This window comes from Streptomonospora sediminis (genome assembly GCF_054778995.1).
Map to the genome: position 1 here is coordinate 1 of NZ_BAAGYZ010000069.1, position 55,016 is coordinate 55,016.

Annotated in this window: 55 protein-coding genes (1 of these 55 running past the window's edge); 29 read left to right on the forward strand and 26 right to left on the reverse strand. The window is 70.1% G+C overall.

Annotated elements, in window-relative coordinates; all coding sequences use genetic code 11:
• Positions 1–351 precede the first annotated feature (351 nt).
• Entirely contained in the window at positions 352–1,488 is a 1,137-nt protein-coding gene (locus ACYVD5_RS13665) for an FAD-dependent oxidoreductase (protein WP_461001514.1), read from the forward strand.
• 97 nt (positions 1,489–1,585) lie between these two features.
• Here ACYVD5_RS13665 and ACYVD5_RS13670 read toward each other — a convergent pair whose 3' ends face one another.
• The 3 genes from ACYVD5_RS13670 to ACYVD5_RS13680 form a co-directional block, all read right to left on the reverse strand.
• The gene (locus tag ACYVD5_RS13670) at positions 1,586–1,930 is read right to left on the reverse strand and encodes a transcriptional regulator (protein ID WP_461001395.1); all 345 of its coding nucleotides are present in this window, start codon (positions 1,928–1,930) and stop codon (positions 1,586–1,588) included.
• Positions 1,927–2,379, reverse strand: coding sequence for a hypothetical protein (locus tag ACYVD5_RS13675; protein WP_461001396.1), 453 nt, complete (start codon positions 2,377–2,379; stop codon positions 1,927–1,929). The genes ACYVD5_RS13670 and ACYVD5_RS13675 overlap by 4 nt, the downstream gene beginning before the upstream one ends.
• A gap of 133 nt (positions 2,380–2,512) precedes the next feature.
• On the reverse strand, positions 2,513–2,929 hold the full coding sequence (locus ACYVD5_RS13680) for a hypothetical protein (protein WP_461001397.1): 417 nt from the start codon (positions 2,927–2,929) through the stop codon (positions 2,513–2,515).
• A 286-nt stretch (positions 2,930–3,215) separates the two neighbouring features.
• On the opposite strand from ACYVD5_RS13680, the gene ACYVD5_RS13685 reads away from it, so the two are divergent.
• A complete protein-coding gene (locus ACYVD5_RS13685; protein WP_461001398.1) occupies positions 3,216–3,932 on the forward strand; it encodes an alpha/beta fold hydrolase in 717 nt (238 codons plus the stop codon).
• A 123-nt stretch (positions 3,933–4,055) separates the two neighbouring features.
• Here ACYVD5_RS13685 and ACYVD5_RS13690 read toward each other — a convergent pair whose 3' ends face one another.
• Positions 4,056–4,652: a CGNR zinc finger domain-containing protein gene (locus ACYVD5_RS13690; RefSeq protein ID WP_461001399.1), complete on the reverse strand. Its 597-nt coding sequence runs from the start codon at positions 4,650–4,652 to the stop codon at positions 4,056–4,058.
• 105 nt (positions 4,653–4,757) lie between these two features.
• Between ACYVD5_RS13690 and ACYVD5_RS13695 the strand changes: the two genes are divergently transcribed.
• Positions 4,758–5,672, forward strand: coding sequence for an EamA family transporter (locus ACYVD5_RS13695; protein WP_461001400.1), 915 nt, complete (start codon positions 4,758–4,760; stop codon positions 5,670–5,672).
• 81 nt (positions 5,673–5,753) lie between these two features.
• On the opposite strand, the gene sigJ is transcribed toward ACYVD5_RS13695, so the two are convergent.
• From sigJ to ACYVD5_RS13720, 5 genes are all read right to left on the reverse strand, one after another.
• Positions 5,754–6,653: an RNA polymerase sigma factor SigJ gene (sigJ, locus tag ACYVD5_RS13700; protein WP_461001401.1), complete on the reverse strand. Its 900-nt coding sequence runs from the start codon at positions 6,651–6,653 to the stop codon at positions 5,754–5,756.
• Complete coding sequence (locus ACYVD5_RS13705; protein WP_461001402.1) at positions 6,650–7,810, reverse strand: FAD-dependent oxidoreductase; 1,161 nt, start codon at positions 7,808–7,810, stop codon at positions 6,650–6,652. The genes sigJ and ACYVD5_RS13705 overlap by 4 nt, the downstream gene beginning before the upstream one ends.
• Positions 7,811–7,991: 181 nt before the next feature.
• Positions 7,992–8,813: a DedA family protein gene (locus ACYVD5_RS13710; protein ID WP_461001403.1), complete on the reverse strand. Its 822-nt coding sequence runs from the start codon at positions 8,811–8,813 to the stop codon at positions 7,992–7,994.
• 165 nt (positions 8,814–8,978) lie between these two features.
• Entirely contained in the window at positions 8,979–9,578 is a 600-nt protein-coding gene (locus tag ACYVD5_RS13715; RefSeq protein ID WP_461001404.1) for a TetR/AcrR family transcriptional regulator, read from the reverse strand.
• 35 nt (positions 9,579–9,613) lie between these two features.
• A complete protein-coding gene (locus ACYVD5_RS13720; RefSeq protein WP_461001405.1) occupies positions 9,614–11,710 on the reverse strand; it encodes a molybdopterin-dependent oxidoreductase in 2,097 nt (698 codons plus the stop codon).
• A 361-nt stretch (positions 11,711–12,071) separates the two neighbouring features.
• On the opposite strand from ACYVD5_RS13720, the gene ACYVD5_RS13725 reads away from it, so the two are divergent.
• Positions 12,072–12,932: an alpha/beta fold hydrolase gene (locus ACYVD5_RS13725; RefSeq protein ID WP_461001406.1), complete on the forward strand. Its 861-nt coding sequence runs from the start codon at positions 12,072–12,074 to the stop codon at positions 12,930–12,932.
• A gap of 452 nt (positions 12,933–13,384) precedes the next feature.
• Here ACYVD5_RS13725 and ACYVD5_RS13730 read toward each other — a convergent pair whose 3' ends face one another.
• Positions 13,385–13,960, reverse strand: coding sequence for a GNAT family N-acetyltransferase (locus ACYVD5_RS13730; RefSeq protein WP_461001407.1), 576 nt, complete (start codon positions 13,958–13,960; stop codon positions 13,385–13,387).
• Positions 13,961–14,368: 408 nt separating this feature from the next.
• On the opposite strand from ACYVD5_RS13730, the gene ACYVD5_RS13735 reads away from it, so the two are divergent.
• Positions 14,369–15,421: a pirin family protein gene (locus ACYVD5_RS13735; RefSeq protein WP_461001408.1), complete on the forward strand. Its 1,053-nt coding sequence runs from the start codon at positions 14,369–14,371 to the stop codon at positions 15,419–15,421.
• A gap of 188 nt (positions 15,422–15,609) precedes the next feature.
• Here the strand turns inward: ACYVD5_RS13735 and ACYVD5_RS13740 are convergent, their stop codons facing one another.
• Positions 15,610–16,011 (reverse strand): DUF2000 domain-containing protein, encoded by a 402-nt coding sequence (locus ACYVD5_RS13740; protein ID WP_461001409.1) that lies wholly within the window; start codon positions 16,009–16,011, stop codon positions 15,610–15,612.
• Positions 16,012–16,131: 120 nt separating this feature from the next.
• On the opposite strand from ACYVD5_RS13740, the gene ACYVD5_RS13745 reads away from it, so the two are divergent.
• Positions 16,132–16,590: an Lrp/AsnC family transcriptional regulator gene (locus ACYVD5_RS13745; protein WP_461001410.1), complete on the forward strand. Its 459-nt coding sequence runs from the start codon at positions 16,132–16,134 to the stop codon at positions 16,588–16,590.
• Positions 16,591–16,771: 181 nt separating this feature from the next.
• Here the strand turns inward: ACYVD5_RS13745 and ACYVD5_RS13750 are convergent, their stop codons facing one another.
• Both ACYVD5_RS13750 and ACYVD5_RS13755 read right to left on the reverse strand, forming a co-directional pair.
• On the reverse strand, positions 16,772–17,221 hold the full coding sequence (locus ACYVD5_RS13750; RefSeq protein WP_461001411.1) for a hypothetical protein: 450 nt from the start codon (positions 17,219–17,221) through the stop codon (positions 16,772–16,774).
• 316 nt (positions 17,222–17,537) lie between these two features.
• Positions 17,538–18,260, reverse strand: coding sequence for an SDR family oxidoreductase (locus ACYVD5_RS13755; RefSeq protein WP_461001412.1), 723 nt, complete (start codon positions 18,258–18,260; stop codon positions 17,538–17,540).
• Between the two features lie 58 nt (positions 18,261–18,318).
• On the opposite strand from ACYVD5_RS13755, the gene ACYVD5_RS13760 reads away from it, so the two are divergent.
• The 7 genes from ACYVD5_RS13760 (at position 18,319) to ACYVD5_RS13790 (ending at position 25,088) form a co-directional block, all read left to right on the forward strand.
• Entirely contained in the window at positions 18,319–18,672 is a 354-nt protein-coding gene (locus ACYVD5_RS13760) for a MerR family transcriptional regulator (protein ID WP_461001413.1), read from the forward strand.
• Between the two features lie 133 nt (positions 18,673–18,805).
• The gene (locus ACYVD5_RS13765) at positions 18,806–18,967 is read left to right on the forward strand and encodes a hypothetical protein (protein ID WP_461001414.1); all 162 of its coding nucleotides are present in this window, start codon (positions 18,806–18,808) and stop codon (positions 18,965–18,967) included.
• 228 nt (positions 18,968–19,195) lie between these two features.
• Complete coding sequence (locus ACYVD5_RS13770) at positions 19,196–20,140, forward strand: LysR family transcriptional regulator (protein WP_461001415.1); 945 nt, start codon at positions 19,196–19,198, stop codon at positions 20,138–20,140.
• A 306-nt stretch (positions 20,141–20,446) separates the two neighbouring features.
• Positions 20,447–21,727, forward strand: coding sequence for an ATP-NAD kinase family protein (locus ACYVD5_RS13775; RefSeq protein ID WP_461001416.1), 1,281 nt, complete (start codon positions 20,447–20,449; stop codon positions 21,725–21,727).
• Between the two features lie 102 nt (positions 21,728–21,829).
• Entirely contained in the window at positions 21,830–23,206 is a 1,377-nt protein-coding gene (gene gcvPA / locus ACYVD5_RS13780; protein ID WP_461001417.1) for an aminomethyl-transferring glycine dehydrogenase subunit GcvPA, read from the forward strand.
• Positions 23,203–24,765: an aminomethyl-transferring glycine dehydrogenase subunit GcvPB gene (gene gcvPB / locus ACYVD5_RS13785; protein WP_461001418.1), complete on the forward strand. Its 1,563-nt coding sequence runs from the start codon at positions 23,203–23,205 to the stop codon at positions 24,763–24,765. Before gcvPA ends, gcvPB begins: the two co-directional genes overlap by 4 nt.
• Before the next feature lie 143 nt (positions 24,766–24,908).
• Positions 24,909–25,088, forward strand: a complete 180-nt coding sequence (locus tag ACYVD5_RS13790; protein WP_461001419.1) for a hypothetical protein — start codon at positions 24,909–24,911, stop codon at positions 25,086–25,088.
• A 60-nt stretch (positions 25,089–25,148) separates the two neighbouring features.
• On the opposite strand, the gene ACYVD5_RS13795 is transcribed toward ACYVD5_RS13790, so the two are convergent.
• The 3 genes from ACYVD5_RS13795 to ACYVD5_RS13805 form a co-directional block, all read right to left on the reverse strand.
• Positions 25,149–26,849 carry a PHP domain-containing protein gene (locus ACYVD5_RS13795; protein ID WP_461001420.1) on the reverse strand — a complete coding sequence of 567 codons (1,701 nt, stop codon included), beginning with the start codon at positions 26,847–26,849 and terminating at the stop codon, positions 25,149–25,151.
• A gap of 304 nt (positions 26,850–27,153) precedes the next feature.
• Entirely contained in the window at positions 27,154–28,158 is a 1,005-nt protein-coding gene (locus ACYVD5_RS13800) for a cyclase family protein (RefSeq protein WP_461001421.1), read from the reverse strand.
• Positions 28,155–28,955 (reverse strand): IclR family transcriptional regulator domain-containing protein, encoded by an 801-nt coding sequence (locus ACYVD5_RS13805; RefSeq protein ID WP_461001422.1) that lies wholly within the window; start codon positions 28,953–28,955, stop codon positions 28,155–28,157. Before ACYVD5_RS13805 ends, ACYVD5_RS13800 begins: the two co-directional genes overlap by 4 nt.
• A 118-nt stretch (positions 28,956–29,073) precedes the next feature.
• Between ACYVD5_RS13805 and ACYVD5_RS13810 the strand changes: the two genes are divergently transcribed.
• From ACYVD5_RS13810 to ACYVD5_RS13830, 5 genes are read left to right on the forward strand one after another with little or no spacing between them, the layout of a single operon-like run.
• Positions 29,074–30,420, forward strand: a complete 1,347-nt coding sequence (locus ACYVD5_RS13810; RefSeq protein WP_461001423.1) for an MFS transporter — start codon at positions 29,074–29,076, stop codon at positions 30,418–30,420.
• On the forward strand, positions 30,417–31,193 hold the full coding sequence (locus tag ACYVD5_RS13815) for a dioxygenase family protein (protein WP_461001424.1): 777 nt from the start codon (positions 30,417–30,419) through the stop codon (positions 31,191–31,193). The genes ACYVD5_RS13810 and ACYVD5_RS13815 overlap by 4 nt, the downstream gene beginning before the upstream one ends.
• Position 31,194: 1 nt before the next feature.
• Complete coding sequence (locus ACYVD5_RS13820; RefSeq protein WP_461001425.1) at positions 31,195–32,358, forward strand: muconate/chloromuconate family cycloisomerase; 1,164 nt, start codon at positions 31,195–31,197, stop codon at positions 32,356–32,358.
• On the forward strand, positions 32,345–33,391 hold the full coding sequence (locus ACYVD5_RS13825) for an iron-containing alcohol dehydrogenase (RefSeq protein ID WP_461001426.1): 1,047 nt from the start codon (positions 32,345–32,347) through the stop codon (positions 33,389–33,391). The genes ACYVD5_RS13820 and ACYVD5_RS13825 overlap by 14 nt, the downstream gene beginning before the upstream one ends.
• A gap of 19 nt (positions 33,392–33,410) precedes the next feature.
• Entirely contained in the window at positions 33,411–34,724 is a 1,314-nt protein-coding gene (locus ACYVD5_RS13830) for an FAD-dependent oxidoreductase (RefSeq protein ID WP_461001427.1), read from the forward strand.
• A gap of 246 nt (positions 34,725–34,970) precedes the next feature.
• Here the strand turns inward: ACYVD5_RS13830 and ACYVD5_RS13835 are convergent, their stop codons facing one another.
• On the reverse strand, positions 34,971–35,615 hold the full coding sequence (locus tag ACYVD5_RS13835) for a TetR/AcrR family transcriptional regulator (protein WP_461001428.1): 645 nt from the start codon (positions 35,613–35,615) through the stop codon (positions 34,971–34,973).
• Positions 35,616–35,780: 165 nt separating this feature from the next.
• On the opposite strand from ACYVD5_RS13835, the gene ACYVD5_RS13840 reads away from it, so the two are divergent.
• The 3 genes from ACYVD5_RS13840 (at position 35,781) to ACYVD5_RS13850 (ending at position 38,578) form a co-directional block, all read left to right on the forward strand.
• Complete coding sequence (locus ACYVD5_RS13840) at positions 35,781–36,743, forward strand: zinc-binding dehydrogenase (RefSeq protein ID WP_461001429.1); 963 nt, start codon at positions 35,781–35,783, stop codon at positions 36,741–36,743.
• A gap of 99 nt (positions 36,744–36,842) precedes the next feature.
• Positions 36,843–37,838, forward strand: a complete 996-nt coding sequence (locus ACYVD5_RS13845; protein WP_461001430.1) for an aldo/keto reductase — start codon at positions 36,843–36,845, stop codon at positions 37,836–37,838.
• A 152-nt stretch (positions 37,839–37,990) separates the two neighbouring features.
• Positions 37,991–38,578 (forward strand): TetR family transcriptional regulator, encoded by a 588-nt coding sequence (locus tag ACYVD5_RS13850; protein WP_461001431.1) that lies wholly within the window; start codon positions 37,991–37,993, stop codon positions 38,576–38,578.
• Positions 38,579–38,619: 41 nt separating this feature from the next.
• On the opposite strand, the gene ACYVD5_RS13855 is transcribed toward ACYVD5_RS13850, so the two are convergent.
• Complete coding sequence (locus ACYVD5_RS13855) at positions 38,620–39,252, reverse strand: TetR/AcrR family transcriptional regulator (RefSeq protein ID WP_461001432.1); 633 nt, start codon at positions 39,250–39,252, stop codon at positions 38,620–38,622.
• A gap of 234 nt (positions 39,253–39,486) precedes the next feature.
• Between ACYVD5_RS13855 and ACYVD5_RS13860 the strand changes: the two genes are divergently transcribed.
• On the forward strand, positions 39,487–40,167 hold the full coding sequence (locus ACYVD5_RS13860) for a sulfotransferase family protein (protein ID WP_461001433.1): 681 nt from the start codon (positions 39,487–39,489) through the stop codon (positions 40,165–40,167).
• Between the two features lie 23 nt (positions 40,168–40,190).
• Here the strand turns inward: ACYVD5_RS13860 and ACYVD5_RS13865 are convergent, their stop codons facing one another.
• Positions 40,191–41,726 (reverse strand): serine hydrolase domain-containing protein, encoded by a 1,536-nt coding sequence (locus ACYVD5_RS13865; protein ID WP_461001434.1) that lies wholly within the window; start codon positions 41,724–41,726, stop codon positions 40,191–40,193.
• Positions 41,727–41,929: 203 nt separating this feature from the next.
• Between ACYVD5_RS13865 and ACYVD5_RS13870 the strand changes: the two genes are divergently transcribed.
• Positions 41,930–43,429, forward strand: coding sequence for a sensor histidine kinase (locus ACYVD5_RS13870; RefSeq protein ID WP_461001435.1), 1,500 nt, complete (start codon positions 41,930–41,932; stop codon positions 43,427–43,429).
• Positions 43,426–44,079 carry a response regulator gene (locus ACYVD5_RS13875; RefSeq protein ID WP_461001436.1) on the forward strand — a complete coding sequence of 218 codons (654 nt, stop codon included), beginning with the start codon at positions 43,426–43,428 and terminating at the stop codon, positions 44,077–44,079. Before ACYVD5_RS13870 ends, ACYVD5_RS13875 begins: the two co-directional genes overlap by 4 nt.
• Positions 44,080–44,268: 189 nt before the next feature.
• Here ACYVD5_RS13875 and ACYVD5_RS13880 read toward each other — a convergent pair whose 3' ends face one another.
• The 3 genes from ACYVD5_RS13880 to ACYVD5_RS13890 all read right to left on the reverse strand — a co-directional run bounded on the left by ACYVD5_RS13880 (position 44,269) and on the right by ACYVD5_RS13890 (position 46,290).
• Positions 44,269–44,676, reverse strand: coding sequence for a hypothetical protein (locus tag ACYVD5_RS13880; protein ID WP_461001437.1), 408 nt, complete (start codon positions 44,674–44,676; stop codon positions 44,269–44,271).
• A 278-nt stretch (positions 44,677–44,954) separates the two neighbouring features.
• Positions 44,955–45,281 carry a hypothetical protein gene (locus ACYVD5_RS13885; protein WP_461001438.1) on the reverse strand — a complete coding sequence of 109 codons (327 nt, stop codon included), beginning with the start codon at positions 45,279–45,281 and terminating at the stop codon, positions 44,955–44,957.
• Positions 45,282–45,450: 169 nt separating this feature from the next.
• Positions 45,451–46,290 (reverse strand): enoyl-CoA hydratase/isomerase family protein, encoded by an 840-nt coding sequence (locus ACYVD5_RS13890; RefSeq protein WP_461001439.1) that lies wholly within the window; start codon positions 46,288–46,290, stop codon positions 45,451–45,453.
• Positions 46,291–46,386: 96 nt separating this feature from the next.
• Between ACYVD5_RS13890 and ACYVD5_RS13895 the strand changes: the two genes are divergently transcribed.
• The 4 genes from ACYVD5_RS13895 (at position 46,387) to ACYVD5_RS13910 (ending at position 49,945) form a co-directional block, all read left to right on the forward strand.
• Entirely contained in the window at positions 46,387–46,746 is a 360-nt protein-coding gene (locus ACYVD5_RS13895) for a winged helix-turn-helix transcriptional regulator (protein ID WP_461001440.1), read from the forward strand.
• A 183-nt stretch (positions 46,747–46,929) separates the two neighbouring features.
• Positions 46,930–47,544 carry a TetR/AcrR family transcriptional regulator gene (locus tag ACYVD5_RS13900; RefSeq protein ID WP_461001441.1) on the forward strand — a complete coding sequence of 205 codons (615 nt, stop codon included), beginning with the start codon at positions 46,930–46,932 and terminating at the stop codon, positions 47,542–47,544.
• Positions 47,541–48,302 (forward strand): ABC transporter ATP-binding protein, encoded by a 762-nt coding sequence (locus tag ACYVD5_RS13905; RefSeq protein WP_461001442.1) that lies wholly within the window; start codon positions 47,541–47,543, stop codon positions 48,300–48,302. Before ACYVD5_RS13900 ends, ACYVD5_RS13905 begins: the two co-directional genes overlap by 4 nt.
• Positions 48,293–49,945 carry a hypothetical protein gene (locus ACYVD5_RS13910; protein WP_461001443.1) on the forward strand — a complete coding sequence of 551 codons (1,653 nt, stop codon included), beginning with the start codon at positions 48,293–48,295 and terminating at the stop codon, positions 49,943–49,945. Before ACYVD5_RS13905 ends, ACYVD5_RS13910 begins: the two co-directional genes overlap by 10 nt.
• Positions 49,946–50,080: 135 nt before the next feature.
• Here ACYVD5_RS13910 and ACYVD5_RS13915 read toward each other — a convergent pair whose 3' ends face one another.
• Both ACYVD5_RS13915 and ACYVD5_RS13920 read right to left on the reverse strand, forming a co-directional pair.
• Positions 50,081–51,025: an SDR family oxidoreductase gene (locus tag ACYVD5_RS13915; protein ID WP_461001444.1), complete on the reverse strand. Its 945-nt coding sequence runs from the start codon at positions 51,023–51,025 to the stop codon at positions 50,081–50,083.
• Between the two features lie 546 nt (positions 51,026–51,571).
• Positions 51,572–52,129, reverse strand: coding sequence for a TetR family transcriptional regulator (locus ACYVD5_RS13920; protein WP_461001445.1), 558 nt, complete (start codon positions 52,127–52,129; stop codon positions 51,572–51,574).
• A 121-nt stretch (positions 52,130–52,250) separates the two neighbouring features.
• On the opposite strand from ACYVD5_RS13920, the gene ACYVD5_RS13925 reads away from it, so the two are divergent.
• Positions 52,251–53,336, forward strand: coding sequence for a saccharopine dehydrogenase family protein (locus ACYVD5_RS13925; RefSeq protein WP_461001446.1), 1,086 nt, complete (start codon positions 52,251–52,253; stop codon positions 53,334–53,336).
• Positions 53,337–53,517: 181 nt separating this feature from the next.
• Here ACYVD5_RS13925 and ACYVD5_RS13930 read toward each other — a convergent pair whose 3' ends face one another.
• On the reverse strand, positions 53,518–54,444 hold the full coding sequence (locus tag ACYVD5_RS13930; protein WP_461001447.1) for a helix-turn-helix transcriptional regulator: 927 nt from the start codon (positions 54,442–54,444) through the stop codon (positions 53,518–53,520).
• A 124-nt stretch (positions 54,445–54,568) separates the two neighbouring features.
• A protein-coding gene (locus ACYVD5_RS13935; RefSeq protein ID WP_461001448.1) for a zinc-dependent alcohol dehydrogenase family protein crosses the window boundary here: on the reverse strand, positions 54,569–55,016 show its 3' end. Its footprint extends 572 nt past the window's final position; 448 of the gene's 1,020 nt are visible here — the last part of the coding sequence; its start codon lies beyond the right edge, outside the window; the stop codon is at positions 54,569–54,571.

Below are 55,016 nucleotides of genomic sequence, written 5' to 3' on the forward strand. Positions count from 1 at the left end.
CGTGAGACAGGGCCGGGTCCTTCACTTCGACGCCGCAGCCTCACGAAAGATCGAGGCTAGACCGGTGGGGATTCCAGCGGAGAGCCGATTGTCTCCGTGCAGCGAGGCTCCCCGGCTTTTCCACCTCACTGAACAGGAACGCCGCCAGCAGCCTGGCGGTCATCCGCCACCCGGCCCGGCACGAGGGCGAGATGCTCAGCGCGCTCGATCGGGGGCGCCATACGACCATCTACTGAATTTCCAAACACTTCTGAAATCCAATAATGTTCGGGGGGTCATGCCGATCCCGGCGCGTGGGCGAGGGAGGAGTGTGTGGTGCGGCCTGAAGAGTCACCCCGAAAGGCGCTGGTGGTGGGAGCCGGGATCGCCGGTCTGGCTACGGCCCTCCAGTTGGCACGGTTCGGCTGGCGGGTGACCGTCCTGGAGAGAGCCGCTCGGCTACGCGGAGGAGCGTTCGTCGTGGGCTTCTCCGGCGTTGGATACAACGCCGCCGAGCGGCTGGGATTGATCGAGGAGCTTCACCTCCTGGCATCGCCGTGGAGCCCAGTGCAGCATGTCGATGGCGATGGCAGGGTTCTGGCTTCGATGCCGGTCGAGTCCCAGCAGGCGTGGGTTGGAAACCGAATGATCTCGATCTTGCGGGGGGACTTGGAGCGCGTGCTTCACGACGCGCTCCCGTCGACTCTCGACCTGCGGTTCAGCGCGGACGTGACCGGGATCGACAACGAGCCGGACAGTGTCCAGGCCACGCTCAGCGATGGCTCGCGTCTCCACGTGGACCTGCTCGTCGGCGCCGACGGGCTGCATTCCACCGTCAGACGACTCGTGTTCGGCGCTGAGAAGAGGTATCGCCACGACTTCGGGGCGGCGGTGATGTCGTTCGAGGTCGATGACCCGCCGGGCCCGTTGGCCGACCGGACGACGTTCCTCGCGCTGGTCGGACGCGGAGTTGGCGTCTATCCGCAGCGCGGCAATCGCCTTGCCGCATTCTTCACCTTCGCCACCGAGCGCCTCCAGCCCTACCTCGCGTCCGGCCCTCTCCCGGTACTGCACCGCGTGTATGGAGATCTGGACTGGGCCTGGCCGGAACTGATCGCACGGGCGGAAACGGCAGACACGTTGTTCTTCGATACCATCAGCCAGATCCGAATGGAGTCGTGGAGCCGTCACAGGGTCGTACTCGTCGGCGATTCCGCCTGGTCGGTCAGCCTGCTCGCCGGATACGGCGCGTCACTCGCGGTCGGCGGCGGAGCCTTGCTGGGGACGATCCTCGACCAGCAGCGCGACATCGGAACCGCGTTGACGGAGTGGGAACAGCGGCTGCGACCGATCGTGCTCTCCAAGCAGCGCCGTGGGCGTCGATCCCGCGAACTGTTCATTCCTAGCAACCGCCTGTCGCTCGCGGCGCGGTCGATAGGCACCCGACTTGCCGGCACAAGGTGGGCCAACGCGCTACTCGGCCGAGCGGCCGGACTCGACGCCCGGTAGAGGGCGCGATACGTGCAGTGCTTCTCGTACACAAGCGACCATGTCGCCGACCTGTGCCTAGTGGAGCCGCCGACACCGCGAACGGCTTCTTCCGAGCCTACGCCTCGTTCAATCGGTCCGCCGAAGCGTTCCCGCCCGCCGAGGACCGGGGCCGACTCTCTCCGGCGATGTCCCGGAGAGCGGCCAAGTGTTCGTCCAGCGCGATACGCCCGGCCCGCGTGAGCTTGAGCCAGGTATGGGTCCTGGCGTTACGCGGTCCTTTGACGCTGCTCACATACCCCTCCGACTGGAGGATCTTGACCTGCTTACTGAGCACGGAGTCGCTCACTCCGAGCGTGTCACGAGCAGCTCCGAACTCCACCGAGTCGGCAGCGGCGAGCATCGCACATAACCGCAACCGATTCGGCGGGTGAATCACCTCGTTGAAGACCGCCCGGCTCATGCGCTCCCCTGCCGGAGGTCAGCCAATACGCGCGACTCGATCCGGCGACCGCAGATCACGGTGAGAACCAGGACGAGCGCACCGCTGGCAGCCATCGCCCAAGGCAGGCCCGCCCCCCACTGCAACAGGATCCCCACGGCAATCAGGAGCGTGAGTGCGAGCGCGTAACCGCCACTCGACCGACGTGACTCCGGCGTCGCGCCGTAACGGTTAATCGCCACCCCGTTTCTGCGGTCGACCAGCGCCGACAATACCGTGGGGACGACAGCCCCGCCGCCGATGACCGCGTAGGGAATCAGATCCCAACTGAAGCTGCCCATTCCGACGGCGATCGCCATCGACACCCCCAGAGCCGGGTGGTACCACCACGGACTGGCCCCTCGGTCAACCACCCGGCATTGGACGTCCTGCACACTGTTCAGAGCGTCCTGCGCCGTCACATCGTCCATGGATCCGCCTCCCTCACCCCGACTTTCCATCATGGAAACTCTAACATCGGGTTTCCATGATGGAAAGTCGGGCGGCCGCAGTGTTGTCACGGTACGTGACGACAGATTGAGCTCGGCGAAGTTTCGGCGCTCGTCAGTCCCAGTGGTTGAAGAGGGCCTCGCCGAGGTTGCCGGGCCGCCAGTACTTGATGTCGTCAGGCGCGACATCAGGCCAGGCTGCGAAATCGAACGGGCCGTTCAGCTCCGACGAGGCCAGCACCTGGAACCCCGGCAGCTCTGCCAGGACAGCCGTCAGCGCGGGAGCGTGGACGAACGTCAACGGGCCCGACTCCCTGGCTCCGTCGACGAATTCGATGGTTCGGGGTTCTGCGACCGCCAGTATCGCCGAGTCACGCGTGCAGGCCACGGCGACCTTGTGCTCACGGTAAGCGACGATCCCTTGGTGGAAGTTAGGGGTCACGTCGCCGGCGAGGCGGAACTCGACCACCTCGCCGCCAGTACGCCGGGCCGCCGTGTAACAGGCGTGCCGGAGACCACGGATGTCCGCCATCTGATGAAGATATCCACTTCGTCGCAGTGCTGTCGGTAGCCGGGACGTGAGAGGGCGACTACTGCCGGGAACTGTCACGGCGCGCATATGACCGCAGGAACCGGCCGTCCACAGGGAAATCCGCTGAACGCTGTGCGTCCCCGGGAATGAAGGAGCGCCGCGGGGCCCATTCCCGCCCGGCTGTCAGTCGGTGATACGTGTAATGCCCCGGGCGTTGCAAAACTCACCGCGAAACGATGACGGGTGATTCTGCGCCCCCGATTCCCGCGCTCCCATACTGGACCCCATGGCGACCATGACCGAACACCTGATCGTACTCGTCCACAGTCCGCTGGTGGGCCCGCTGACCTGGGATCCAACGGCCGCGCACCTGCGGGATAAGGGACATCGCGTTGCCGTCCCCTCGCTGACCGCGGTTGCTGACGAAGGTCCTCCGTACTACCGGAAGTTCACTGAGGCAGCGGTAAGCGCATTGGGCGGGGAGGAGAACAATGGCCGGGTGGTGTTGGTCGGCCATAGTGGCGCGGGACCGCTGCTACCGGCGATCGCCGAGGCCGTGGGAGACGGAGTTCGGGGGTCGGTGTTCGTTGACGCCCTCCTTCCGCACCCGGGCCGCAGTTGGTTCGATACCGCACCGCCGCCATTGCGCGAGCAGGTGGCCGGTCTGGCCCGTGCCGGCCGCCTTCCCCGCTGGAACGAGTGGTTTCCGGCGGGGACGCTCGACACCCTGGTGCCCGATGCGGGTACGCGGGAGCGGTTCGTCGCCGAGCTTCCGGAGCTGCCGGTGGCGTTCTTCGAGGAACCGGCGCCGACCGTGCGCGGCGGCGCTCCGCCTTGGTGCGCCTACGTGCGGTTGAGCGCAGCCTACGACCAGGAGGCTGCGGACGCGGAACGCCGAGGCTGGTGGGTACACCGCGAGAACGCCGACCACCTCGCCGTGCTCACGCGGCCCCAGCAGATCGCCGACGTGATCGAGCAGGCCATCGGTGTGGCCGACGTGTGACCGAGGCCGTGCGGCGCTTCGGGCGGCGCCACCGGGGCGTTCCTCACCGTCCTGCCACCCGCGGGTCGTTCGGGACAGGGCCGCAATGCGACCTGGGATCACCGTACGCGACCAACGCGTGACTCAGTCCGTGGCGGTCGCGCCGGCGTGGTGCGTGCTGGTGTAGTGCCTGCGCTGCCGCGCGCGGTTGCCGCAGTCGGCGGGGTCGCACCAGCGGCGGCTGCGGTTGCGGGTGGTGTCGAGGAAAACCCATCGGCATTCGCGGCAGGCGCGAACACGAGCGAGGGACTCCTCTGAGGTGAGGAGCCGCACCGCGTCGAGGGCGAGGACACCGATGAGGCGGGGGGTGTCGTCGACCCACACGGCATGCGTTCCGCCAGGTGGGAACTCCAGGCGCGCCCGCTCCCGGGCGGCGAGGGCGGCCGCACTGATCCGTCCCAGACAGGTTGCCGCGGGTTCCCTCGAGTCCGCGACAGCGAGGAATACTTGGGCGAGGACCTCGCGAAACCCGAGCAGCTCGGACGGGTCGCCCAGAACGGCCCTGGGGAAGCCGGCCGCCTCGCTCCATATGGCCGCATTGTCGACCGGACAGAGCCAGTCGTGGTGGCGCGCGGTGCCGCGGTAGCTCACCAGATTGGCGAAGTCGAGGCAGGGTGCGCCGCCGATGAGCTTGTAGGTCCCCCGATACGGGCCCGGGTCGAGGTCGAGACTGTCGGCCATCACCACCCTCCTCTCCTAACACCCTTGAGTCATTTGACACGTTAGCATCCGTGCGCCATCGTGCACTTAATGCTCAAAGTGGAGTTCGACCGTTAGGGTGCGGCGATGTTCACCACCAAAGCGGGGCGCCGACCCTGCGCACAGCGGGTTCGCCCCGAACTCTTCTTCGTGGCTTCGGCGATCTTCCACTACCTGGGTCCGTCGTTCGCGGTGCTGCTGTTCATCCGGGTCGAGCCTCTCGGTGTGGCCTGGCTGCGCATCCTCTCGGCCGCCGTGATCTTCGCCCTCTGGCGCCGACCGTGGCGGGCCTGGTTAGCGGCCGGACGCAAGGAGCGCGCGACGGTCGTCGCCTGGGGTTTCCTCCTCGCGCACATGAACGCGGTGTTCTACCTCGCGATCGACGTCCTACCGCTGGGGACTGTGGCGGCGATCGAGTTCGCGGGGCCCATCGCGCTTGCGGCGGTCGCGGTGCGCAGTCTCCGCAACCTCGGCGCCCTGGCGCTCACGGTCGGCGGGGTCGCCGCCCTGAGCCAGGTGAGCCTTGCCGGGGCGCCGCTGGGGTTCGTCTTCGCGTTCGCGAACATGGCCCTGTTCGCCGGATATATCATCATCGGCCATCGGGTATCGAGGAACGAGCACCTCGCTGGCGTGGACGGGCTTGCGGCGGCGATGATGGTCGCGGGTGTCGTCGCACTCCCCCTCGGCGTCACCGATGCGCTCCCCGCCTTCACCAGTCCCGTGGCGATCGGCGCGGCGATCGGCGTCGGCATCACGTCCTCGGTGATTCCCTACGCCTTCGATCAGATGGCCATGCGCAGGCTGGCGCGTGGGACCTACGCGCTAATGACAGCACTGCTTCCCGCCACCGCGACAGTCATCGGAATCCTCGTCTTGGCGCAGGTGCCGAGGCCGCTGGAAGTCCTGGGAGTGGGCCTCGTTATCGTGGCCGTGGCGGTGCACCGCGAACACGAGGCGCCCGCCGCGACCGCCGACCCGGCCTCACCTCCACGGGACACTTGAGCATCGTGTAACACCAAGACAGGAGTCCGCCGACCAACTGGCGCGCAATACGGTGAGGACAGCCGCCGCCCCCGCGCTCGGCTACGGGAGTTCGTCCCGGTCGAGAGCGGCCGTGTCGAGGCCAGCCAGTTTCTCCGGGTTGACGATCAGCCGGACCGCGGTCACTCTCGCGTCGGCCAGCTCCAGCGCGAACAGGGCAAAGGGGCGCCCCTCCGATAGCACCAGCGACGCGGGAGCGCCGTTCACCTCGACCTGCGTGAACTCGGTGTGGGGTGGCGGCCGCCGGGCGATGCCCACCAGGAAGCGCCCGACCTTGTCGGCGCCGGTGATCCTCCGCAGTGGTGCCCGTGCCCGGCCACCGCTGTCACTGGCCAGCTCGACCTCGGGCGCCAGGATCTCCAGTAGGCCCGCCATGTCGCCCCCGATACAGGCCGCGAGGAAACGCTCGGTCACCTCGCGGTGGCGCCTCCGGTCCGTATCGAAACGGGGGCGCCGCGCCTGGACGTGGCTGCGGGCTCGGTGCCCGAGTTGCCGAACCGACGACTCGCCGCGTCCGAGAATCTCGCCGATCTCGGCATAGGAGAAGGCGAACGCCTCACGCAGCACGAACACCGCACGCTCCAGCGGAGACAGCGTCTCCAGGACCACCAGGAGCCCGAGAGACACCGTGTCGCCGTGTTCGACGTCCTCGGCCACGTCCGGGCTGGTCAGGATCGGCTCGGGGAGCCACGGTCCCACGTAGGACTCGCGCCTGGCCCGTGCGGACCGCAACCGGTCCAATGCGAGGTTGGTCGCGGTGCGCACCAGGAACCCGGTCGGGTTGCCCACCCGCCCAGGGTCGACGTCGCGCCAGCGCAACCACGCGTCCTGCACGACGTCCTCGGCCTCGGCGGCGTCACCCAGGATCCGGTAGGCCACCCCGAAGAGCAGCTCCCGGCTGTCCGTGAAGTGGGCCGTGTGATCCTGACGTTCCTCGCTCACCTGGAGAGCGTCCCACGTGCGTCGGTCGTCGCGGCCGCTCGCGCCGCGTGGAGCGCGCTCGCGATGGTCACCTCGCTAAGGAGGCCCGGGGCCGCCACCTGGTCACCGACCAGGTAGACACCGTTCCCGCGGTCAACCGCCGGACGGTCGCGCCAGGTGGTTCCGGGCAGGTCGAGCGCGCCGCTGCGGGAGTCCGCCACCGACGCGCGTCGCCAGGTCGTGCGGTCCTCCCACCCTGGAATGGCCTGGTTCAGTAGCGGAGCCATCCGCTCCAGCCCTCGCGGCTTCGACTCCCCGCTTCTCAGCGGCAGCTGTGCCTGAACCAGGGACTCGCCCTCAGGGGCGAGCGACGGGTCAACGCTGGTGTAGCGCTCCACGAAGCCCGCCTCGTCGTGGTCGAACACGAGGAAGGCGTCGCCCGCGTCCTGGCGTACCCCCAGGTCCAGCATGACCGTTCGTCCACTCTCGGTCGTGAGCGCGTCGTCGCCGAGGAGCCTGCGGGCGGCCACCAGTGACGCGGCCACGACCACCGGCGGGTCCGGCAGCTCGTGCACCCGGGTACCGGTGCGGATCTCGACCCCCAGCGAACGGGCGAGCCCGGCGAGGTTGTCCACCAGGGTCTGCCATCCGCCGAGCACGTACCGCACCGCCGGGTACCGCGGCCGGGTGACGCGCAGGAACCGTTCCCACACGAACGCCGCCGACAGCCGCCCGGGATCGGAGTCGAAGGTCACCACTCCGGTGAAGCTGGCGATCTGGCGTGCCGTGGTGGGGCCGAACCGTCGGGTCGCCCATTCGGTGAAGGCCGGTTCCACCGGGGCGCGCAGCCCCCGCTGCGCCGCGGCCCGCAGCACCCCCGCCGGGGGGCGCCGGTGCAGTCGTCCGCCGTGCCGGAACCGCAGCCCCCTGGCTTCCGACAGGCCCAGTTTCGCCGCCGGGACCAGGTTCCGTGCCGCGAGCCAGCGCCATTCCGGTCCGTCGCTGTAGAAGACGTGTGGGCCCTCGTTGGCTATGTAGGGCGCGGGCGTCGACCTCGCGCGTCCCCCCAGGGTCTCGTGCGCCTCGAACAGGGTGACGCGGGCTCCGGACTCGGCGGCGGAGATGGCGGTGACGAGCCCACCGAGCCCGCCACCCACGACCGTGATGTTCTGGGTCATATTCGAACCTCCCTCACCGATCACGACGGGGCCGCGATCGCGAACGTGACATGGCGGGTGGGTCCGTCCGGTTCCCGCGTCGCCGCCTCCGCGCACGGCGCCGAGGCGGCCGGGCCGCACTGGCCGCGCCTGCCGCACCCGCGGTAGCGGCCCGCTCTGGACGGCGTGGAGGTGCCCCTGGTCATGCCGGGGGCTGGTCCCCACCCGGGTGGGTGGGCTCCTCCGCCTCGCCGCGGCCGGTGTCGCGCTTTCCGACGCGTCCCAGACGCGCCCGGATCATGGGCACGAACGGCAGCGCCACGGCGATGGCGAGGGTGATCCAGATGGCGTAGTCGTCGATGGCGATGATGACGTCGACGGCGTCCTGCCCGAGGGCGTAGCCGCACCCGGCGACAACCGAGGTGAGGGCTGTCGCGGCCAGCGTGTCCAGCACGAGGAACGTACCCAGGCGCATCCCGGTCCACCCGGCCACGCCGTACACGATCACGCGGGGGATGCCTGGCAGGTAGCAGAGCACGACAGCGGCCCGGACGAGCCACGGGTTCATGTTCTGCAACCGGTCGGCGAGCCGCTGCGCGCGCTCGGTGGTGGCGAACATGTCGATCATGCCCCGGCCCCACCGTCGGCCGGTCCACCAGAACACCCAGTTGATTTTGATGATGCCCACGGTCCCGGCGGCGATCGCGCCCCACAGCGGTATCTCACCGATGCGCGCGTAGGCCGCCGCCGCACCGATCGACGTCTTACTACCGGTCACGAGCGCGAGCAGCACGGGATGGTCGGCGATCAACAGTGGCCGCAACGGCCACATCACCAGCAACACGGTGAACATCCCGAGAATGGTGGCCAGCAGTGCCTTGTCCGTCCGGGTCGCCTTGCCACGCCACGGTTTGATCTGCTCCCACGGGTTCCGTCCGTCCACCGGCCGGTCCCCAGGGGGCGTGTGGCCCTGCCGGGGGTCGGGGAGCGGTTCCGCGGGCTCGGCGCTTGGCTGGGAAGTCATGGTGTTCAGACTGTCAGCGAGGTCGCGCGGGCAACACTCCCAGGTGGCACGTCATTGGCGTGCGTTGTGAGGGTCCCCGCGATTACACGTGTCATGGTGGTCGGAGTGCGCGTCGTGGAGTGTGCGAGGACACCGGGGGTGCCCACCGCCCGACCACACACCTCTCTACCCCGAGTGCTCCGGCGCGCCCAGCGAACGCAGCACCGCCCGCACCGCACCACGCAGCCACTCCCGGTCGACCGTCACGTAGTCCGGTCGGGTCAGGGCACCGAACAGGACCCCGTCGAGCTGCGAGACGAACAGGGCGGCGCTGCGCTCCGGCTCCGGGAGTCCCGCTTCGCGCATGCCAGAGGCGGCGCGCTCCAGAAACCTCCCGCTCGCTGCGGCGTACCATGACTCGCTGTCCCGCGCCAGGGACGCGTCGAGGTACAGGACCATGCGGGCCCGGGTCCGGTGCCGCGCCTCACCGAGCCAGGTCTCCAACACCCCTGTCAGGGCCTCCACCGCAAGCTCGGGCGAGCGCCACCACGCCGGCGGTAGCCGGTCGAGGATCGCCTCGTCGAGCTCCAGGATCCGGGCCAGCGCGCCCTCGACGAGCGCCCTGCGGGTCCGGAAACAACTGCTCGTGCTTCCGGGGGGTAGCTGCGCACGCACATCGACCGCGCGGTGCGTCAAGCCGCGCAGCCCGGACTCGGCGATCACCGCGACAGCACCATCGGCCGCCCTTTCGCGTCGTGTCCGGTCCGGTCCCGTTCGGATGGGCATGGCGTCAGAATAGACGCGTACCGCTTTCGTCCCGGTCATTCGCACCGCACGGTGACGGGGAAACCGTTGAGGATCGCGGTGGCACCGGTTTCGTCCACGTCGAGCGGGTCGGTGACGTCGTTGGCGCTCTCTCCCGCCACCCGCCGCGCGGTGGACAGCCGCACACCCGGCCGGTCGTGCCCGAAACCGTGGGGAAGGCTCACGACCCCCCGCATGAGGTCGGTCGTGGCGCGCACGTCGGTCACCAGTTCGCCCGAACGGGACCGGACGCGGGCGCGCCCGCCGTCAGGGATCCCGCGGTCACGCATGTCGTCGGGGTGCATGAGCAGGTGGTGCCGCGGACGGCCGCTCACCAGCCGGGCCGTGTTGTGCAGCCACGAGTTGTTCCCACGCGTCTGCCTGCGCCCGACCAGCAGGAGCTCGTGTTCGTCGGGAGGGTCGAGCAGCTCGGTGGCGGCGCGGTCCGCCGCCGCGACCAGGATCGGGGGAGCGCCGCGCACCCGACGATCGCGGGTCCGCAACCGCCCGGGCAGGCTGGGACGCAACGCCCCCAGGTCGCGCCCGTTCGGCGAGCGGCGCAACCGGCGCAGCGAGAGCCGGTACGGGCCGAACCGCAGCCCAAGGTCGACGATGCGTGCCGGGGTGGTCCGAAGCATCAGCCAGTCGGTCCATGCCCCCGAGCGGACGAGCGAACGGTAGCGGCGGCCGAGCTCGGCGAAGATCTGCCAGTCGTGGCGTGCGGTGTCCGGCTTCGGGAACAGGGCCGGGGCATAGCGGGCGGTGTTGCGCACGGCGAGCAGGTGAAACACGAGGTCGTAGTGGTCGCGTTCGAGCGCGTCGGTGGGTGGCAGGATGACGTCGGCGTGCCGGGTCGTCTCGTTGATGTAGAAGTCGATCGCGGCCATGAAGTCCAGCCCGGGAAGCGTCTCCGCCAGGGCGGTGCCTCCGGGGACGGAGAGCACCGGATTGCCGGCGACGGTGAGCAGCGCCCGAACCTGGCCCGAACCCGGGCTGCGGATCTCATCGGCGAGTGTCACCGCGGGCAGCTCCCCTCCGATCTCGGGAAGTCCCCGTACACGGCTGGCCCACCGACCGTAGCTCCCCGGGTCGACGGCGCCATTGCGGATGGGGTCGATCGCCGGTGCGGTCAGCAGGGTGCCGCCCGGCCGGTCCAGGTTGCCGGTGAGCGCGTTGAGAAGTTGTATGCCCCACTGGCACAGCACCCCGTACCGCTGGGTCGACACGCCCATGCGCCCGTAGCAGGCGGCGGAGGGCGCCGTGGCGAACGCGCGAGCGAGGCGGCGGATATCTCCGGCCGCGATCCCCGTCACCGCGGCGGCACGCTCGGGAGTGAACGGCTCCACCGCGCGCACAACCTTGGCGATGCCGCCGATGTAGTGGGCGGGCCGGGCGAGATCCTCGCGCAGTATCACGTGGGCCATCGCGAACAGCAGGGCGGCGTCAGTGCCGGGCCGGATGGGGTGGTGCGCGTCGGCGCGGCGCGCCGTCTCGGTGCGGCGGGGGTCGACCACGACCAGTCGCCCGCCGCGTTTCCGCAGTTCCGTCAGCCGGCGCCCGAATCCGGGCGCGGTCATGATGCTCCCATTGGACACGACAGGGTTCGCGCCAAGCACGAGCAGATGGTCGGTGCGGTCGATGTCGGGCACCGGCAGCAGCCACTGGTTCCCGTACATCTGGTGGGCGACGATCTGGTGCGGCAACTGGTCGAGCGAGGTCGCCGAGTAACGGTTGCGGGTGGCCAGCGTCCGCACGAACGCCGGCCCGTGCGTCATCGAACCGAGGCTGTGCACCACAGGGTTGCCCTGGTAGACCGCCACGGCGTCGGCACCGTGTTCCCGACGGATCCGCGCCAGCTCCTCCGCCACCAGGTCGAGGGCGTCGTCCCATGAGATCTCCGTCCAGCCGTCGGGCCCCCTGCGCACCGGGGTCCGCAACCGGTCGGGGTCGTCATGCACGTCCTGCAGCGCGAACGCCTTGGGGCAAATGTGGCCGCGGGACAACGGGTCGTCGGGGTCCCCGCGAAGGCCAACGATGCGATCGTCGTGGACGTCGACTCGCAGCGCGCACATCGCCTCGCACAGGGGGCACACACTCTTACGGGACTCAGCCATGCTACAGATGTAGCATGACTTGCTATATATGTAGCAAACCCGCCCATCGCACCACGTGTCCGAGGGCGTTCTGGCCGAACGGTTCCACTTGCGGGGCCGCGCGCCTGCGCGGGATCAGCGAACTCCGCACGCCTGCGGGCGTGCGCCGCCGCCCACGCCCTTTGGACGGCGCCGCCACTGGCAAACGTCATCCCGGATCGGTGACGAGCGCGCCTGTCCACAGCCGACTGACGTCGCGAGAATCCACATCATGAGCGATGACACGCCTCTGGCCCCGGGTGTGCCGCTCCTGGAGAGCAGCGGAGCAAATGAGTGAACCCACCGAGCGCTGGGAGCGCTCGTCAGACAGTGAGGACCAGTGATGAGCGGCCAGCGGAGCGTGGAACTCGAAGAGGGGCGCATCACCTATCGCGTCCTCGGGGAATCCGGGAGGCCCGTCGTACTGCTGCACGGCGGCGGTCTGGACAACGGAGGATGGACGTGGAGGTGGCTGGCCCCCGAGCTCGCCACCGACCACCGGGTGTTCGTGCCCGACCACCCCAAGCATGGTGGCAGTTGGCCCTGGAAGGGCCGTGCCGACCAGCGCGGGCAGGAGTACATACTGGAGCGGCTCCTCGACCATTGGGGGCTGGAGTCGGCGACCTTGATCGGTCTCTCCCTGGGCTCGGCGACCTCCCTCGGATTCGCGCTGCGGCGGCCGGAGCGCGTCGACCGCCTGGTGCTCACCTCCTGCGGCGGAATCCAGGACCGGGTGGCCTCACACGAGCTCGCGTATCTTTCTCTGAGGACACCCATGTCCTGGCTGCTCACGCGTATGTGCACACCCTCCGGGCTGGAACGCTGGGTCCTCACCCACGTGGCCTTCTCGGATGACGTTCCGGCCGAGGAGATCACCGAACTGGCCGCGATGGCCGCCGAGGAATACCGTGCCAAGCGTCGCTGGAACGGTCACATGTTCTGCGACTGGAACCGCTTCGAGATCGGGTTCCGGCGGATGCGCACCGACTTCATGGCGCGCGTTGGGAATCTCTCCTGTCCCGTTCTCTTCGTACACGGAGCTGAGGACTCCGCGGTGCCAGTACGTTTCCCCCGCGAGGCCGCTGGACGTGTTTCACACGGGCGGCTGGAGGTGATCGAGGGCGCTGGCCATTTCGTCCCGATCGAACGCCCCACGGAATACGGCGCGGTCGTTCGCTCATTTCTCGCCGAGGCGCCCCGGTAACCCGATCGCTGACCCGCGCCCGCAAGACCCTGGGGTACCGCACCCCCGCAGAGGCCCTCCACGAACACCTCGTTGCAACCACCGATTGACATCACCGCCCGGGCGGGCGCGCGTGTGTCCGTTATGCCGGATTAAAGGGTGGCCGTGCGCCCGTTATATGTCGGGTTCCCGGCGATGATCATGCAGAAATGCCCGTCTCAGCTCCAATATTTGGGCATTTCCGCAGGGTCGGTGCGCCGCCCCGGCCCCTGCGGGCGGGACCGGTGACCGCCCGCCCCGGCCGCCGTGGTACCGGTGGCAGAGCTGCCGGTCAACCGCAACGGCAAGCTCGACCGGGCGGCGCTGCCCGTGGTGAGAGTCGCCGCGCTGGGGCGTCTGGCCGGCTGGTGGTGCGGTCCATCCCACCAATCCGCGCCCGCCCGCGGGAGAACCGGCACCCGCTCCCCCACCGGTTACGCGTCGGCGACGGTACGGCGCATCGCCGGTCGATCCTTCTTGCGGCGCGCCACTTCGGTGAACCCGGCTTCATGAAACGCCGACGCGATGCCGGTCATGGCGTTGTCCGCGCCCGCGGCCCGGCCTGGTGCAGGCTCGACGGGGAAGCCCTCAACCGTGTGCCGGCCGTGCTCGGCGGCGAAGTCGCACGCCGCGGCGATCATCTTCGCCTGAAGCCGCTGCTGGCGGTGGCTGCGTCGCACGAACAAACAGCTGATCACCCATACCGGCGTATCATCGAGCGGCTTGGTCACCTGCGAACGCTGTAGGCGAGGATACTCCGAGCGGTCGCCGATTCCGACCCAGCCCACGGCCTCGTCGGCAACATAGGACACCAGCCCGGGAGGAGGCTGCCGGCCTGCGCGCTCACGCAGCGTATCCCGGTTGCCGTCCCCCCGGCCGGCCTCCCATTCTTTGAACGAGACCCGCCAGTGCATGCACCAGCATCCTCGCGCTCCCCCGTTTGACCCCATGACCTGCTCGAAGTCCTGCCATGTTTCAGGGGTGAGCGGTGCCGCCGTGAAATCTGCCATGCCCATGTTCCCTTGCCTTCGCAACTTCCGGGCCAATGCTGATGGTGACCGTACATGAAGCCGGTTGCAGGTACCGGAGAGTCCGCGATCGGTCCCCGGCTTGCCGACCGGGTCGGCGTCCCGCAGGCTGAGGGAGACGAGTTCCGCCCAGGCCGGCATCGACATGATGACGGCCGGGGCACAACCCGCCGACGAGGATCGCCGGCGCCGGCTCGGCTCGGGCGGCACCTGGGCGCGCGGTCGGGTGGCGCTCGGCTGGATGGCGGGCTGCTCCGCCTTCCAGCCGACCTACCGCGGCCGACTGCGGGCCCGGCTCCCTTACCGAGGGGCGGTGCGGCCGTAGGACGGGCATCCCCTCCTCGGCCACGACAGCCGCATTCGCGCCCGCGAGGCAGAAGGGATACCGCAATGACCAACCCAGAGGCTCACCCGGTCCCCCACGTGTGCACCGAGGGCGGTCTGCCAGGACCGTGGGCGGAATGCGAGGGCAGAGCCCCGGTCGAGATCATCAGCGCCCGTGCCGTGCCGCTGGGTGGGCCGCGCGCGATGAACGTGCGCCGCACACTGCCGCAACGGCAGCGTTCGTTGATCGGAGCGTGGTGCTTCGTCGACCATTACGGGCCGGACAACGTGGCGGCCACCGGCGGGATGGACGTGGCGCCGCATCCGCACACCGGGCTGCAGACGGTCAGTTGGTTGTTCGACGGCGCCATCTCCCACATCGACTCCGGCGGCAACAGCGCAGACGTCCTCCCCGGGGAGATGAACCTGATGACGGCTGGGGCCGGCATCTGCCACTCCGAGACCTCCGCCCCGGCCACCGGCCGGCTCCACGGGGTGCAACTCTGGCTCGCCCTGCCGGAGGAGGCCCGGCACACCGGGGAACGCCGTTTCGAGCATTTCGTGCCTGAACCCGTCGAGTTCGCCGGGGGGTACGCGCTGGTCTTCCTCGGTTCGCTGCTGGGCACGCGTTCGCCGGTGAGCGTGTACACGCCGCTGGTGGGGGCCGAACTCCGGCTCGCCCCCGGCGCTGCGATCGATCTCGAGGTCGATCCCGGGTTCGAACACGGTCTGCTGGTGGACACCGGCGAGTCCGTCACGCTCGAAGGCGTGCACGTGCCCAAGGACGCCGTGGGCTACACCGGGGTGGGGTCGGAGGCACTGCGCATCTCCAGCGGCGGCGAGGAACCGGCCAGGGTCGTGCTCCTGGGAGGTGCCCCCTTCGGCGAGGAGGTCGTCATGTGGTGGAACTTCCTGGGCCGCTCGACTGAGGAGATCAGGCGGTACCGGGACGAGTGGGAGAACCACGGCGAGCGGTTCGGGCGCGTCGAAGGTTACGTGGGACACGGCGGCTCGGGGAAGAACCGCGACGGGATGGCGAGAATTCCTGCCCCGGAGCTGCCCCGGGTCCGGATGCGGCCGCGGAAGAACCCTGCACCCCACGCACGGTTCGACGGCTGACCGGCCCGGTCGGCGCTCGCCCCGCCTCGTCCTGCGAACCGCCGGCCCAACGCCACCGAGTCGGACGCCGTCCCCACCAGAGAGGTACCCGCAGTGACCGGGCAACGGACCGCCGGAACCGGTGCCCCGGGTGGTCGGCGCCCTCCCACAGCGCCGCTTGGCCGGATACCTTCCGGGTGGGTTTCGGCTCAGGACATGAGAGCCAGGCGTTTCGTCAGCTTCGTGACCGCGTTCCGCGGGCCGAAGAGCGCCAGACCGACGTGCGCGATCTCTTCGGCCGGCGTCGCGGCGAGTGCCGCTTCGTACTCCTGATACGTGCGGGACCGGCGCGCCACCTCGTTGAACCCCACCACGACCAGGCCCTCTTTGGCGGAAGCTTTTTCATGGAGGCTGCTGAGCTGCCCGGCGGAGGCCACGAGCGTGGGAACGGGATGCGGGTTCAGCCCCGCGTGGACCCCGCCCGAGGCGTCCTTGCCGTCCGGGGCGACCGAGTCCTCGAGCCGGCCTCCCATGGCCAGTCCCAGTACGGCGGCCGCGTTGGCCGCGAGAGCCGGCTCCAGCCCTTCGCGTAGGGCGATGATCATCTTCATGGGCGGCTGCACAAGCTTCTCCTAGAATGAATGAACGGAACACCATCTAGATGCTAGCCATATGCACATCTATACTCCAGATCAATGAATAAGATTCGTGAGACGGACCGAGGAGGCCGCATGGACGAACTTGATTCGGCGATCATCCGGGAGCTCCAGACAAATGCACGGCAGACCAACCGGGAGCTTGCCCGTGCCATCGGGGTCGCGCCCTCCACCTGTTTGGAACGGGTGCGTTCACTCGTCGAGCGCGGGGTGATCCGCGGCTACCACGCCGACATCGCACCAGCAGCCCTCAACCGGCAGGTGCAAGCCTTCGTGTCCGCACGCCTGCGACCCTTGAGCAGGGAGGTTATCGACGGGTTCAAGGAAGCGCTGCTCTCCCTGCCGGAGGTCTCGGCCGTGTTCGTGGTCGCCGGAGACGACGACTTCCTCATCCGGGTGGCGGCTCCAGACCTGGACCACCTGCACAATTTCCTGATCGACAAACTCAGCCAGCGCAGTGAGGTCGTGAGCTTCCAGAGCCAGATCATCTACGAGAGCAGCCACAAACACGTGAAGGCCGACCTGCCTGCGTAGTGGCTCTGGAAGGCAACCGCGTGCTGCCCCTCAATCGGTCAGCGGCCGTGTGGTGGCGCCGGCGCGGTTCGGCGGCGTGGAACGCGCCGTCGGAAACAGTTACCTGGGAACCAGGTTCGGCTAGCGGCTGAACGATCGATTACTCGCCCCGTCCCAACCGGATCCGCGAACTCACGGGATTCTACCGCTGACCGTCGTTGCCAATAATGGAATCGACCACCTCGGGCTTCCACTGGATGTACTCGACAAGCGTGCCGTCACTGTGCTGGATGAAGTTGAAGATGCCTGTCTCAGCCTCGGTGGGCTGCACGGCAAGGCGCGCCCCGAGGGCGACGAGTTTCGAGGTCACTGCTTCGAGATCATCGACGACCACCGGTCCCACTGCTCGTCGCGCACGGTGGAGTTCGGGCTCGTCGCCTGCGACGACCAGGAAGCTTCCCATCAAGGCAAGCTCGACTTCGCCCGTACCCAACGGCGGGGCCGACGGATCGTCCAGGATAGCGTCAAGCATCTTCGGGTCGTCAGAGGTGAATCGTGCATCAGGGCCATGGCCGATGAGCGCCTCCAGCGTGGGAAGTGCGTCATCGAGGCGCGATACGAACAAACGGGCGTAAGTTCTGAGAATCATCATCGGATTGTCGGGACCTCACTGTGGCTAGCTGATATGTCCGAGGAATTCGGAAGGGACGCCCCACATCTTATTCTCGTCGGGACACGCAGTGATCCGCGCGGCCACCCGCTGATTCCGCCGACCAACCTATGAGGGCCGCCGTCGGCCGGCACCATCTTCCTCGTGTGCCGCCGACCGGCAGCTCACACTCGCCCGACCCGCTGTGGCGGTACGGCCCGCCGGCCGCCCTAAAAGGACTCGCGTCTGCAAGAACCATTACGCGCGGCCAGGTGTCTTCCAGGCCCTGGTTCGGGTAACACCAACGGCACCCCTTTTCCTACTTTCGGAACATGCGGGCCAACTCGGGGTAGAATTCCTCTGGAGTTTTATTCAAAGCAGCTTTCATCGATGCAGCCGCTTCGTCGGCGAGCACCTCGAATTCACCTGCTTCTACGCCGTCGAGTGCCGCGCGAACAACGTCCGCGGGATCCCCCTTAGGGATATCGATCCCGCGCAACATATCGGTATCTGTGGCCCCGAGATGCACAGCCGTCACAAGGGTCGCCTGCTTGGCGAGCTCATGGCGCAGCGCGTTGCTCAGGTTCCAGGCCGCGGCTTTCGACGCAGCGTAGGCACCGTTGCCCGGCACGGTTGACCAGGAGGCATCTGAGACGACGTTCAGGATCGCGCCGCCGTCGTTTCGGGCGAGGACATCAGCGAAGGCGCGGACCATGTAGAGAACACCCCAGTAGTTGACCTCCATCTCCTTGCACACCTTGTCGAGGTCACCCAGCACACCGGTTGCTGTGAAGACTCCCGCATTGTTCACCAGCAAGTCGACATCACCGGCCGCCTCGGCGGCCGCCGCTACGGAAGACGGGTCTGTGACGTCCAGGGGCAGGACGGTCACCCTGCTCTCCTCAGCGAGGGAGGACAGTGAAGTGACGTCACGACCTGTTGCGTAGACCTTGGCCCCCCGGGCGAGGAGCTCGCGGACAAACTCCCGGCCGAGTCCGCGTCCGGCTCCGGTGACCAGCGCCGTTGTGTTGTTGATCTTCATGCCACCTAGGATAAAACTTCACGCGCGCGTGAAGTTCAACCCCCCTTTTAGGAGTGCAATGCGAATCACAGAGGCAGCCGAGCGGGCAGGAGTCAGCGCCCGGGCTCTGCGGTACTACGAAGAGGAGGGTATGGTGCGGCCCGAACGCACTGCAGGCGGGCATCGAGATTACTCTGAAGCCTCAATCGATCGGATACGGTTCATTCTTCGCTTGCGTTCGGCCGGCCTCACTAATGGGTCGATCCGAATGGCCTTGTCCTGTGTGGACTCGGGCACCATCAGCCCTGAGGCGATCGACCAACTGCGCACCGACAGGAGCCGGATGACGGATTCGATCGAGTCCATTAGCAAGGCTCGGAATCATCTCGACCAGCTGATCACCTCAGCGGTGGGCTGCACAGACCGCAACTGAGGAAAATACCGGTGATACCCGGAGACCGATCCGGGTTTGTCAAGCTGCTCGACGAACAAACGGGACGCAACTACTTCAGCCCGGTCGTCGCGATTCCCCGGACCAGGTACCGGTCGGCCCCATCAACGGGCTTGTGCGGCACATTCTACTCGCCGAACCACTCGTCGAACGGTTCGGCCGCGCTTTCGCCGGTGCGACATTAGCGGAAGCGCAGACGCTGGCGGCGTCATTCCGGTTCGAGAACTACGTCGAACGCACCGAACTCTCCGAGATACTCCGCACCCGCCTGCGCTGACGGTGGTGCGACGGTACCCGGCAGCGTGGCGGGACCCGGCTCCCCCGCGCCGGGGCCATCGCGGACCGCCGGCGGCTCCGGCGAGCCGCGCTCATCCGCGCAGGTCGCTGCGGGGGCCGGCAATGATCGCGTAGGCCTGTCGCCCGCGCCGGGCGCGACCCCGCACTCGTTGGGAGCGTCCGCTGCCACGCGTTGTGGAACGCCTGCCCGCGGTCTAGCTTTGACGATGTGGACGTCCATACCCGCCGGTTGTGGCACTTTGTGACCCTCGCCGATGAGCTGCATTTCACGCACGCGGCCGCGACCCTGCACATCTCGCAGCAAGGGCTCAGCCGCAGCATCGCCGAACTGGAGGAGCAGGTCGGGGTGCAACTCCTGGTGCGCACCACGCGGTCGGTCGCCTTGACCGACGCCGGAGAGCTGTTTCTTCGCGGCGCTCGCACGGCACTCGACGCGCTGGATGAGGGCGCGCGGGCCGCTCGCGCGACCCGTGACAGGTTCCAGGGACCGCTCCGGATAGGTTTCAGCGTATCCTCGCTGCTCGAGCTCAATGCGCCGATCCTCCGCGCCTTTCGCGCGCGCTATCCCTCGGTGGCCATCGAACTGGAGTCGTTCCAATGGGGCGACCCGTCTTGCGGCCTGTACTCGAACACGACCGACATCGCGTTCGTGCGGCCGCCGATCGAATGCCCCGGCCTCCACGTCGAGCGGATGTTCGTCGAACCGCGCGCCATCGGTGTCGACCGGAATCATCCCCTGGCGGCCGCTCGATCCGTGACACTGGACGATCTTGTCGGTGAGCGGATTCTCGCGCCGTGCACAAACGACAGGGCATGGTCCAGGTTCTGGACGCTGCGCGACACCGGGCTCGATGAACGGTCGCTCCCGCACGTCGGGCCCATGGTCGGTTCGATGGAAGCGGAACTGGAGAAGGTCGCGTCCGGAGAGGCGATCACGGTCACGACGATCAGCATGTCCCGATTCGCCCCTCGTCCGTCGATCGTGTACCGGCCGATCACCGATGTCGCCGGTTCAGAGCTGGTGCTGGCGTGGCGGGGGCCCGCGACACCGCTGATCGAGGCGTTTCGTGCCACGGCGGTCGAGGTTCAGGACCGGGAGACGGACCTGGTGTCGCGGATCGAGACCGCGACCGGCGTCCTCGAGGAGTTCTGAGCACGCGGCCCCGGCGGCTCCTCGCGAACACGTGTGTCGGCATCTCAGCGTTCGGCGTGTTGGGCCGCGTTGCGCTGCGCATTGCGCCGATTAACAACTCCTGGGCGTAGGTGCCGGCCAAGGTTTTGTTTCACTTCGCCGCTCAGTGCTGGTTGGCTCTCAAGGCAAGGCCCGATGGACCGGCGTCCCCCAGCGCGGCCGGTTCGCCGCCGACGTGCGGCGGCCCGTCGACGGGCCGGATGGGGAACGCGGCCCCACGCGCTCGACCGCCTATTAGGCGGCGGCACACCATTCTGAGTTCTCGCGGTGGCACGCTTCCCCGCCGAGAAGACTCTCGTGATCTGCGAGGAGGAGTTCGAACGTATGTCGGCTTATCCGGACCGGGACCATGGGGTGGTCGGTGTCGCCGGGGCAGCGGCGGCGGCACCGGAGCATTCCCCTGGTGCCAGGGCCGAAAGGCATCGGGCGGGCAGGACACTCGGCCTGATCGTCAATCCGCTCGCGGGCATGGGCGGCAGCGTGGGGCTCAAAGGAACCGACGGACCGGAAATCCTCGAAGAGGCGAAACGGCGGGGCGCGCGTCCGCTGTCGGGTGGGCGGGCCGTTCGCGCGCTCACCCGGCTCACGGCCTCCAAGACACCCTTCGGCCTCGTGACCGGAGCCGGCGACCTGGGCGAGCACAGTGCGCTGACCGCCGGCCTGGAGCCCGTCGTCCTGCGCCGGGCGGCGCGAAGTTCCGGCGGACCCGCCGACACCAGAGGAGCAGCCGAGGCCATGGTGGGCTCGGCGGTCGACCTCCTGCTGTTCGCGGGCGGGGATGGCACGGCACGCGACATCCTCAGTGCCGTCGGCGACCGCGTTCCGGTGCTCGGCATCCCGGCGGGGGTGAAGATGCACTCGGCGGTATTCGGCGCGAGCCCCGAAGGCGCGGGCAGCCTCGCGGCCCTGTTCCTCGCCGGCGGTCCCGCGGCCCGGTTGCGGGATGCCGAGGTCATGGACCTCGACGAGACCGCTTTCCGCGAGGACAGGCTCTCGGCGCGCCTGCACGGCTACGCCCGCAGTCCGTATGAGCGCCATCTCGCGCAGAACGCCAAAGCGGGATCCCGGGCGGGTGACGATGCGGAACTGGAAGCGGCTTGCCAACGCGTCGCGGCGCGGATGCGGAAGGGAGTCCTCTACATCGTGGGCCCCGGCACCACCATGCGACGCGTCATGGACGCGCTCGGTTTGCCCTCCACACTGCTCGGTGTCGACGCCGTGCTGGACGGCGCGCTCGTCGGTTCCGACCTCGATGAACAGGCGCTGCTCGGCCTCATGAATGGGCGCCAGACCCGCATCGTGGTCGGCGTGCTCGGCGGCCAGGGCTTCCTGTTCGGGCGCGGTAACCAGCAGATCAGTGCCGAGGTCATCCGGAGGGTCGGCCGCGGGGGCATCGACGTGGTCGCTCCGATGGACAAGCTCATCGCCCTTGAGGCGGGAAGCCTGCGCGTCGACACCGGTGACGCGGAAGTCGACGCGATGCTCGTCGGCTACCTGCCGCTGCACACCGGGCCGGGCCGCAGCGTCATGTTCAACGTGCGTACCTGACCGGTCGATCCGGCGCGCGCCTCGCCGCCGGAACGACGCGCTTACCTGAGAGAAACCGATACCAGGGGGAACCTGTTGAAGGAAAATACGGCCCACCCGTACATGGCCAACTCCGTACCGGCGATCAAGCAGGAGATGCTGGACGCGATCGGCGCAGGTTCCGTGGAGGAACTGTTCGACCAGGTCCCGACCGAGCACCGCCTCTCGTATCCGCTCGATCTTCCTCCCGCGCTGTCCGAGAGCGAACTTCGACGCCACCTCATCGGCACGCTGTCGAAGAACCGGACCACCGAGCAGTATCTCAATTTCCTCGGCGCCGGATGCTGGCAGCACCACGTGCCCGCGGCCGTCGACGAGGTGGTTCGCCGCAACGAATGGCTCACCTCGGTGTCCGGCGAACCGAGTTCCGATCATGGACGCAACCAGGCGTGGTTCGAGTTCTGCAGTCAGCTCGGTGAACTGCTCACGATGGATCTGGTCGGCATGCCGGTCCGCAGTTGGGGAGTCGCCGCCGGGCACGCGATCCGGATGGCCTCGCGCATCACCGGGAGGGACGAGGTTGCGGTGGTTCGGGCGATCGACCCCGAGCGGCTCTCGGTCATCCGCAACTACTGCGAACCGGTCGAGATGCCGAGCCACATCACGGTCCGCCTCGTCGGGTTCGATCCGACGACGGGGCTGATGGACCTCGATGACCTGCGTGAGGTCGTCGGGGAGCGGACGGCCGCGGTCTACTTCGAGACCCCCTCCTACCTCGGCGTGATCGAGCATCAGGGGGCGGAGATCGCCGCCATCGCACACGCCGCCGGCGCCGAGACGATCGTCGGCGTCGATCCGATCTCGCTCGGTGTGCTGGCGGCGCCCGTCGACTACGGAGCCGACATCGTCGTTGGCACCACCCAACCCCTCGGCGTGCACATGCATACGGGAGGCGGCGTGGGCGGTTTTATCGCCTCACGCGACGAGGAACCCTACGCCCGCCAGTACCCGACGCTGTTCGTCAGCGTCACGGACACGGCGAAGGAAGGCGAGTACGGCTTCGGTCTCGCCTTGTTCGGGCAGACGTCCTATGGCCTGCGTGAGAACGGCAAGGACTGGACCGGCCACTCGGTCTACATATGGGCCATCGCCAACGCCGTCTACATGGCGCTGATGGGTCCCGCGGGCTTCAAGGACGTGGGCGAGCTGATCTTGCAACGTGCCCACTACGCCGCGCGGCGCATCGCCACGATCGAAGGCGTGCGCGTGGCCTTCCCGTCGGGCTTCTTCAAGGAGTTCGTCGTGGACTTCACCGGCACGGGGCGCAGCGTCGCCGACATCAACCGGGAGCTGCGCGCACACGGGATCTTCGGAGGCAAGGATCTCTCGCGTGACTTCCCCGAGCTCGGGCAGAGTGCCCTGTTCTGCGTCACCGAAGTACACACCCAAGCCGACCTGCTGCGTCTGGTCGACGCCCTCTCGGAGGTAGTAGCACGATGAGCGCCGAACTGCGCGAATACCACGCCCCGGTGTGGAACGAACCCGTCATCATGGAGATGGGCCATCCCGGCCGCCGCGGCCTCGCCGTGCCCGAAGCCGAGGAGGCGGTGCGCGCCGAGGTGGGAGACGCCGCCGACCTGGTCCCCGCCGCTCTGCGGCGACATGACAGGCCGTCCCTGCCCGAGGTCTCGGAGCCCGAGGCGCTCTACCACTACTTGCGGCTGTCGCAGCAGACGCTCGGCATGATGGGCGTCAGCCTCTTCGGCACCTGCACGATGAAGTACAACCCGCAGGTGAACGAGGCGGTCGCCTGGCGTCCCGAGGTCACGGAGGTACATCCCTACCAGGACGACGACACCCTGCAGGGAACCCTTGAGATCGTGCACCGGTTCGACACCATCCTGCGCGAGATGTCCGGCATGGACCAGTTCATCTTCCAGGCCGGCGGCGGTGCCGACGCCGCGTACACCAGCTGCGCCGTGACGCGTGCCTACCACGCGTCCCGCGGAGAACTGGAACAGCGCGACGAGATCATCACCACGATCCAAACCCACCCTTCGAACGCCGCGACCGCCGCCGCCGCGGGCTTCAAGGTCATCACCCTGATGCTCGGCGAGGACGGCCACCCCTCCCTGGACGCCCTGAAGGCCGCGGTGTCGGACCGGACGGCCGCCCTCATGGTCAACAACCCGGACGACATGGGTGTGTACAACCCGGAGATGCGCGAGTGGGTACGGGTGGTGCACGAGGCGGGTGGCCTGTGCTTCTACGACAGCGCCAACTTCAACGGCATGATGAGCAAGATCCGGGCCCGCGAGATCGGCTTTGACGCCTGCATGTTCATGCTCCACAAGACCTTCGGCGCTCCCAAGAGCGGAGTGGGGGGACCGGCGGTCGGTGCCTACGGCTGCTCGGCGGAACTCGCGCCCTTCGTGCCGACTCCGGTCGTCGCCCACGACGGTGACCGGTACCACCTCGACCACGACCGGCCCAAGAGCTGCGGCAAGATCCGCGAGTTCTGGGGCAACGTGCCCGTGGTGCTGAAGGCCTACGCCTGGATCCGCGCCATGGGGGCGGAGGGTGTGGCCGAGGCGTCCGACATCTCCGTCCTCGCCAACAACTACATGGAGCGGGGCCTGCTCGCCATCCGCGGCGTCACCCGTTCGCACCCCGACGCGGCCGGCCCGCGGCTGGAGATGACGCGCTACAGCCTGGCCGGCATGAAGGAGGAGACCGGGGTGGGCGTCCATGACGTCCAGAACCGCATGACCGACTTCGGCGTGGACGCCATGTGGACCAGCCATGAACCGTGGCTCGTCCCCGAACCGTTCACGCCCGAGGCCGGTGAGATGTACGGCAAGGAGGCACTCGACGCGTGGGTCGCGGTGCTCGCCCGGATTTCCGACGAAGCGTACTCCGACCCCGAAATCGTCAAGACCGCGCCTCACAACCAGGCGGTGCACCGCATCGATCACGAAGCGATGGAGGATCCCGCGCGCTGGGCCATGACCTGGCGGGCCCATCTGCGCAAGAGGGCGAACACCGGCGCCGAGGGCTGAGCGGGTCGCGGACCGGTCCGCCGTTGCAGGGCAACAAACGCCTTCTGCGGCGGACTGTTCGAACGCAGCTGGCTCTGCTCCCGTTGATGATCATGTAGAAATGACCGTCTCAGCTGCGAAATCCGGGCATTTCTGCAGGGTCGGTGCGCCTGCTCGACAGCCGCACCTTCGCGACGCCTCGCCCCGAGACCGCCCGGACCTGGCCTCCGCGCTACCGCTGGGGGATGCCGTTGCTCGCCCGGATGCTGCCGTGGGCCATGAACTCCTGCCGGCTGAACCTGTTCGCCCTCTCCACCGACCAGGGGCCCGGCCCCACCCCCTGAGATCCCACCACCTTCGCCAACGAGGGCGCGGTCGGCCACGGCCTACAGCACCCCCTTTGGTCAGCGACGCGTTACGGCGAAGACCGGGTTGGTGTAGAACCAGAGGTCCTCCCAGGGGTTGACCTCCCCGGGCACGTCGAGGGCCGGCCCGGCCGGGTCGACATCGGCGCCGCGGTAGCCGGGACTGCTGCGTTTGCCATCGGTTCCGCGCACACGCAGGTAGGTGTCCTGCTCGACGTCGAAGCTGTAGGCCAGCTCGAAGTGCCCCTTCCGGTCGCCGGTGTCCCAGGACTCGACCACCTTCGTCTCCGGGGCGTAGAGGGTGTCGGGGTCGTCGGCCGGCCCGGTGATCCTGCCTGCGATCAGGTCCACCCGCGCCAGCTTCGGGAGCAACCCGGCGTGGTTGACGCGGTCGGCGGGCGTGATGCCGATGGTCAGTTCCACCGTGGTTTTGGGCCGCACCTCAAGGGTCTCGCCCAGGCCGGCGCGGTGGCGCCGGCCGCCGCCGCGTCCCGCGACATGCAGCGTCATCTCGAGTTCGGCGATCAAGTCGCCGAAGCAGACCCACATCCTGCCGGCCCGCATCGCCTCCATCACCGCGCGGTGGGTGTTCTCGGCCGCGCCGACCCAGGTCTTGTTGTAAGCCCCGGGCGGGAAGGAGCTGTACTCGGCCACGGGGCGGCCTGCGCCGACGGGTGGCGGGTAGACCCCGGTGGAGTCGAAGGTGTCGCCGTCGTCGTTGTAGGGCAGGTGCGAGTAGCCGGTCTGGTTCAGCGGGTCGACCGGGTTCTTCACCCAGTCGCCGCAGCCCTGGTGGCCGTCGGATGTGGTGGTAATCCACCATTTGCGGCCTTCGGACAGCAGGCTGTCCCATGGTCCGCCGACGGTGGCGGTCATCCAGTCGAAGCCGCCCCACGTGCGGTAGCTGTCCTCGGGGTAGCCGGGGAAAGAGTGCTCGCCGGGGCCGCCGTCGTAGAGGCCGCGCCCGCGCGCCATCCCGGCGGGCAGGGCGGCGGCCTGGTGGCCGGGGGCGCCTTCGAAGCCGATCACGACATCGGGGGCCGCGTCCTGCCAGGCACGCAGTTCCGCCGGAGAGTCGATGCCCTTGCGGGCGGGGTGGTTCGGCAGCACGAGGACATCGTCCAGCCGCCCGGACTCGACGGTGCCTTTGAGGAACTGCAGCGCCTCCACCGCCAGAGCCTCGTGCTCGGGCGTTCCGTCGCGGGCGTCGACCACCTTGGCGTCGTAGCTGTCGACGAACTCCTGCAGGACCTCGGCCTCGGCCTCGCCGGGGGCCATCATCAGGGTGGTGTGCTCACCGGCCGGGATGTTCCACTCCAAGCCGTTGAAGATCAGCAGGTCGTCGCCGTACCGCTCCCGAGCCGCGACGATGTCCTTCCGCTGGGGCTTGATGCTGTGTGCCGCGAAGGGCTCGTTGCCGTGGTCGGTGATGACGATCCAGTCCAGTCCCCCGGCGACGGCGCGGCGGGCCTGGTCGTCGATACGGAACATGGCGTCGTTGCTGTACTGGCTGTGCAGATGGTGGTCGCCCGCCAGCCAGAGGTAGCCGCCGCGCGGCCGGTGGTCGCGGGCGTTGCCGCCATCGCCGGCCGCGGCATGTGCCGGGTTGGTGCCGGCGGCCGCTGCCGCGGAGGCGGTGCCGATGACTCCGGCGCTGACCAGGCCGACGCCGCGCAGGAATCCGCGTCGGTCCGTCCGGCCGGCTTGCGGTGCGGTGCTGGTCTCCGGTTCCTCGGTCATCGGGATTCTCTCCTGGTCTTGCGTCGGGTTCGGGCGGTACCCCCGTCGCCCGGGGGCCGCTGTCGGATCATGGACAACGCCGTCGACCCGAGGCTGGACTGCGGCCGACCCAGGGGTGAACTTTCCCTGTTCAGCGACCTCTGGCCGGTTCAACGCCTCCCCGCGCCGACGGCGGCAAGGACTCGTCCGGCCTCCACTACGCCTCGACGCGCCGCGTGCTGCCTGTAGTGGACGGACGGGATGAGACGGATCAGGAAGATGACCCCGAATCCGGTGCCGCTGGCGCGTACCCCGCGATGTGCGGCTATCGGAGGGCCATGGCGTTGGCGGGCGATCCGACGCCACCGACGACCGGAAGCGGGGAGACGGTGAGGAGGCAGGTGTACCGGCCGTCGCGGGCGCAGATGGAGGCGAGTGCGTCAAGGTCCCATAGTTCGCCTATGGGCATGCCGAGCAGCGCGATCAGTGCGCGGTGCATGATCCCGGCGTGGGGATCCCGGGATGCGCCGGACCCTTCGTCCGCGGCGTAGAACGGGCTTTCGGGGGCCGCGGGCCAGCATTCCAAGGCGAAGTTGTCGCCGGCGACCATGCTGATTCGCCGGTCCCACAGCCAACCGACCAGGTCGTGCGACTGCAGCAGTCCGGGATGGACTAGCCGATCGGCCATGGACGCGCGAATACCGGGGGTCGCGACCGTCCGGTACCACTCCAGCCACCCGAACCGGATGAGCAGGATGTCTCCCTGCCGGATGTCGGTGCCCTGCGCGGCGAGGGTCTGCTCCAGGTCGTCCACTGTGACAGCCTGCCCCCCGAAGTGGTCGATGGGCCTCCCCTGCTCGTGCAGGTGGCGCCCCACGTCAAGAAGGACTCCGCGGCCGGCGATGGGAGCAGCGCTGAAATGGTGGATGCTGAGTTCGGGGTCCCCGGGCACGAACCTGGCGGGCTCCGCGTTGTTGTAGAAGCCGTGATCGGGGTGGGCCAGGTGCCGCAGGCCGTCGATCTGCGAGCCGTACTGCGGATAGAACCGGTCGAGCCACTCGTCGCGGTGGTAGGGGGTTCGCTCGAAGATGTGGTGTTCGGCCGGATTCCGGGTGGGCGCGAGCGACGGTGTGATGACGTCGGACGGCAGGTCGAGCGAGAACGCTGCGCCATCGCGGACCTCCGCCGCGGCGGCGGTCAAGGGCTGCGAGCGGAGCAGGTTCAGGGTACCGAGTTGATCGCCGGGGCCGAACAACGACCATGCTGAACCGGGAGGGGCATCCGTACGCTGCAGCAGTTCCGCATAGGACGGCAGGGCACCGAAGTTCACCGGGCCTCCTCTGGCTGAGTCGAGTAGCGGTTGCCGCCCAGCAGGTCGCTGATGTCGGCCGCCGTCTGGCAAAGCGGCGGCGTCAGGTCTTCGGCTATCTGGCGCACGGTGCGCTCGGCGGCGCCGCACGACAGGGACAGCGCGGCGATCACCTGCCCGCCCGCGTCGCGCACCGGCGCCGCCGCCGACCGCCGGCCGGTCTCCAACTCCTGGTCGACCACGTCCCACCCGCGCTCGCGCACCAGGCGGATCCGCTCGCGCAACGCTGACGGGTCAGTGACCGTGCGTTCCGTGAGGGCGTGCAAAGGCGCCTGCGCGAGGTACCGCTCAACCGCGTCCTCAGTGAGGTCGGCGAGCAGGACGTGCCCCATGGACGTCGCATGCGCCGGCAACCGGGTGCCCACTGCGAGGTTGATGCTCGTGACCCGGTGACGCTGCACGCGGTGCACATACACGACATCGGACCCGTCGAGTGTCGCCAACGAGGTGCCCAGGCCGAGTCGTTCGGTCAGTGCCTCCAGCAGCGGTGCGGCGACCCGGGTGAGGTCGAGTGACGACAGGTAGGCGTAGCCGAGACCGAGCACCTTCGGTGTCAGTGCGAAGCGGTTGCCATCGCTGCGGGCGTACCCGAGGGACTCGAGTGTCAGCAGGATGCGCCGCACTGTGGGCTTGGTGAGTCCGGTCGCCTTCGCCAGGTCGGTGAGACTCAGCCAGTCGCTCGTGTCGCTGAAGGCCGAAATGACGGCCAGCCCGCGTTCCAGCGTCTGCAGGTGATCACGCCGCTCCACAGCACTCATCTGACTCCCTTGACATCGGTAGGCCTTAGCTTAAACTGTGGCGACATTCATTCGCAATGCGGTTATTTCATACGCATATCGTACGCTATCTGATCCGATCCATCCAATGGAGGTCCGGATGCCCATCGATGCTCGTGATGCCGACTCGTCGGCAGCACCGCGGCGAGTCGGGCTGGCGAGCCTCGTCGGCACCACCATCGAGTACTACGACTTCTTCATCTACGGCACTGCGGCGGCGCTGGTCTTCCCCGCGCTGTTCTTCCCCGACGCATCCGCTGCGACCGGGATCCTGCTGTCGTTCGCGACGTTCGGTGTCGGCTTCCTGGCCCGTCCGCTCGGCGGAATCGTCTTCGGGCACTACGGGGACAAGCTGGGCCGCAAGCGGATGCTGGTGATTTCACTGGTCGGTATGGGCGGGGCGACCGTCCTCATGGGCCTGCTGCCGGGCTACGACCGGATCGGCGTGCTGGCCCCTGTCTTGCTGACCCTGCTGCGGATGGTGCAGGGCGTAGCGGTCGGCGGCGAGTGGGGCGGGGCGACTCTGATGTCGGTGGAGCACGCTCCGGCCGAGAAGAAGGGCCTCTTCGGCTCGTTCTCCATGATGGGCGCCCCCCTGGGAACCTGCATCGCGACGCTGGCGTTCCTCGCGGTCGGCCTGTTGCCCCAAGACCAGTTCCTGGCGTGGGGTTGGCGGCTGCCGTTCGTTTTCAGCGCACTGCTGCTCATCGTCGGTCTCGTGGTGCGGTTGACGGTTGCCGAGAGCCCCGCCTTCGCCCAGGTCCAGCGTGAGCACGCGGTCGCGCGGATTCCGGTCCTGGACGCACTGCGCCGGCACTGGAAGGAGATCCTGCTCGTCGCAGGCACCTACCTGAGCCAAGGCGTTTACGCCTACATCTTCGTCGCCTATCTGGTGTCTTACGCGACGACGGCCGTCCACATCGACCGGACCTACGTTTTGCTTTCGGTGTGCCTGGCCGCGGTGGTCGCCACGGTGCTTTACCCGGTGTTCGGACGGTTGTCGGACCGGCTCGGACGCAAGTCGGTGTACTTGACCGGCGTTCTCGCCATGGCCGCCGCGACCGGCCCTGCGTTCGCCATGATCGACTCCGGCGAACCGCTGCTCTTCTTGTCGGCGCAGATCCTGGTGTTCGGGGTGGCGATGGCGCCGGCAGCGGGTGTGACCGGTTCGCTGGTGACGCTCGTATTCGACGTGGACATCCGCTACAGCGGAGCGTCCATCGGTTACACCCTCTCGCAGGTAGCCGGGTCCGCATTCGCGCCGACCATCGCCGCCGCACTTTACGCGGCAACCGGGACGAGTACCTCGCTTGTGCTCTACCTGCTGGCGGTGTCCGCGGTCTCGGTGGTCTCAGTGGTACTGCTCCCCGGTAGCTGGGGCAGAGCCGAAGCGGCCCGGCAACTGGCCGAAGACAAGGCCGCGACAGCGGCCGGAATGGTGGAATGATGTCTGATCGCGCTGTTTTGATCATCGAGGACCTTGAGCGGCTGCTGCAGGAGTTCATCCACAAGCACCGCATCAGCCACGACGAATACCGCCTCGCCACCGAGCTGATCATCGCCAGCGTGCAGGCGGGCGAAGAGAGCCTGCTGTTCGACGTCTTCCTCGAAGCCGAGGCCACCGACGTCGGCAACGCGGCCCGCCAGGGCAGCAGTGTGGCAGCGATCGAGGGGCCCTTCTATGTCCCCGGCGCACCGCAGCTGCCCGGTCCGCCCTACACCATGCCCCACTCGCCGGACCAGGACGGCGTTCCGCTGACCTTCCGAGGGACCGTGTCCGATGTGGAGGGCAACCCGCTGGCCGGCGCGGAGCTGGACCTGTGGCACGCCGACGCGGACGGGTTGTACTCCAACATCCATCCGGGAATCCCCGATTGGAACCTGCGCGGCAGGTTCCAATCGGCGCCCGACGGTTCGTTCGAAGTCGCCACACTGCTCCCCCCGCCCTATGAGATCCCGAAGAACGGGCCGACCGGCACCGTGCTCAACGCTTTGGGACGGCACTTCTTCCGCCCCGCCCACCTGCACCTCAAGCTCCGCCATCCCGGCTGCCAGGAGTTGACCTCGCAGCTGTACTTCGAGGGCGGCGACTACCTCGACAGCGACGTAGCCAACGCCGTGCGGGACGGCCTCGTGCTCGAACCCGTCAAGACCGACACCGGGGTGGAAGCCCGCTACGACTTCGTCCTGCAGCCGCGGTCCGGACAGGCGGGATCCTGACATGAGCCGCGCACCGGAAGCCGTCCCGGCAACGGCGCAGGCGGGCGGTTCCCTCCTGATCAAGGCGGTCGAGACGACAGTCCTCGACCTTCCCCTGCGCAGACCGCACCGGTTCTCCGTGCAGAGCGTCGACACCCAAGCGGTCCTGCTCGTCCGTGTGCGGACCGACGGCGGGATCACCGGCATCGGCGAGGGCGTCGTCCCCGGCGGACCGTGGTGGGGCGGGGAGTCCATCGAAGGCATGCAGGCCCTCGTCCAGGGTTACCTCGCACCGCTTCTCGTGGGTGAGGACGCACTGCGCGCCGACTATCTCGGGCACCGGTTGAACCGGTTCGTATCGGGTGCACCGTTCGCCAAGGCCGCGATCGAGATGGCGGTCTGGGACGCCTGCGGCAAGGCCACCGGGCTGCCGTTGCACCGGCTGCTCGGCGGGGCGCATCGCGACATCCTTCCGGTGACCTGGGCTCTGGGGGCCGACCCGGCTCCCCAGGTACTGGCCGAGGCCGCCGACGAGTTGGCGCTGGGCCGGCGATCGTTCAAGCTCAAGATGGGTGCGTCGCCTCCGGGCGAGGACACCGCCCGGATCGTCGAGATCGCCGAGGCATTGCGGGACCGGGCGGATGTCGCCGTCGACCTCAACGGGGCCTGGGACGAACCGACCGCTTCGCGGTGGCTTCCTGAGCTGTCCGCGGCGGGCGTGGGCCTGGTCGAACAGCCGCTGCCAGCGTGGAATGTAGCCGGGCTGGCCCGGCTAAGGGACCGTGCGGACACCGTCATCATGGCGGACGAGGCACTGCGGACCCCCCACGACGCGCAGCGGCTGGCCGAAGCGCACGCGGCCGACGTTTTCGCCCTCAAGTTGGGCAAGAGCGGCGGCATCGGGGCGGTCCGGCGCATCTCCGCGATCGCCGAGGCCGCCGGCATCGCCTGCTACGGCGGCACGGCCATCGAAACCTCGGTGGGCACGGCGGCGGCCGCGCACGTGTACTGCTCCACCGCCGGGCTCACCGCTGGCACCGAACTCTTCGGCCCCCGGTTGCTGAGCGACGACATCGTCGACGGGAATAGCGCCGGCGGACGGGTCGGAGAGCTACGGCTGGAGCACGGCCCGGGACTCGGCGTGGCCCTTGACGAGGACAAGGTGTCCCGTTATGCGCGGCGGTGACTTCGAGTACACGCCGGCCGGCCCGAGAGTCGTCTTCGGAACCGGTATCGCTGCGCGGCGGCTCGCCGGCGAGCTCGATCGGCTCGGGCTGCGCAGGTTGCTCCTGCTCGCCACCGACCGCGAGCGCCGCGACCGTGCTCAGCTCCTGGAAGCGGCCGGCGGCCGTATCGCGGCGCATACGGGCACGATCCGCCGCCACGTGCCGTCGGCGGCGATCGACAACGCCGTCGCCTGCGCCCGCGGGGCCGAAGCGGACGGACTGCTGTGCATCGGCGGCGGCTCCACCACCGGCCTGGCCAAGGCCGTCGCGCTCGAAACCGCCCTGCCGATCATCGCCGTGCCGACCACCTATGCCGGTTCGGAGGTCACGCCGGTCCACGGGCGGACCGACGGCAGGACCAAGCGCACGGGCCGATCCGATCTCGTCCTCCCGCGGACGGTGATCTACGACCCGCTGCTCGCCACGACTCTGCCTTGGCACGTGACCGCGCCGAGCGCGGCGAACGCACTCGCCCACTGCTTCGCCGGGTTCGCGGCACCCGGCGCGAACCCGCTATCCGCCTCCCTGGCGGCCGGCGGCCTACGCGCGCTGGAGACCGGGCTGCGTGCGACCGCCGCGGCCCCAGCGGATCCGGACGCCCGCTACCGGCTCTCCTACGGCTCCTACCTGGCCGGCACTGCTTTCGCGATCGCCGGTTCGGCCATGCAGCACACCATCGCCCATGTGATCGGCGGACGCTACGACCTGCCGCACGCCGAGACCCATACCGCTCTGCTGCCGCACGTCCTGCGCCACTTCCAGCGGCGGCATCCGGAGGCCGCCGGCGAAATGGCCGCAGCGCTGGGCACCGTCGGCGCAACCGATGCCGCCGACGCCATCGGCGCTCTGCTGCGGGACGTAGGCGCGGAGATCCGCCTGCGCGACCTTGGGCTTTCCGCTGCGGACCTGCCCGAAGCAGGCGACCTGCTGGCTGCGCGCATACGGCAACCGGACCGGTCCGCCCTGCTCGACATACTGCGAGACGCACTGTGAGATCGAAGGAAGGTACCCGATGACCGATTTCGACGTCGTGGTCGCAGGCGGTGGAGCCGCCGGTATCGCAGCGGCCGTTGGAGCGCGCCAGGCGGGGGCCGCTGTCCTGCTGGTGGAGCGCTATCCCTACCTCGGCGGCGCGGCCACCATCAGCTCCGTCCTGACCTACTGCGGGTTCTTCGATCAGGCCCACGAGCAGGTAGTCGGCGGCGTGGGCGCCGACATGCTGCGGCGGCTCCAAGCACGCGGCGTCTACCACGAAATGGCCGGTATGTCGCGGGATGGGGACGCGTCCGCACTCGCTGAACGACTGATCACCGTTGATCCGGGCAGCACAGACGCCTGGACCGGCCATCACTTCGTGCTGCTGGATCTGGAAACGACAAAGCTGGTCTGCGACGAGGTGGTCACCGAAGCCGGCGTGGACGTCCGCCTGCACAGCACGCTCGTCGGCGCGGCCAGGGACGAGCGGAACCGGATCACCGAAGTCCAGGTGCACGGCCGCGGCGGCACCGAACGGGTCACCGCGGGCTCGTTCGTCGACGCCAGCGGCGACGGTGCCCTGCTCGCGGCCTCCGGAGCCGGCACGCGGGTCGCTCCGGTCGCGGAACGGCAGACCAGCACGCTCGTGTGCCGGGCCGGCGGGGTGCCGGAGGACGCGGACCTGTCAACGGACGGCATTCGCGCCGCGCTCGCGGCATACGCTCGGGAGACGGGTGAGAATTTCCCCCGCGAGGGCGGGATCGCAGTGCGCCTGCCCGTAACCGGTCAGGCGTTCCTCCTGCTGGTGGACGAGCAGACCGACGTGCTCGATGCCGCCTCACTCACACGCGACGAGATGAACGCCCGCCGCCAAGCCTGGCGCTACCTGGCCGCCTTCCAAGCGCACCTGCGCGGCTGGCATTCGGCCCACCTGGTCGAGACCGGGCCGCAGTTGGGGATCCGGGAGGCCAGGCATCTGATCGGGTGCGAAGAGCTGACTCGCCACGATGTGGTCAATGGCCGAAAACGACCAGATGACGCGATTGCGCGGTGCGGTTGGCCAATCGAGGACCACACGGCGCCCGGGGTCACCGAGTACCACCGGATCGAAGGCGATAGCTGGTACGACATCCCTTACGGCGCGATCACGTCCGCCGACACCGGCAACCTCTGGGCTGCGGGCCGGCTCACCGCTGCGGACCGCGGCGCCTACGCCTCTGTGCGGGTCATGGGCGCCGCCTTCGCCACCGGCCATGCCGCCGGCGTGGCGGCCGCACGACACAGCCAGGGGCATCCACACGATGTCGCCGCCGTCCGGGCCGAGCTGATCAGACAGGGCGCGTTCGTGTAGGCCTGTGGTCTCAGCGGGTCCGGAGAACCGGGCGGCGGGGACGGTCCCGCCGCCGCGCCCCGCAGGCTCCGCCCGACAGCTGTCGGCAGGGGCCGCAACGGCGCGGGCACCGCCCCGCGCTCGCGAGGCAGCCGCCGGAAAGAGCGTCGAGGAGGGCGCCTGCAATCCCGGGAAAATCGAGCCGTTCACAGACCATGGCGATGGCGGCGCGGCGCGGATGTCGGCGCGGACGTCCTGGTGGCAGGTTCAGACAATGCGGGTCTGGTGCGTGGGCTGCAGGCGGGGCGCCGGCGGCAGCGTCGAGCGCGCTTGCGTCTCCGGTGCGGCGCCAAACGCCTCGATCACATAGGCGGCGAAGCGGCGTGAGGCCGCAACCCGAGCGTCGCGCGGCGTGTCTTGGAGGCCCCGGTGGGCCATGAGCATGAGGACCAGGTCGTCGACGACGAAACCTTGGCGCAGTCGGCCGGTCTGCTGGGCACGGCGGGCCAGGTCGCCGACCGCCCGCAGCGTCTGCTCCCGATCGGCCGCGAAGTCCATGGCCCCGGGGAAGGCCGCCATGAAGGCGTCGGCGAATCCGCGGCTGCGCGCGTGCAGTTCGCAGATCCGCTCGACCAGGCTCCGGAACCCCTGCCACGGGTCCGGGGACGCAAGGGCGCCGCGGACGGCGGCGTGGCAGTCCCGCCGCTGCTCGGCGAAGGTCTCCACGATCAGTGCCTGCTTGGTCGGGAAGTGCCGGTACAGCGTGGCGGGAGCGACGCCCGCATGCCGGGCGACCGCGCGCATGGGTGCCCTCAGGCCCTGCCCGCCGAACACAGCGCGGGAGGAGTCCAGGATGCGGACCCGGTTGTCGCGGGCGTCGGAGCGCGCCGCCTGAGGCAATTGGCCGGTCATCGCCTCTCACTTTAGCCAAACGGACTGGGGCGTCGGCTACGTTCCGATGGCGGTGCCGCCGCCGAGTCCCGGCATTTCGCCGGTGATGCCCTGGCTGTGGGGGCGGCTCGGCGCCCGCGGCCGCAGGGGCCGCGTTCCGCCCTTCCACCGATTCGAGGAGCAGCGATGAAAGCCGTCGTTATCAGAAAATTCGGAGACCCCGATGGCATGGAGGTCGTCGATGTGCCCGCGCCGGTCCCCGGACCGGGGCAGGTGCGCATCGCGACGGAGGCGGTCGGGGTGGGCGGCGCGGATGCCGTGATCCGCCGCGGAACGCTCGCCGCCTACGGCTTCCGCGAGGGCCATCTTCTCGGCAGCGAGGTAGCGGGACGGGTCACCGCGGTGGGAGAGCGCGTGGATGCCTCGTGGATCGGACGGCGTGTGTGGGCGTTCACCGGCACGTCCGGTGGCTATGCCGAACAGGCCGTGGCCGCGGTCGAGGATGCCCTTGCGCTGCCCGCTGGGTTGACCGGCGCCGAGGCGGTGACGCTCGGCGGCTCCGGCGTGGTCGCCCACTTCGCGCTGGACCGGGCCCGTATGTCGCCCGGCGAGACGGTGCTCGTACGCGGTGCGGCGGGCAGCATCGGGATCGCGGCGGTTCAGCTCGCGGCCGCAGGCGGTGCGGGCGCGGTGGCGGTCACCACCGCCTCAGCGGTGCGTGGCGCCCGCCTGCAAGAGCTGGGCGCCACCCATGTCCTCGACCGTTCCGGCGAGGGCGGCCCGGGATCGCCACGGGGCTTCGACGTGGTGATCGATGTCGTGGGGGGTCCCGAGCTGCCCGCTTCTCTGGACAAGCTCGAACCAAACGGGCGGTACGTGGTCGTCGGCGTGGTCGGTGGGCAGCCGCCGGCGGACTTCGGCATGCGGTTGATGGACGCCTTCCGCAGGTCGTTGTCGTTCTCCACGTTCAGCTCTGATGCCGTTCCCCGCGCCGACCGGCAGGTTGTGCGGGCGGACCAGTTCGCCGCTGCTGCGCAGGGGGACCTGCGCACGGTCGTGCACGGGGTGTTGCCTCTGGACCAGGCGGCACTGGCCCACCGCGAGATGGACGCGGGGAAAGTGTTCGGCAGGATCGTGCTGGCCCCCTGAGCCGGACAGGGACCGCATTCGCGCCCCCGGGGTGAAGCGCATCCCGGTTAAGTAATGACATTTTTTGTCATCTGTCATTACTTCGTCTACTCTGGAGTGATGGAGACACGCCACCTGGGAACCAACGGCCCCCGCGTCCCGGCGATCGGGCTCGGCTGCGGCGGAATGTCGGGTATCTACGGCCCCACCGACGAAGCGGACGGCATCGCCACCATCCGCGCCGCGATCGACTCGGGCATCACACTGATCGACACCGCAGACTTCTACGGTTTCGGACACAACGAGATGCTGATCCGCCAGGCGCTGCGCGACGGCGACCGCGAACAGATCACACTGAGCGGGAAGTTCGGCGCGCTGCGCGCTCCCGACGGCAACATGGTGGGGGTAGAAGGACGCCCCGCCAACGTCAAGAGCTCATTGGCGTATTCGCTGCAGCGGCTGGGGACCGAGCACATCGACATCTATCGGCCCGCCCGCCTCGATCCCGACGTGCCGGTCGAGGAGACGATCGGCGCAATCGCCGAAATGGTCCAGGCCGGCTACGTAGGCGGCATCGGACTTTCGGAGGTCGGCTCCGAGACCATCCGCCGCGCCCATTCCGTGCACCCGATCACCGACCTGCAGATCGAGTACTCACTGTTCAGTCGCGGCATCGAGACCGACATCCTCGACACCTGCCGCGAACTGGGAATCGGTATCACCGCCTACGGCGTCCTCTCCCACGGACTGCTGACGGGCACGTACCGTCCCGATGAAAGCGACCTGCGCAGCAACTACCTGCCGCGGTTCCAGGACAGCAATATTGAGGCCAACCTCGCGCTGGTCGAGCGGCTTCGGAAGGTTGCCGATGAACTCGGAGCGACGGTCGCCCAACTGGCGATCGCCTGGCTGCTTGCCCAAGGCCGCGGCCATGGCGACATCGTGGCCTTGATCGGGGCAAGGAGACCGCAGCGGATCACCGAGGCGCTTCCCGCGGGCGAACTGGAACTGAAGGCCGAGGACCTCGCCGCCATCGAGCAGGCGGTACCTGCCTCCGCGGTCAAGGGTACGCGATACGCTGCGTCGCAGATGGCTCATCTCGACAGCGAACGCTGACGGACTCGGGCGTGCTGCCGCGGCCGCTGCGAGGCCGCCGCGGGTGCCCGGCGTGCCGGCAGGGCAGGCCCGTGCCCTGCCGGCACGCCGGGCCGATCCGGTTCCTGCCGCGTCCGGTCCGGCGGACGGCGGTGCGTTTTAAGGGGGCGGGCATGCGCGCCAAAGCGCTTGATGCCGATGCGATTCTGGCGACGACCGAGGACGTGCTGCGCAGGCACGGCCCGGCGAAGGCCACCGTGGTGGATGTCGCCCGGGCGCTCGGCGTGAGCCATGGGAGCGTGTACCGGCACTTCCCCTCGAAGGCCGCCTTGCGCGAGGCGGTAACGCGCCGCTGGATCAGCCGGCAGCACGGCAAGATCGCCGCGGCCGCGGAAGCTCCCGGCGCTCCGCCACCGGAGCGGCTGCGGCACTGGCTTTCCACCGTCTTCGCCACCAAACGGGCCATTGCGCTGGACGAACCGGAACTGTTCGAAACGTACTCCGCCCTGGTGGCCGAACACAGCACTATGGCCGCGGAGCACTCCGCCGACCTTCTCGCCCAAATCCGCGCGATCGTCGTGGACGGCATTGCAACCGGAGACTTCGCCGGTGTGGAGCCGGATGTGACGGCCCGCGCCGTCTTCGACGCAACAGCGCGGTTCCATCACCCGGCACACACCGGGGAATGGCTATCCGCCTCGATCGACGCCGAGTTCGACGCTGTTTGCTCCTTGCTGATCGAAGGCCTTCTCACCAGATAAGCGCCGCGCTCCGGTGGGCGCCGATTTTCGGCGTGCGCCCCTCACTCCGAGCGGCGGCGTTGCACCTCGGCGGGACTCTGCATCGGCACCGGCCGCCCGGGCAGTGCGTGGCCGCTTCCCGGGCGCAGGCCGTCGACGGCGACACGGAGGACGCGTTCGACGAAGGCGGGGACGTGCTCCTCGGGAAGCGCCGGAAGCGGACGGGTGACGGCGATGATGAGCAGCATGATCTCGTCGGCCGCGATGTCGGAGCGGACCTGGCCGTGCCGCTGCGCCGCGGCGACCAGGTCGCCGACGGTCTCGATGGCCTCTTCGCGGGCGCGGGCCAGTTCCGGGTCGGAGTCCAGGTCGGCGAGCATGGGCAGCAGCAGCGGCATGAGCACGCCGGCCCGCAGCGCCGCGGCCGCGGTGACGAAGGACCACCAGGCGCCCTCTGGATCCCCTGCGATGCCGGCAAGGGCCCGACGCGCCGCGTCGCGCATTCCGCCGATTCCGTCCAGCACGACGGCGCGTATGAGCGCCGACCGGTCGGGGAAGTTGCGGTAGAGCGTCGCGATGCTGACCCCCGCCCGCTGCGCGACGGCCTCCAAGGCGGCGTCGGCGCCGCGCTCGGCGAACAGTGCACGTGCCGCGCTCAGCAACTCCTCGCGGTTGCGCCGCGCGTCGGTCCGCACGTCCGTCCACCTCTCCTCGATGCCTTGCCGTACACCCAGTCTAACCGTAGAGTGCACCTACGGTTTTCCGTAGGAAATCCCTACGGTTGTTCGGGTGGCGCGGAGGGGACCGGGCACATCCGGGCCCGCAGGCGGTGCGGCCGCCGACCCCGCCGCCGCGGTCCGCGGCCGGGCCCGGACATCCCCTCCGATGCCGCCGATACACGCCGACGAGACAGCAGGGAAGGAACGCGCATGCTGAAGGTCATCGGAGCCGGGCTACCGCGTACGGGCACGAGTTCACTCAAGGCGGCCCTGGAGCGCCTCGGCTTCGGCTCCTGCTACCACATGTTCGAACTGATGCGCCGGCCTGAGCACATCGAGCGCTGGATGCCCGCCATGGCCGGAGAGCCCGCCGACTGGGACGGGGTCTTCGAGGGCTACCGAGCGGCCGTGGACTTTCCGGCCTCGATCTTCTGGCAGGAGCTCAGCCGGACCTACCCCGACGCCAAGATCATCCTCACCGTCCGCGACCCGAAACGCTGGCACACCAGCGTCAGCAACGCCTTCCCCGACCGCTCCCGGATGGAAGCGGACGGCCTTCCCGCGCCGCTGCACGGCTTCTTGGAGTTCCTGCCGCTGATGGCGGACGCGGCAAAGCAGCGGTTGGACACGGCGTGGGAACTCGGCAGCCCAATGACCGAGGAGCAGGCGGTGAACGTGTTCCAGGCGCACACCGAGCAGGTCCGCGCGGCAGCACCGGCCGGCCGCCTCCTGGAGTTCTCCGTCGGAGACGGCTGGGGCCCGCTGTGCGACTTCCTGGGCGTGGAGGCCCCGGACGAGCCGTTCCCCCACCTCAACGACACCGAGACGATGCAGCGCATGTACGAGACCATGCGGGAGTCGGCGACGATCACCAGTCCCTTCGATACCTGAGGCCGTACCCGCGCGCCCTCCGGCTACCCGCGCCGGAGGGCGCGGATCAGCGCCACAGCGCGTGCGGCGGCCACCGCGCCGCAGGCGAGGGCGGCGAGGACGAGGAACCCCAGTTCGGCCGGAACGCCGTAGAAGCGCTGGAGCCAGGTGCCGTCGCGCCCGCCCATCAGAAAGTCGACGGCCGGCTGGAACGCGGCCAGCAGCGCCGGCGGCACCAGGTAGGGCAGCAGCCGGACGGCGGCCCGCCACAGCGGGCGCCGCCGGCGGCGCGCCGCCCAGGCGCCGCTGCGCACCAGGCCGCGGACGCCGAGCGCGGCCGCCGCCGCTGTGAGCACACCGAACACGGCGTCGACCCGCCACAGCCATGACCCGCCCTCGGGCGGCGTGCGGCCCTCGGTCAGGGCCAGTAGCCCGTCGGCCAGGCCCCACACGTCCTCTTCGGTGAGCGAAATCCCGGTGTTGATGAGCACCGCGACCCCGTAGCCGGTCTCGGGGACCAGAAACTGATAGGACGAGTAGGTCGACAGCGCGCCGCCGTGCCAGATCTGCGGCGCGCGCGAGTGGTCGCCCTCGCCGGGCTCGCGGCGCATCCAGCCAAGGGCGTAGCGGCCCTCGTTGGACGAGGGGGTGTGCATCTCGGCGATGCTCTGCGCCGACGCCACGCGCTCTCCGTTCGCCGCAACCCCCTTGCCGTGCTGGAGGACGAGCCAGCGCGCCATGTCGCCGGCGGTGGACACGATCCCCCCGGACCCGGCGCTGAAGTGGTCGGGTTCCGGCACGGGGATGTTCGCGCCGTAGGCACGGATGTGGCCGTTCTCCAGCCCCGGGTGGGGCGCCCCGGCGTGCTCCAGCGCGGCGGTGTCGTCCATGCCCGCTGGAGCGAACACTTTGTGGTGCAGGTAATCGCCGAACGGCCGCCCGCCGACGGCCTCCACCAGCCGGGCCGCGACGTGGTAGTTGGGGTTGTGGTAGTTCCACTCGGCTCCGGGATCGGCGGCGAGCCCGGCGGTGCGCAGCCGCGCGACGGCCTCTTCCGGTGAATCCGGCCGGCGGGGGCGCGCCCCGTCGGGCAGGGTCCGGTCGGACATGCCCGAACTCTGGTCGAGGAGTTGGCGGACGGTGATCCGCTCACCGCGCGGATCGGCGATGCGGAACCCGGGCAGGTAGCGCCGCACCGGCCGGTCCAGTTCGACCTTGCCCGCCTCCACCAGCTGCATCACGGCCAGCGCGGTGAAGGACTTGCTCAGCGATGCGATCCGCATCGGCGAATCGGCGGTCAGCGGTGCGCCGCCGGCGGCGCGGCCGTAGCCTGCGGTGAGCACCACGTCGTCGCCCTCGGTGACGGCGACGGCGGCGCCCGGCAGGCCGGTGCGCTCGACATAGCGCTCGGCGAAGGCGTCCAGGCGCGCGGCGCTCGCGCCGCCCGCGTGCTCTGCGGCCGCAGCGGTCGGGGCGCAGGCGGCGGACGCCGCGAGTGCGTACGCGGCGATCGCGCCGAGTGCCGTGCAGCGGCGGAACGCGCCCGGGTGGGGTCGGGGCCGAGGCCGGTTGACCGGCATGGTTGTTGTCCTTCCAGGTGGACCGGTTGCTTGCCCGGAAACGCTAGAGAGCAGCCGAGCGTCCGCGCATCGCGCGTCCGTGGCCGATCGCGCCCCCACCTGCGTGGCGGCCGGGGCCGCCGCTCCCCCCACTTTCGTGGCACCCGCCGCTACCGAAACCCTCCTGACGGGCGACGATACGGGTGCGGCCGTTCAGTAGCGTGGTGGCCGTGCAACCGGTCGACGAGTCCATCGCCCCCTCCCCCGCCGCCGTGCGCGCAGCGCGCGCGAGCGGGCGGGCGGCCTTGCTGTGGACCGCCTTCGCAGTGTGCGCGGCCGGCGACACCGCCGTCCTTCTCGCAGGTGGTGCGGCTGTTTCGGTCGCTGCGCTGCCCTTGGCGGTGCTCGCCTTCGCCTGCGGCCGGGCCCTTGCCCACGACCGGGTCGCCGCGGGTCTCCTGGCCGTGCTGGCGCCGCTGCAAGCGGTCGCCGTACTGGTGGCCCGGGCTTCGGTGACGCACGCGCTCGCCGCTGCGGCCGCCGCTGTGCTCCTCGCCGTGCTGCCCTGGCTCGCGGGCCGGTACCTGCGGCGGCGCGCCGAAACGGCCGCCTACGGGTGGCGGCGGGCCGAGCTGCTGGAGCGCGAACACGAACTGGTGGCCGAGCGCGAGCGGCTGCGTGAGCGCGCCCGCATCGCCCAGGAGATGCACGACTCGCTGGGCCACGAGCTCAGCCTGGTCGTGGTGCGCGCCGGCGCGATGCAGGTGGCACCGGACTACGGCGAGCAGGAGCTGCGCCGCGCCGCGGGCGAGGTACGGGACGGCGCCGCCGGAGCCGTCGAGCGGCTGCAGGAAATCATCGGAGTCTTGCGGGGCACGGGCGATCCGTTGGCGGGCGACCCGCTGAGCCAGAGCCCCGGCGAACTGCTCGACCGCGCCCGCGGCGCGGGCATGGACATCGAGGTGAGCGGGGCGGAGCTGCTCGACCGCGGGCCGGACTCGGTACGGCGGGCGCTGTACCGGGTGGTGCAGGAGGCGCTGACCAACGCGGCCAAGCACGCGCCGGGCGCGCCGGTGGCCGTGCACGCCGAGGAGACGCGCCAGGCCGGATACGCGCTGCGGGTACGCAGCGGCGCGCCGCCGCAGGGCGGGCCGGGGCAGGCGGCGGCCTCCGGCGGCAGCGGGTTGGCCGGACTGGACCGGCGGCTGCGGTCCCTGGGCGGTTCGGTTTCCGCCGGTGCCCTCGCCGACGGCGGGTTCGAGGTGGCGGCGCACCTGCCCGCGGTCCCCGCCCGCACCGGCGCGGGCGGCGGGCGCTCGGCGGAGCTGGCGTCGCGGTTCTCCGTTGCGCAGCGGCGCGCGCTGGCCGCAGCCGTGCTGGCGCCGCCGGCGCTGCTGACCGTGCTGGCGGCGGCGTGGTTGGGCTACTACTGGTACGTGTCCGCCCACTCGGTCCTCGACCCGGCGGAGTTCGCCCGCCTGCGCGTGGGCCAGGAGCAGCGGCAGGTCGAGGAGGTTCTCCCCGCGATGCGGATGCTCGATCCGCCATCGGAGCGCGCTACAGCGCCTGCCGGCTCCCGGTGCCGCCACTACCGCTCGGAGGTCGCGCTGCCGGGCGCCGCCGCCACCGCATACCGGCTGTGCTTCGCCGATGGCCGGCTCGTCGGCAAAGACGCCGTGCCGGTCGGCGCCGGCGCGCAGGACGCCCGCGGGGGTCCGGGGTGATCCGGGTCGTCCTCGCCGACGACGAGGCCCTGATCCGGGCGGGTATCTCCACGATCCTCTCCGCTGACCCCGGCATCGAGGTGGTCGCCGAGGCGGGCACGGGCGAGGGCGCCGTCGAGCTGGCCGGGCGGCACCGCCCGGACGTGGCACTCGTCGACATCCAGATGCCGGGGACCGGCGGGCTCAGCGCGGTGCCGGAGATCCTGCGCGCCTCGCCGCCAACGGCGGTCGCGATTCTGACGACGTTCGGTCAGGACGACTACATCACCCGCGCGCTGGAGGGCGGCGCGAACGGCTTCCTCCTCAAGACGGCCGAACCACACGAGCTGATGGCCGGCGTCAGGGCGGTCGCCGGGGGCGGCGCATTCCTATCGCCCCCGGTCGCCCGGCGCGTGATCACGACCTTGCGGGACCGCCCGGCGCCCCCGCCCTCGGCCGCGCGTGCCCGCGTCGCGGCGTTGAGCGGGCGCGAGCGGGACGTCCTCGCCCTGCTGGGCGCGGGCGCCTCCAACGCTGAGATCGCTGCGCGGCTGCACTTGGCCGAGGACACCGTCAAGGCCCATGTCAGCGCGATCCTGGCCCGCCTGGATCTGCGCAACCGGGTGCAGGCGGCCGTGCTCGCCCATGAGGCGGGCGTGGTGCGCGGGTGAGCCCTGCGCCGCGGGCCCCGGCCGGGTCGGCGCCGGCCGCCGCGGTGGTCCGGGCCGCTGCCTTTGCCATCGGTTCCGCTCCGGGTCAGGCCTGCGGCCGCCCCCGGCGGTGGCCGGCTCTTCCCTGTTCAGCGCTTCCTCTGGCCGGCGCAGTGGCCGGGGGTGCGCATGGCGGGGTGGTTCCGCGGCTCAGTCCCCGGCGGGTTCGCCCCGCTGGCCGAGCTGCGCGCGCAGGGCCTCCCAGTCGCTCGCGCGCGCCATCGCCCGGTACACAGGCAGCGATGTGGTCGTTGCCTGGCCCACGGTCATCGTCAGCCGCGTCCCTTCGGCATCGAGGCGCGCCTGCGGGCGGATCCCGGTCCGCGCCTGCTGGCCCCGCATGATGGGTACCCGCAGTTCCGTCGGCGTGAGCACGAAATAGGGCATACGGACGTAGAAGATCCCGAAGGCCAACAGGACCAGACCGGGAATGAGCGCGGCCGAGCCCGCCTCGCCGTCGACGGTCACCCAGAGCCAGACGCCGGTGCCGCATACACCGATGCCCAGCGCCAGGAACAAACCGCAGAGCCACCAGGCGAACCGCACCGTGACCGTCATGTTCTTCTCACCGCTTCCAAGGGGGACGCGGCCCTGCCGATCAGGGCCTTGCGGGCAAGGCCTGATTCTAAGGGGGGCCGGATCCGCGCCGCCGCCGGGGTCTGGGCCGCTCGCGGCCAGGTGGCCGCCGCGGAACCCGCCACCGACCGCCCGACCATCGCGGATGCGCGCGCCGGCCGGGCCCGGTAGGCGCGCCGGTGGGTGCACCGCGGCCCGGTTCTTACCGCGGCGATTGCCCTCGGCGGTGGGCACCGTGCGTTATCGGCGGGGCGGCCCGATCAGCCCGGAGCGGGCGGGGCGGCCTCGGGTGCCGCGGTGACCGGCTGCGCCCGCGGAGTCTTCAGCGCAGGTTCGTCCTCGTCCTCGAACTCGAAGCTGAAGTAGACGGTCAGGGCGTAGGGTTCGTCCTCGCCGAACAGTTCGTCCCACGCCGCATCGAGCAGGTGCACGTTCAGTTCGTCCGCCCACGCTTGTGCTTTGCGGAAGACCTCGGCGTTGGTACGGCCGAAGAACATCCTGCGGGCAATCGGGTGCACCTGGGATTCGGAGTCGGAGTCGTCGAAGTCCGCCGGGACCTCGATGCAGAGTTCAGGATCAACCTCCATGGCGGCCATCCTGGCAGCGTTCCGCTCCGCCGGCCACCCCGTTTGCCCCGACTCCCCCGCGCCCGAATTACGCCTCGCTGGAACACGGGGTCCGGCTGACCGGGACGGACACGTGGAGCCGGGGCACGCGGTGCTTGCGCGCGGCGTGCGGACAGATCTCCCAACCGGCTCAGGTGATCCCGTCGACCAGGGCCTCCAGGTGGCGCTCGCCCTCGCGGGTGTGGGCCCCGGCGGCCAGTGCGGCTTTGGCGAGGCGGGCTGCAGCAGGGGCGCCGAAGAGTCCGTTGAGGAGTTCGTCGGCTTTGCGCAGGCCTTGTGTTGCCGACTCGGCTGCGGCGTCGACCGCGGCGGTGGCGGCACCGGCGACGCCGACCGGTAGGGCGGCGATGCGCGCGGCGAGGGTGTCGACGAAATGGTCGAGTTCGGTCTCCGGCACGGCCCGGTTCACCCATCCGATCCGTTCCGCTGTTGCGGCATCGATCAGCCGGCCGCCGAGGATGATCTCCAGGGCGCGTGCGCGGCCGACCAGGCCGGGCAGGTAGGCGGTACCTCCCGCGCCCGGGATGATGCCCAGCCGGCTCTCCATCTGGGCCATTCCGGAGTGCTCAAGCGAGGCGAACCGCATGTCCATTGCGGACAGCAGCTCCGCGCCGCCGCCGCGCGCCAGTCCGCGCAGCTTGCCGATTGTGATCTGCGGCAGCGACCGGATGCGTTCGTTCAGGCGCATCATCGGGTTGAGGGACCGGTCCTGTCCGGGTGCGATGGGCAGCTCCGCAAACGCCGCGGGGTCGGCTGCGGCCGTCATGTCGCCGTGCGCGACGAAGACGTCCGGGTCCGCGCTTTCGAAAACGATCACCCGGATGCCGTTGTCGCCGGACATTGCCTCGGCGAACCGGTCCAGATCCGCCATCAGGGCGGCGTCGAGCAGGTTGACGGGCGGATTGTCGATCACGGCGTGTGCCACGCCGCCGGTGAGAGAGGTCGTGAGGGTCGAGTATGCGTCGGTCATGCTTCCCGCCTTAGCGCCGGAGTCTCTAGGTATCTGAGGTATATCTAGTTGTGCGGATATACCGCAACGAAACCAGGTATCGCGAGGGAGACCGACGTGTCCGAGGCGGAACTCGGCGGCGACGGCCGCCAACTGCTCGACCAACTCTTCGACAAGTGGTCCCTGCTGGTGCTGGCCGCTTTGTGCGAGTGCCCCCGGCGCTTCAACGCACTGCGCCAATGCCTGCCGGCCGTCACACCGAAGTCGCTGACCGCGTGCCTGCGGCGGCTGGAGCGCAACGGCATGGTCGAACGAGCGGTCGTGTCCACGGAACCGGTGGCGATCGAGTACCGCATCACCGCCCTGGGCCGGACCCTGCAGCCCCCGGTGCAGGCCATGTTGTCCTGGGCCGCCGATCACGTCGACGCGGTCGAGGCCGCGCGCAACCACTACGACACGCGGGGCGCGGCGGACTGACCTCCGGGCAGCACGGCCGCGGCGCCGGCCTCCGCGAGCCGCTCCGGGCGCTCCCTGACCTCAAGAGTCCGTCCGGGCGAGGCCCGGTGCGCCGCCCGGTGCGGCTGCGTCGGCCCGTTCGGTTACTATTGCGCGGGGTTTGGCACCGATGCCAAACTTTTGGCTTTGGTGCCGAGGAGTCTGATGAACGGGAAACGGCCGGTGACATTGACGCAGGAGGTGCGCCGTCAGCGGATCATCGAGGCGGCGGTCGACTGCCTGGCGCGCGACGGCTGGCACGGCACGACACTGGGCGCGATCGCGGCCGAGGCGGGGATCAGCCGCGGGCTGATCTCGTATCACTTCGCAGGCCGCGACGACCTCTACGAGGCGGTGCTGGAGTCCGTGGTCGAGACGGTCTTCGGTTCGGGCTCGGCCGAGATGCAGCAGGAGATCGACGCGGCGGACACGGCCCGCGGCAAGCTGCAGGCCTACATCGAGGGCAATCTCCGGTTCATCGGTGCGCACCGCCGGGAGATGGCCGCGCTGGGCCAGGTGATGCCGAACCTCCGCGGCAAGGACGGCACACCGCGTTTCTCCGCCGACGCCGAGGAACCGATCATCGCCGCAACGGCCCTGCTGTTCGAGCACGGGCTGGCCACCGGCGAGTTCCGCGCGGTCGATGCCCGCTGGACCGCCTACACCCTGCGCCGCTGTATCGACGGTGCGGCGGCGAAGATCGTCGCCGACCCCGGCTTCGACACCGACGCCTACGCCCGGGAGCTGACGGCCCTGTTCCTGCAAGGAGTGCAAGCATGACCACCGCTGCCATACCCGCCGTCGAACTGTCCGGGCTCACCAAACGCTTCGGTGACCGCCTCGCCGTCGACGCGATCGACCTGGCGGTCCCTGCGGGAACGTTCTACGGCATCGTCGGGCCCAACGGCGCCGGGAAGTCGACCACGCTGTCGATGATCGCCGGGCTGCTCGCCCCCGATTCCGGCACCGTCCGGGTCGCCGGGTTCGACGCCGCGAGCCGGCGCGAGCAGGTGCTGGGCGCGCTCGGGATCATGCTGGAGGGGCTCTCCCTGCCCGAGCGGCTGACAGGCGCCGAGCTGCTCGAATACACCGCGCGGCTGCGCGGCATCGGTGGCGGTTGGCGCCGACGCGCAGCCGATCTGCTGGAGGTCCTGGAACTGGACCGGGCACCTTCGACACTGATCGTGGACTACTCCACCGGGATGCGGAAGAAGATCGGCCTCGCGGTTGCGCTGCTGCACCGCCCGCAGGTGCTGGTGCTCGATGAGCCGTTCGAAGCCATCGACCCGGTATCGGCGCGCGCCATCGACGGCCTGCTGGGCCAGTACGTGGGCGGCGGCGGAACGGTGCTGCTATCCAGCCACATCATGGACGTCGTCGAACGCACCTGCGAACGGGTGGCGCTGATCAAGGACGGCCGCATCCTGACCGAGGGCACCGTCGACGAGGTCAGGGCCGGAAGCACTCTCAACGACACCTTCGTGAACCTCGTCGGTGCCGTTCCGCAGCGTTCGATCGGGTGGTTGGCATGCGGATGAGCACGGTGTTCGCTTCGCTGCGGTGGACGATCATCCGGCACGGCCCCAACGACGAGCGCGGTTTCGGACTTGTCGCCGGCACCGTCGCGGCGGCCGGGGTCATCGCCGTGGCGGTGCTGGGACGGACCGGGACGATCGATCCGGCCTGGACGACCGTGGCGGTCTCGCTGTTCGGACTGACCTGGTTGATCGGCCCGATCCTGCTGCCCGGATCAGCTCCGATCCTGGACCCGCAGTGGTTCCGCACCCTGCCCCGGAGCCCGATCAGGATCGCTCGGGAGATGGCGGCGAGCGAGGCGATCGGGGTGGGGACGCTCATCACGGCGCTCGCGCTGAGCAGCATGGTCGCCGTCGCCGCGCCGCACGGCCCGGCGGTGGTGGCCGTCGCCGTTGCGGCCGCCGCGGCGCAACTGTACTTCCTGCTCTGGCTCGGCAGATGTGCCGCGGCCGTCACCGCCCGACTCCTGCGCTCGGCGCTGGGGATGTGGGTGGCGGCGTTTCAAATGTCGGCGCTCTTGGCGCTCTCGTTCGCCGGCTGGGTGCCGCTCTTCGCGCTGCTGCTGCCGGATCTGGGAGACGGCGGCACCGATATCGCAACCCCGTCGGGGCCCGTCGCGGTGCCCGCGGCGGTGGAGGGTGCGCTGCTGGCGCTGCCCACCGGCTGGGGCCTTGCCGCTCTGGGCGCCGCGATCCCGGCGGCTTCCTCCGCCCCTTCGGCCCCGTTCGCCGGCGTTGTACTGCCGCTCGTGGGGCTTGTCGCCGGTGGGGCGGTCTTGCGCGGCGGCTGGGTCGCGCTGACCGCCGCCACGCTGCGGCGGCCGCCGGCCCGGGTGCAGAGCAACGTCACCGCCGGTCGCCGCGCCTTCTCCGTTTTTCCGCACCGCGGCGGAGCGGTCCGGGCGGTGGCGGTCCGCGAGGCCGCGACCTGGTTCCGCGACCCGCACCGCAAACTCGGGCTGGGACATGCCTGGCTCACACCGCTGCTCATGATCCTGCTGGTCGCGCCGACCGGGTGGTCGTGGGCGCTGCCGTTCATCGGGGTGATGGCGGCGGTGCTCGGCGCGATGGCCGCAGTGAACACCTACTCCCTCGACGGCACCGCGCTGTGGCAGCTACTCACCACCCCGGGAGCGGTCCGCGCCGACGTGCGCGGACGCCAGGCCGCGTGGCTGCTCCTGTTCGGCGTCCCGACCATAAGCGGAACGGTCCTGTTGTGCCTGCTCAGCCAGTCGCCGCTGTGGGCTGCCGCCCTCGGGATGACGCTCGCCGCCACCGGGGCGGCCTGCGCGGGCGCGCCGCTGTTCAGCGCCCTCATGCCCGCCATCGGCGCCGACGCGCGTGACCGCGTGTCGACTGCAAGCGACGCCGGCAACGCCGGCGGCGGGCAGTGGACGGTGTTCGCGGCCGTCGCCGCCGTTGCGGCGGTTCCCGTCTCCGCCGCCCACATCAGCGGTGCGGGGGGCATGTGGCACGCGCACATCGCCCTCGGCCTCGCCGTCGGGGCGGCGGCGATCCTCGGCGTGTCCCCGCTCACGGACACGTACCTGCGGCGCGCAGGACCGGCGCTGCTGTCGGCGATGGCATCAGGCGATTCCACCCGGCTGGGCGGCAAACCGGCCGCGAAGACCCCGGCATCGGACTGACCGCTCCGGTGGACTGGGGTAGGGGCCGCGCTGCACCTGCGGCAATACCGGCAATATCTCCTACCGGGACCCGAGATAACGGGATCCGGGATCGCGCCGCGTCCCCGGAACCGCCGGGTCGCGCGGTTGCGGGAATCAGGCGGCGGGGATGGCTGTCTTGGCCAGTTGTTCGGAGACCTCCCAGATGCGCGCTGCGTCGCCGGCGCTGCGCAGGCGGGAGTAGAGCCGCTCTTCGGCGGGCGGGCCCCCGAGGTGCCGGGGTCCGCTGGGGCCGTAGAACCCGCCGGGCTTGGCGTCGGGCGAGGTCGCGGCCAGCAGCGCGGGCAGTTGCGCGGTTTCGACGGTCCCGAACAGGATGCCCCGTTCGGACAGGGCCCGGATCAGCCGCCGGCGCGGGGTCTCGGTGCTGCGGCCCAGTTCGGGCCGCGCGGCGAGCAGGTTGGTGGGGGCGACGCCGGGGTGGGCGAGGTTGCTGGTGATGCCCCAGCCGCCCGCCCGGCTGCGCCGGGCGAGCTCAAGACCGAAGAGCCCGAAGGCGATCTTCGACTGGTTGTAGGCGCCCATGCCGTTGTAGGAACGTTCCCAGTTCAGGTCGTCCCAGTTGATGGCGCCCCGGTTCGCGGCCAGGCTGATCTGCGAGGTCACACGTGCCCGCCCGGCGCGCAGCAGCGGGAGCAGGGCGCCGACGAGGGCGAAGTGGCCGAGGTGGTTGATGCCGAACTGCAGCTCGAACCCGTCGGCGGTCGTCTGCCGGTCGGGTGGGGTCATGACCCCGGCGTTGTTGACGAGGATGTGGATCGGGCGGTCCTCTTCGCGCAGGGTCTCGCCAAGGGCCGCGACCGATGACAGGGAGGCCAGGTCCAGCTCGCGCAGCGACACCTGTGCGCCGGGCGCCGCCTGCTCGATCCTGCTGATGGCGGCCGCGCCCTTGCGCGGGTTGCGGACGGGCAGCACCACCTCGGCACCTGCCGCGGCCAGCCGGGTGGCCATCCCCAGGCCCATCCCGTCGCTCGCCCCGGTGACGAGCGCCCGCTTGCCGGACAGGTCGGGGACCGTGATGTCGATTCGTCGGCGTGCCATGGGTTCACTCCTGGAAGTCGCGTTCTCGGTTCCACTTTCGCCCAGGGCGGCGCCGTTATTCAGGGCCTGCCGATCCGCCCCTCCCGCACTCCGGGCCGCCCCGGCACCGGCCGGCGCCCGGCGGCGGGGCGTGCCGCCTCAGGAATGCAGGGGCGGTCGGGCGATGCAGGTTCTGGCCGCCGGTGATCGGGGGCGGGCGGCGAGCCGCGGAGCGGCGGCGATACGGCGGCCTCGGCCGGTGTACACAGGCTTCGGGGGATTTGCGGATAGTCCGCCCCGCCGAAGCCGGCGCTGCGGCGCAGCTCACCCGGCGCTATGGGCGGGTCGACCGGTTGCACGTCCGCTCGCACGAACGCGACCCCGGCATCCGGGAGAACCGGGTCTGCGGCACTGCCCTGGCCGCGACCGCCCGGACCGTTCAAGATCCGTGGCTGCTGCGTGCGGTCACCGGCACCGCGGCCGCCTTCCCCGCGTACCGGCGCCCGGGCGCGGCTGTTCGCGCACTCACCCAGGGACTCCGCCGGCCGGTGCCCGGCCGCGCCGTGTTCAGGTGCACTCCCTGCTGAGGGTGTCGATCACGTCGCGCAGGGCGGGGGTGAAGTCCTCGCCGTCGATCCACCGCTGGAAGGCCTGGGCGAGGACCACCGCCCCGACCTGTGCCACGAGCGTTGCCGTGCCGGGCTCGGTGCCGCGTTGGCGCAGGGCCTGGTCGACGGCATCGGTGACCGCGGCGGCCTTGGTCCGCTCGCGTTCCTGGAGTTCGGCGCTGGCGGCGATCACACCCCGGCGCCTGGCGGCGTGGGTGCGGCCCACGGTCGCGGCGGTCTGCGATCCGACGCGGTCGAGGGCCTCGAACACCGCGGCGAGCGGGGCGGCCGCCGGGTCTGCGCAGAGCACGGCCTCGCGCATGGCGGCGGGCAGCTGTTCGGAGCCGGCGAAGAGCGCTTCGCGCTTGTCGGGAAAGTAGCGGAAGAAGGAGCGGCGGGTCAGTCCGGCGCGCTCGGCGATGTCCGCCACCGTCACGTTGTCGTAGCCGCGTTCGACGAACAGGTCGAGTGCGGCTTTGGTGAGGCGTTCGTGCGCCCCGGGATCCCATCTCGCCACGGTCCGACCCTAGCACTGATGACACCGTGTGCCATCGGTGCTAGCTTGAGCGATGACACCCTGTGTCATCAGGATTGGCCCGGGCATTGCCGTGCCCGGGCCCGGCGAGCAGGAGGTTCCCATGGAACAGAGCAGCAGGTCCGACGAGGTGTGGGTCCTCGGCGCGACGGGACGTACCGGCCGGGCCACGGCCGCCCGCCTGGCCGCGGACGGTGTGCCGCCCGTGCTGGTCGGGCGCAGCCGCGAACGGCTGCGCCGGGTCGGCGGGACGATCGGGCCGGACAGCGAGGCAAAGGTGGTCGTCGCCGACACGCCCCAGGCGGTCGCGGCCGAGATCGTCCGGCAGCGGCCCGCCGTTGTGGTCAACGCCATCGGCGGCTACACGGAGGACGCGCTGCCCATCATTCGTGCCTGCATGCCGGCAGGGCACTACATCGACTTCGCCGCCGGCCTGGACGCCACCCTGCAGCTCTCCGCACTCCACCAGGAGGCGCTGGACGCGGGCAGCACCCTGGTCACCGGCGCCGGTTTCGGCGTACTGGGGACCGAGGCCGTGGTGGCGAGACTGTGCGAGGGCCGTCCCGTACCGAGCAGTGTCCGCGTCGACGCCCTGGCTTCGGTCGCCATCGAAGCGGGTCGGCTGGGTGCGCCCCTGGCCGCCAGCATGGTCGGCATCCTCGCGACAGGCGGACGCCGCTACGTTGGCGGCCGCCTCGTCCGCAGCAGGCTGGGTGCCGACCCGCAACGCCTGACCCTGCCCGACGGCGAGACCGTGACGAGCGTCGGCGCGCCCACCGGCGAACTTTACGCCGCGCACGCGGTCAGCGGCGCCCCGGCCGTAACGGCCACATCGCTGCTCGTCCCGACCGCACCGGCGGTCCGGGCGGTGCTGCCCGCGCTCGCAGCGCTGCTGGCCGTGCCCTTCATACGGCGCCTGGCCACATCCCGGCTCGCCCGTGTGCAGGTCAAGGCCGCGCCGCGGCCCCGCGAGCACACCTGGGGGCATGCGGTGGCCACCTGGCCCGACGGCACCGAGCGGGAGGCCTGGCTGCGCGCCGGGGAGGCGATGGACTTCACCGCCGGTGTCGCCGCCGGCGCCGCCGGACGCCTGCTCCGGGGCGAGGGCAAGCCCGGCGCGTACACACCCGCGGCCGCTTTCGGGCCGGACCTGGCAGTCGAGGCGGGCGCCGCCTTCATCGACGGCTGAAGGGGCGTGCCGGTGCCGGGACCCGGCGGCGGCCGTGCCGGGCAGGGCAGGCTCGCCCGCCGGTCACCCGGGCACCCTGTTCTGGCACCGCCGCCGCAAGGGCGGGCCCGCGGCGGTCGCCGCGGCCCGTTCGGGCGCGCCGCAGAGCGGGCGCGGGGCGCGGGAGGCGGCTCGCGCGCTGTCAGCCGTCCTCCTGGTCGGTGTCGGCGCGCCCCGGGTTCAAGGCGCCGACGCCTTCCGCAGCACGGCGCGTGCCGCCGGCCCGCGTTGCGGTGAGCGTGCCCAGCAGCGCGAACGCATCCGCCGACGGGCTTGCGGGCTCGGTGCTGTAGGTGACGATCACCAGCCCGCTCTCGCCGGGCATCTCGAAGACGTCGAAGGAGACCTCGACGAGGCCCACATCAGGGTGGCGGAAGGACTTGACCCCGGTGCGGTGCTCGTGGACGTCGTGGCGGGCCCAGTCCTCGCGGAAGGCGGCGCTGAGGGAGGACAGCTCCCCGATGAGCGCGGTCAGGTCCGCATCCAGCGGGTTGCGGCCGGCCTCCAGCCGCATCATGGCGGCGACCGTGCGCCGCGCCAGCGGCCAGTCGACGTAGTAGTCCTGGGCGCGGGGGTCGAGGAAGATGAACCGTGCGATGTTGGGCCGGTGCTCGGTGTCGAAATGCGGGGAGTACAGGGCCCTGCCGAGTTGGTTCGCGGCGACCAGGTCCTGGCGGGCGTTGTGCACCACCGCGGGAGTGTCCATCGAATCCAGTACGCGCTGCACCGACGGGCGCACCGCCGGCGCCGAACGGGTCGGTGCGCCGGCGCGGCCGCCGTGGTGGACCATGCGGGCCAGCTCGAACAGATGGCCGCGCTCGGCGTCGTTGAGCTGCAGAGCCGCGGCAATGGCGTCGAGCACGCTCTCGGAGGCGCCGCCGATATTGCCGCGTTCCAAGCGGGTGTAGTAGTCGATGCTGACGTCGGCGAGCATCGCGGCCTCCTCCCGCCGGAGCCCCGGCACCCGCCGGTCGTCGCCGTAGAACCGCAGGCCCGCCTGCTCAGGGGTCACGCGCGCACGGCGCGTCATCAGGAACTCGCGGACCTCCTGTTTCTTGTTCGTGCCCATGAAGACGGCTCCTGTTCAGCTCGTTGGGCGGGTTTGGCGGATCGGCGGGCTCCGGCGGTGCCCGCGCCCGTGCGGCCCGGTGGGGCGGCGGGCCCGGTTTGGTCCGGCCGGGCCCGCGTGGGGCTCAGGGCCGCAGAAGCACCTTGGTCGCGCGCCGTTCGTCCATGGCCCGGTAGCCTTCGGCCGCTTGCTCCAGGGGCAGTTCCAGGTCGAAAACCTTGCCGGGGTCGATCTTATGCTCCCAGATGAGATCGATCAGCTCCGGTAGGAAGCGGCGCACCGGCGCGGGTCCGCCGTGCAGGTTCACTGCCGAGAAGAACAGCTCCAACCCGGGCAGTTCGACACCGTGGGCGACTCCGACGTAGCCGACGTGCCCACCGGGGCGGGTGGCGCGGATCGCCTGCATCATCGACTCCTGGGTGCCCACGGCCTCGATGAGGCTGTGCGCGCCGAGCCCGCCGGTGAGCTCCTTGATCTTTGCCACGCCTTCATCCCCGCGTTCTGCAACGATGTCGGTGGCGCCGTATTCCACGGCGAGGTCCTGCCGGGTCTTGTGGCGGCTCATCGCGATG

What these genes read in the sequence shown, in the direction of transcription:
- ACYVD5_RS13725 (WP_461001406.1), top strand. Translation starts at nt 12,072, where the DNA reads ATGAGCGGCCAGCGGAGCGTGGAACTCGAAGAGGGGCGCATCACCTAT.
- ACYVD5_RS13820 (WP_461001425.1), top strand. Translation starts at nt 31,195, where the DNA reads ATGAGCCGCGCACCGGAAGCCGTCCCGGCAACGGCGCAGGCGGGCGGT.
- ACYVD5_RS13815 (WP_461001424.1), top strand. Translation starts at nt 30,417, where the DNA reads ATGATGTCTGATCGCGCTGTTTTGATCATCGAGGACCTTGAGCGGCTG.
- ACYVD5_RS13830 (WP_461001427.1), top strand. Translation starts at nt 33,411, where the DNA reads ATGACCGATTTCGACGTCGTGGTCGCAGGCGGTGGAGCCGCCGGTATC.
- ACYVD5_RS13760 (WP_461001413.1), top strand. Translation starts at nt 18,319, where the DNA reads ATGCGAATCACAGAGGCAGCCGAGCGGGCAGGAGTCAGCGCCCGGGCT.
- ACYVD5_RS13690 (WP_461001399.1), bottom strand. Translation starts at nt 4,652, where the DNA reads ATGGCCGACAGTCTCGACCTCGACCCGGGCCCGTATCGGGGGACCTAC.
- ACYVD5_RS13840 (WP_461001429.1), top strand. Translation starts at nt 35,781, where the DNA reads ATGAAAGCCGTCGTTATCAGAAAATTCGGAGACCCCGATGGCATGGAG.
- ACYVD5_RS13835 (WP_461001428.1), bottom strand. Translation starts at nt 35,615, where the DNA reads ATGACCGGCCAATTGCCTCAGGCGGCGCGCTCCGACGCCCGCGACAAC.
- ACYVD5_RS13730 (WP_461001407.1), bottom strand. Translation starts at nt 13,960, where the DNA reads ATGGCAGATTTCACGGCGGCACCGCTCACCCCTGAAACATGGCAGGAC.
- ACYVD5_RS13910 (WP_461001443.1), top strand. Translation starts at nt 48,293, where the DNA reads ATGCGGATGAGCACGGTGTTCGCTTCGCTGCGGTGGACGATCATCCGG.
- ACYVD5_RS13865 (WP_461001434.1), bottom strand. Translation starts at nt 41,726, where the DNA reads ATGCCGGTCAACCGGCCTCGGCCCCGACCCCACCCGGGCGCGTTCCGC.
- ACYVD5_RS13675 (WP_461001396.1), bottom strand. Translation starts at nt 2,379, where the DNA reads ATGGACGATGTGACGGCGCAGGACGCTCTGAACAGTGTGCAGGACGTC.
- gcvPA (WP_461001417.1), top strand. Translation starts at nt 21,830, where the DNA reads ATGGCCAACTCCGTACCGGCGATCAAGCAGGAGATGCTGGACGCGATC.
- ACYVD5_RS13695 (WP_461001400.1), top strand. Translation starts at nt 4,758, where the DNA reads ATGTTCACCACCAAAGCGGGGCGCCGACCCTGCGCACAGCGGGTTCGC.
- ACYVD5_RS13720 (WP_461001405.1), bottom strand. Translation starts at nt 11,710, where the DNA reads ATGGCTGAGTCCCGTAAGAGTGTGTGCCCCCTGTGCGAGGCGATGTGC.
- ACYVD5_RS13925 (WP_461001446.1), top strand. Translation starts at nt 52,251, where the DNA reads ATGGAACAGAGCAGCAGGTCCGACGAGGTGTGGGTCCTCGGCGCGACG.
- ACYVD5_RS13825 (WP_461001426.1), top strand. Translation starts at nt 32,345, where the DNA reads ATGCGCGGCGGTGACTTCGAGTACACGCCGGCCGGCCCGAGAGTCGTC.
- ACYVD5_RS13900 (WP_461001441.1), top strand. Translation starts at nt 46,930, where the DNA reads ATGAACGGGAAACGGCCGGTGACATTGACGCAGGAGGTGCGCCGTCAG.
- ACYVD5_RS13880 (WP_461001437.1), bottom strand. Translation starts at nt 44,676, where the DNA reads ATGACGGTCACGGTGCGGTTCGCCTGGTGGCTCTGCGGTTTGTTCCTG.
- ACYVD5_RS13905 (WP_461001442.1), top strand. Translation starts at nt 47,541, where the DNA reads ATGACCACCGCTGCCATACCCGCCGTCGAACTGTCCGGGCTCACCAAA.
- ACYVD5_RS13850 (WP_461001431.1), top strand. Translation starts at nt 37,991, where the DNA reads ATGCGCGCCAAAGCGCTTGATGCCGATGCGATTCTGGCGACGACCGAG.
- ACYVD5_RS13685 (WP_461001398.1), top strand. Translation starts at nt 3,216, where the DNA reads ATGGCGACCATGACCGAACACCTGATCGTACTCGTCCACAGTCCGCTG.
- ACYVD5_RS13670 (WP_461001395.1), bottom strand. Translation starts at nt 1,930, where the DNA reads ATGAGCCGGGCGGTCTTCAACGAGGTGATTCACCCGCCGAATCGGTTG.
- ACYVD5_RS13715 (WP_461001404.1), bottom strand. Translation starts at nt 9,578, where the DNA reads ATGCCCATCCGAACGGGACCGGACCGGACACGACGCGAAAGGGCGGCC.
- ACYVD5_RS13755 (WP_461001412.1), bottom strand. Translation starts at nt 18,260, where the DNA reads ATGAAGATCAACAACACAACGGCGCTGGTCACCGGAGCCGGACGCGGA.
- ACYVD5_RS13860 (WP_461001433.1), top strand. Translation starts at nt 39,487, where the DNA reads ATGCTGAAGGTCATCGGAGCCGGGCTACCGCGTACGGGCACGAGTTCA.
- ACYVD5_RS13680 (WP_461001397.1), bottom strand. Translation starts at nt 2,929, where the DNA reads ATGGCGGACATCCGTGGTCTCCGGCACGCCTGTTACACGGCGGCCCGG.
- ACYVD5_RS13740 (WP_461001409.1), bottom strand. Translation starts at nt 16,011, where the DNA reads ATGAAGATGATCATCGCCCTACGCGAAGGGCTGGAGCCGGCTCTCGCG.
- ACYVD5_RS13805 (WP_461001422.1), bottom strand. Translation starts at nt 28,955, where the DNA reads ATGAGTGCTGTGGAGCGGCGTGATCACCTGCAGACGCTGGAACGCGGG.
- ACYVD5_RS13735 (WP_461001408.1), top strand. Translation starts at nt 14,369, where the DNA reads ATGACCAACCCAGAGGCTCACCCGGTCCCCCACGTGTGCACCGAGGGC.
- ACYVD5_RS13890 (WP_461001439.1), bottom strand. Translation starts at nt 46,290, where the DNA reads ATGACCGACGCATACTCGACCCTCACGACCTCTCTCACCGGCGGCGTG.
- ACYVD5_RS13810 (WP_461001423.1), top strand. Translation starts at nt 29,074, where the DNA reads ATGCCCATCGATGCTCGTGATGCCGACTCGTCGGCAGCACCGCGGCGA.
- ACYVD5_RS13745 (WP_461001410.1), top strand. Translation starts at nt 16,132, where the DNA reads ATGGACGAACTTGATTCGGCGATCATCCGGGAGCTCCAGACAAATGCA.
- gcvPB (WP_461001418.1), top strand. Translation starts at nt 23,203, where the DNA reads ATGAGCGCCGAACTGCGCGAATACCACGCCCCGGTGTGGAACGAACCC.
- ACYVD5_RS13930 (WP_461001447.1), bottom strand. Translation starts at nt 54,444, where the DNA reads ATGGGCACGAACAAGAAACAGGAGGTCCGCGAGTTCCTGATGACGCGC.
- ACYVD5_RS13750 (WP_461001411.1), bottom strand. Translation starts at nt 17,221, where the DNA reads ATGATGATTCTCAGAACTTACGCCCGTTTGTTCGTATCGCGCCTCGAT.
- ACYVD5_RS13845 (WP_461001430.1), top strand. Translation starts at nt 36,843, where the DNA reads ATGGAGACACGCCACCTGGGAACCAACGGCCCCCGCGTCCCGGCGATC.
- ACYVD5_RS13915 (WP_461001444.1), bottom strand. Translation starts at nt 51,025, where the DNA reads ATGGCACGCCGACGAATCGACATCACGGTCCCCGACCTGTCCGGCAAG.
- ACYVD5_RS13885 (WP_461001438.1), bottom strand. Translation starts at nt 45,281, where the DNA reads ATGGAGGTTGATCCTGAACTCTGCATCGAGGTCCCGGCGGACTTCGAC.
- ACYVD5_RS13795 (WP_461001420.1), bottom strand. Translation starts at nt 26,849, where the DNA reads ATGACCGAGGAACCGGAGACCAGCACCGCACCGCAAGCCGGCCGGACG.
- ACYVD5_RS13710 (WP_461001403.1), bottom strand. Translation starts at nt 8,813, where the DNA reads ATGACTTCCCAGCCAAGCGCCGAGCCCGCGGAACCGCTCCCCGACCCC.
- ACYVD5_RS13705 (WP_461001402.1), bottom strand. Translation starts at nt 7,810, where the DNA reads ATGACCCAGAACATCACGGTCGTGGGTGGCGGGCTCGGTGGGCTCGTC.